We start from the raw sequence: 57671 nt of genomic DNA on the forward strand, positions 1-57671 counted from the left end.
CCGGAAGCTAAGCCTCTCAGCGCCGATGGTACTGCAAGGGGGACCTTGTGGGAGAGTAGGACGCCGCCGGACTCAACTTCAGCAACACCAGGAAACCCCTGACCGTGATCGGTCAGGGGTTTCCTGCGTTTCCGGGCCGACCTCGGAGAACTGCACCGCGATCGCCGGGGGAGTGGTCGGCAGTATGATCGGCCGACGACGAAGGAGAGCGATGAGCGATCACCGCGAGGTCGCGCCGCCGGAGCCGGGAGCCGCATGGCCGGCGTTGACCGATGCCACGCGAGCAGCACTGCGGGAGATCCTCGTGCACGGAGTGCTGTCGCGTGCGGAGATCGCCCGGTCGCTCGGGCTCTCGCGCGCGAGTCTGACACGAGCCGTCCGGACCCTGCAGGAGTACCGGTTCGTGACCGAGGTCGGCACCGGTCTCCGGGGCGTCACCGGGCGCCCCTCGGAGCTGCTGCGAGCGAGTTCGGGCGCGTGGGAGTTCCTCGGCATCAAGTTGACCGCGGACCGCCTCTACGCTGCCGTCACGGACCTCGGCGGACGTGTCCTGGCCCTGCACGAGGAGGCCGTGTCGGACACCGGACCGCAGGCGCTGGTGCGGCAGGTGACCGAGGTGGTCCGGGTGCTCCGCGCAGCGTCGCCGGCGATCTGTGCGCTCGGGGTGTCCGTGCCCGGTGACGTCGTCACCCGGGGCGGTGTCTCCGTCGTCGAGGTGTCCCAGTTCCTCGGGTGGCGCGACGTCCCGCTGTCGGGCCTCCTCGAGACCGCGACGGGACTGGTCACGTACGCGTCCAACGACGTGGACGCCCTCACGGCGAAGGAGCACTGGATCGGTGCGGGCGCCGGGGTGCGGTCGATGGCGCTCGTCACCGTCGGGACCGGCGTCGGGTTCGGCCTCGTGACCAACGGCGAGGTGTCGGAGGGCGCACACGGGCGCTTCGGCCGGGTCGGCCACCTGCCGGTCTACGGCGGCGGCCCCGACTGCGGGGTCGGGCACCACGGGTGCGTGTCGAGCTACCTGCCGAGTTCGATCATCGCCCGGAACGCGGGGGCGGTCGACGAGGGCTACGACGAGGTCGTGGAGCGTGCCCGCACCGGCGAGCCGAGGGCGCTGCAGGCGCTCCGGGACGCCGGTACCGCCCTCGGCGCGCTGTTGTCGACGGTCGTCACGCTCGTCGATCCGGAGTCGATCGTCCTGACCGGCGACGGCCTGCCGGTGTACGACATCGCTCGGGCCGAGGTCGACGAGGCCTTCCGGCGCGGGCTGCGTCCGTACGAGGCGGCCGTCACCGTCGTCGTGCAGCCGTTCGAGTTCTCGGAGTGGGCCAGGGCGGCCGCCGTGCTGGCGATCCGGCGGTCGCTTCGCTCCTGAACGGGCTCGTGCAACCGCTTAGTTACACAAGTTGACAAAGGTCGTCGGCGGACGGGATGCTGGTCGTGTCCACCGTCGAAGGAGATGTCGTGACCGCTGCCCGTTCCGTGCCCTGGCCCACCGAGGGGCTCTCCTTCGGTGGTGACTACAGTCCCGAGCAGTGGCCGCGCGAGGTGTGGGACGAGGACGTCCGCCTGATGCGTGAGGCCGGGGTGAACCTGGTCACCGTCGGCGTGTTCTCCTGGGCGCTGCTCGAACGATCGCCGGGGGAGTACACCTGGTCGTGGCTCGACGAGGTGCTCGACCTGCTGCACGCCAACGGCATCGCGGTCGACCTCGCCACCCCGACGGCAGCTCCGCCGAACTGGTTGCTCACGGCGCACCCCGAAGTGCTGCCGGTCGACGCCACCGAGCGGCGCGAACGTCCCGGCGGCCGACTAGGCTGGTGCCCGGCGTCCGCGGTGTTCCGGGCGCACGCGCTGCGCATGGTCGAGGCGATCGCCGAACGCTACGGCCGGCACCCGGCGGTGCGGCTGTGGCACGTCAGCAACGAGCTCGGTGGCGGCAACGCCCGCTGCTACTGCGAGGTGTCAGCCGCGGACTTCCGGCGGTGGCTTGGCGACCGGTACGGCGACGTCCACGCGGCGAACGCCGCGTGGGGTACGGCCTTCTGGGGCCACACCTACACGTCGTTCGACGAGGTCTCGCCGCCGCGCGGTGTCGGCGGCGCGCCGAACCCGGGCCTCGCACTCGACTTCGAGCGGTACTCGTCGGACGCCCTCCTCGCGCACTACAGCGCCGAGCGGGAGGTCATCGAGCAGTACTCGGATGCACCAATCACCACGAACTTCATGGTCGGCCCTGGCTCGCAGGTGGTCGACTATGCCGAGTGGGCACAGCACGTCGCCATCCCGGCGAACGACCACTACACGCTCGTCGACGACCCAGACCGGGCTGAGGACCTCGCTGCGTCCGCCGACCGGATGCGCGGTATCGCAAGGGGTCGGACGCCGTGGCTGCTCATGGAGCACTCGACCGGTGGCCCGAGCTGGCAGCAGCGCAACCGGGCGAAGGAGCCCGGCGAGCTCGTGCGGAACTCCCTCGCGCACGTCGCTCGGGGCTCCGACGGCGCGCTCTTCTTCCAGTGGCGCGCCTCGACCGCCGGGGCGGAGCAGTTCCACTCCGCGATGGTCCCGCACGCCGGCACCCGGACGCGGGTCTGGCGGGAGGTGTGCGAGCTCGGCCGAGCACTCGCGGCGCTGGCGCCGGCGCAGGGCGCACCGGTCGAACCAGCCCGGGTCGCGATCGTCGTGGACGAGGCCTCCGGATGGGCGCTGCAGGCCGGGCTCAAGCCGCACCGTGGGCTGCGGTACGGGCACGAGGTCCGAGCGTGGCACACCGCGTTCTGGCGTCGCCAGGTCACCACCGACGTGGTGCCCCTCGACGCCGACCTCAGCGGCTACGACGTGGTCGTCCTGCCCACCCTGTTCGTCGTCGACGCCGCCTCGGCAGCGCGGATCTGTGCGGTCGTCGACCGCGGTGCGACCCTGCTCGTCACCTACGCGTCGGGCGTCGTGGACGAGACCGCTCGGGTGCTGACCGGTGGGTACCCGGGTGCCTTCCGGGACGTCCTGGGTGTCTGGGCGGAGGAGTTCGTCCCGCTCCAACGGGACCAGCACGCGCGGCTCGACGACGGCACGCGCGTCACCGACTGGGCCGAGGACCTCGTGGTGGAGGACGCCGACGTGGTGCTCGGCCACGTCGACGGTCCGCTCGCCGGTCGCCCGGCGGTCACCCGCCGCGCCGTCGGCGGCGGCGCCTGGTACGTCTCCGCGATGCTCGACCAGGACGGCGTGCAGCGGCTCGTGGACCGGATCGTCGAGGAGCGGGCGGTGCCGCGGACGGTCACCGCGCCTCCCGGCCTGGAGGCGGTGCGTCGCGTCCGCGACGACGGCTCCGGCCTCCTGTTCCTCCTCAACCACCGCGACGACGACGTCACCGTCGTCGCGTCCGGTACGGACCTGCTGGACGGCTCCGAGCACGGTCCGGAGACCGTCGTGCCTGCCGGTAGCGTCCGCGTGCTGCTCGAGGCGGCGACGGCATGACCGTCGTCGATCGTGCCGGCTCCGCGATCGGGGTCCCGGAGCGGGTGGTGCACGCGCTGCGGGGTGGTGGCGTGGGGCTGGTGCTCGCGACCCGACCCGACGGGCTGCCCGAGGTGCTGCACTGGGGCCGTGACACCGGACCGCTGCCGGCGTCCGACACGGCCGACCTCGTGCTCGCACAGGACCGGGCGGTGTCGCCGAGTGCCTACGACGCCGCGTGGCCGCTCACGCTCCTGCCCACCGAGCACGACGGGTGGGAGGGACGGCCGGGGATCGCGGGGCAGGTCGGCGGACGGCCGCTCGTGCCGGTCTGGGACGAGGTCGCGGTCGCCGGGACCGACGCCGAGCTCGTCGTCGACGCGACGTCGGACGAGCTGACGCTGTCGATCGTCCTCGCTCTCGACGCCGCTGGTGTGCTCCGGATGCGGCAGACGGTGACGAACACCGGCGACGAGGACGTCGAGTTGTCGGCGCTCGAAGCCGTGTTGCCGATCGGGGACCGTGCGGCCGAGGTGCTCGACCTGGCGGGGAAGTGGACGCGCGAGCGGACCCCGCAGCGGAGGGCGCTGACCGACGGGGTGCACGTGCGCGAGAGCCGTCGTGGCCGCACCGGACACGACGCCCCGACGCTGACGGCGCTCGGTACGGCCGGGTTCGACGACGCACTCGGCGAGCTGTGGGCGGTGCACCCCGCGTGGAGCGCGGACACCGTGCACCGCATCGACCGGTTGGCGGAGGCGCGGACCCTGCTCGGCGCGGGCGAACTGCTGCGCGCGGGCGAGGTGGTCCTGCGACCAGGTGAGACCTTCTCCGCTCCCGAGACGGTCTTCGTCTGGAGCGACGCCGGGCTCGACGGGTTGTCCGCTCGGTTGCACGACTCGCTGCGAGCGCGGTCCGGGCACCCGACCACCCCGCGACCGGTCGTCCTCAACACGTGGGAGGCGGTGTACTACCGGCAGGAGCTGGAACCGCTGCTCGACCTGGCCCGAGCGGCGGCGGACGTCGGGGTCGAGCGGTTCGTCCTCGACGACGGCTGGTTCACCGGCCGCAGGTCCGACACCACGTCGCTCGGCGACTGGACGGTCGACGCCGAGGTATGGCCGGACGGGCTCGGCCCGCTCGTCGACGGCGTCCGGGCACTGGGCATGGACTTCGGGCTCTGGTTCGAGCCGGAGTGCGTCAGCCCGGTCTCCGCGCTCGCCGAGGCGCACCCGGACTGGTTCCTGCAGGACCCCGGCACATCGCGGACCTGGCGGCACGAGTACACGCTCGACTTCGCCCGCGCCGAGGTCCGCGAACACGTGCTCGACCGGATGTCCGCGGTGATCGAGGAGCACCACGTCGACTTCGTGAAGTGGGACCAGAACCGCGACGTCGTGCAGACCGTGCACGCGGGACGGGTCGGCCTCGGCGCTCACACCCGCGGGGTGTACGCGGTGATGGACGAGCTGCGGCGACGGCACCCGTGGCTCGAGATCGAGGCGTGCGCGTCCGGTGGTGCCCGGGTGGACCTCGGTGTGCTCGAGCGGACCGACCGGGTGTGGGCCTCGGACTCGAACGACGCGATGGAGCGACTCGCGATCCAGCGGTGGACGGAGCTGCTGCTGCCGCCGGAGCTGATCGGCTCGCACGTCGGCCCCGAGGTCTCCCACACCACGGGCCGACACCTCGACCTGGACTTCCGGATGGCGGTGTCGCTGTTCGGCAGCGCCGGCATCGAGACCGATGTCACGCGCTGCACGCCCGCCGAGCGGGACCGGCTGCGGGAGTGGACGGCGCTGTACAAGCGGGAGCGCGGGCTGCTGCACTCCGGGCGCGTGCACCACGTGGACCTCGGCGACGCCGGTCTCGCGACGACGGTCGTCGTCGGTGCCGACCGCGACCGGGCACTCGCGCGGGTCGTGCGGACCGAGACCGGACCGCGGGCGCTCGCGGTGCCGCTGCGCTTCCGCGGGCTCGACCGCGAGCGGCGCTACCGGGTGGCGCCGGTGAACGGCCTGCGCGTCCCGGAGGGCGTCGACGTCACGCGGACGCCGTGGCTGGAGCGGGGGAGCGTCGAGCTGTCCGGAGCCGTGCTCGAGGACCTGGGCGTCCGGCTGCCGTCGCTCGCGCCCGGGACCGCACTGGTGCTCGAGGCGCAGGCGGTTTGAGTCGCGGTTCCCATCCGACGGCCGCCGAGCCTCGGCCAGGCGGACACCTTCGCGGTCCAGGACCGCGAAGGTGTCCGGCTGCGCGAGCCTCGGCCGGAGGGGGCCGTCTGCGGCCGCCCCTCAGTGCAGCAGGTCGCCGGCGTGCCGGAGGACGAGCGGGCCGACGAGCGCATTGGCGTCGACGCCCGGCGCACGCGACACGGTGAACACGGCCTGCTCGCCCGGCAGCAGGGACACCAGACCCTCGTCCGCCCGGGCGCTCGCCACGAGCCGGTCCGGGAAGAGCGACAGGTCACGGACGTAGCCGGTCGCCGTGACCGTGACCCGGGCGCCGTCGTCGGTCGGCTCCACCTCGGTCGTGAACGGTCGGCGTGCGAGGCGCTGGTCCACCACCTCGGCGAGGTCGTGCACCCGTCGACCGGAGGCGGTGCCGGTGACGACGAGGACCTCGCCGGCGGTGTCCTCCGACCGGGCGACCTCGGCCGACAGCGGCACCCGGACCGCGTCCGCCGGCGCGACCGTCACGGACGCGCTCGTCGTCGCGAGGACGGTGCCGTCGAAGGACCGCCGCTCGACGACGAGGTCGTCCACGACGGGCCCGGCACCGGCGTTGACCACGACGACCTCGGTGCCGGTGCCGTCCTCCGACCGCTGGACGGTGGCGACCACCGGACGGTACGCCTGCCGGACCGCGTACCAGACCGGCTTGCGGTGGCCGGCGTGGTCGACCAACGCCCACGAGACGACGGGCCAGTCGTCGTTCAGCTGCCAGACCACCATGCCGGTGTTGTCCGGCGTGCGGGAACGGAACCAGTCCATGCCGAACCGGATCGCGTGCGCCTGGTTCAGCTGCGCCGCCCAGTGCCAGTCCTCGATGCTCCGCGGCTCGGGCAGGTGCCCGCGCATGCCGTCGGCGAGCTTCCGGTTGCCCTCGTGCGCCTTCTGGTGCACGAGCATCTCGTGGCCGTCCGGGTCGAGCGGTTCCTCGTGCACCACCGCGGTCAGCGTGGACCAGGCCGGCGGCCCCTGGTACCCGAACTCGGCGACGAACCGGGGGCGCCACTCGGCGTAGGCGGTGTAGTCCTTGGTGTTCCACACGTCCCAGACGTGCACGGTGCCGTTGCGGTCGTCGTTCGGGTGGAGGTACTCGTCGAACGAGAACGGGGACCCGGGCGTGTACGGGCGGGTCGGGTCGAGCTCGGCGACGATCGCGGGCAGCAGGGACCGGTAGTACCCGTTGCCCCAGGTCCGCCCGACGAGCGACGGACGCCAGCCCCACTCGGCGTACGCGACGAGGTTCTCGTTGTTGCCGTTCCAGACCACGAGCGAGGGGTGCGGGCTGAGCCGGGTCACGGCCTCGCGGACCTCGGGCTCGACCTCGTCGGCGAGCCAGGGCTCCTCGGCGTAGGCGGCACAGGCGAACAGGAAGTCCTGCCACACGAGCACGCCGAGTTCGTCGCAGCGGTCGTAGAGGTCGTCGGACTCGTAGATCCCGCCGCCCCAGATCCGGAGCAGGTTGACGTTCGCCTCGACCGCGTCGTCGATCCGTTCGGCGTACCGCTCCGGCGTCATCTCGGTGAGGTACGCGTGGTCCGGGATCCAGTTCGCCCCGCGCACGATCACGGGCTCGTCGTTCACCCGGAGCAGGAACGGTGCACCGCCCGCGTCGGCAGCGGTGTCGAGCGTGACCGTCCGGAAGCCGACGCGGCCGGTCCAGACGTCGTCGCCGACCTCGACGCGGACGTCGTACAGGGGCTGCTCGCCGTGGCCGCGCGGCCACCAGACCGCGACGTCGGGGAGCTCGAGGCGCACGGCTGCGGACCCCGCGGCACGACCACCGGTGACGGGACGCGACCCGGTGACCGACGTCCCGTGTCCGGAGACGGTGACCCGCGCCTCCAGGCCGGTGCCGGTGGTGCCCGCGACCTCGGGCGCGGAGCCGATGTGCTGGCGGAACCCGCCCGGGGTACGGGCGTGCTCGACGTCGACGTGCGCGCTGAGCATGCCGGTGGTGCCGTCGACGTCGACGAGGGGGCGGACCGCGGCGATGCGGGTGCCGCTCCAGGACTCGATGCCGATCGACCGCCAGATGCCGCTCGTCGCGACGTCGACGCCCCAGTCCCAGCCGAAGTTCGACGCATTCTTCCGGAGTGCGTTGTACGGGTGGTGGTTGACGTGGGGGAGTTCGCCTCCGTGCTGTTCCGACAGGCGGACGGCGGCCGGGACCGGCGCGTCGAACGTGACCACGAGCTCGTTGTCGCCCGGTCGGAGCAGGTGCCCGACGGGGAACCGGTACGAGCGGTGCTGGTTCGCGCTCGTGCCGACGACGAGCCCGTTCAGTTCGATCGTGGCGAGGGTGTCGAGCCCTCCTGCCACCAGGTCGTGTCGTTCCTCGGTGCGCTCGCCGTCCCAGGTGAAGGTCCGACGGTAGCGCCACACGGTGTCGCCGATCCACTGCGTCGCCGCCTCGCCGTCGCCGTCGAACGGGTCCGGGATCCGTCCCGCGCGGAGCAGGTCGGTGTGCACGCACCCCGGCACCACCGCCTCGGTGGGGGACCGGAAGGGCTCGGACTCCGCCGGTCCGGTCACCGCCTCGAGGGTCCAGGGGCCGTCCAGTGTCGTGCGCTCCATCGCGCCTCCTCAGATCGTCGTGCGGATGCTTGACCGGGTTAGTTTAGCCGTGTAACAATCGCCGTCAACGAACTGGACTGCGACGGAGCAGCCCGAGAGGACAACGATGTCAGCACTCAACCGTTCACGGCGGCTCGCCATCGCAGCCGCGGCCCTCGTCACCACCGCAGGACTGGCACTCACGGGGTGCAGCTCGAGCGGGAACGCGGCGTCGTCCGACTCCGCATCGACCCTCGTCGCCTACACCGGACAGTCCGGCGACTACCAGATCAACTTCAACCCGTGGTCCCCGTCCAACATCGGCGGCATCGGGACGATCTACGAGGGCCTGTTCTTCGTCACCAACGCCAACACGAACGAGCCGAAGCCGCTCCTCGGGGAGCGCTACGAGTGGAACGCCGACGGCACGCAGCTGACCATCGAGCTCCGCGACGGCGTCACGTGGAGCGACGGCGAGCCCTTCACCGCGAAGGACGTCGTGTTCACGCTCGACATGCTCGCGGAGAACAAGTCGATCAACTCGATCGGCTACTCGGGCACGGCGAAGGCCGAGGGGGACTCCACCGTCGTCGTCTCGTTCGACGAGCCGTCGTTCGTGCTCGGCCCGAACCTGCTCGGCAAGACCTGGATCGTGCCCGAGCACCTCTGGAAGGACGTCGACCCGGCGACCGACGTCATGCGCGAGCCCGTCGGCACCGGGCCGTACACGCTCGGGAACTTCAAGGCGCAGGCGTTCACCCTGCAGGCGAACGAGGACTACTGGGGCGGCGCACCCGCCGTGAAGACCGTCCGCTACCTGTCGCTCTCCGGCAACACGGCCGGTGCCGACGCCCTGAAGCAGGGTTCGATCGACTGGCAGACCGGCCCCGTCCCGAACATGGACGACATCAAGGGCAACTACCCCGGCTACGACGGCATCACGATCGGGCAGAACCAGATGGCACTCATCACCTGCGCCGACACGGCGCTCGGGTGCTCCGGCCCGCAGACCGACCCGGCCGTCCGCCACGCCGTCGCCGACGCGATCAACCGCAAGCAGCTCAACTCGCTGGCGTTCGCGAACACCGCCAGCGACATCTCGCCGACCTTCGCGTTGACGACGCTGCAGGAGGACATGATCTCGAAGGACGTCGAGCCGGCGGTGATGGCGAACTCGCCGGACCTCGACGCGGCAGCCGCCACCCTCGAGGACGCCGGGTGGGCGAAGGGCTCCGACGGCATCTACGCGAAGGACGGCCAGCGCCTGTCCATGACCGTCGAGGTCGTCACCGGCTGGACGGACTACATCACCGCCATCGACACGATGACCCAGCAGCTCAAGGCCGCCGGCATCGAGCTCAAGGCACAGCAGTCGTCGTGGAACGAGTGGACGGACAAGAAGACCAAGGGCACGTTCCAGCTCGTCATCGACTCGCTCGGTCAGGGTCCGACCGCGAACCCCTACTACCTGTACAACAACAACCTCGCGACGTCGAACACCGCGGAGGTCGGCGAGGCCGCGTCGACCAACCGTGCGCGGTACAGCAACCCCGCGGTGGACGAGGCGCTCGCGAAGCTGAAGACCATCGACCCCGAGGACACCGCCGCGACGCAGCCGGAGTTCGACACGATCCAGCAGCACCTCGTCGAGGACATGCCCTACATCCCGATCATGACGGGCGGCACCACGAGCGAGGTGCACACCGCCAAGTTCACCGGCTGGCCCACCCAGGACGACCTGTACGCCTTCCCCGCGATCTGGGCGAGCCCGGACAACGCCGAGGTGTTCAAGGCCCTGAAGCCGGTCAAGGGCTGACGGCGGACCGCGACCGAGGAGCACGCGCATGCAGTACTTCCTGCGCAAGATCGGCTTCTACGTCGTCGCCCTCTGGGCGGCGCTGACGCTGAACTTCATCATCCCCCGGCTCCTGCCCGGGAACCCGGTGGACATCCTGCTCGCCAAGCTCCAGCAGCGCGGCGGCCAGGTCACCCCGGAGACCAGGGAGGCGTACCAGCTGCTCCTCGGTGGCGACTCCTCGCAGCCGCTCATCGCACAGTACGGGCAGTACCTGGGCAACGTGTTCCGCGGTGACCTCGGGGTGTCGGTGAGCTACTTCCCGGCACCCGTCACCGAGGTGATCGGGAGCTCGCTGCCCTGGACCATCGCCCTCGTCGGCATCGCGACCATCCTGGCCGCGGTCATCGGCGTCGCCCTCGGCGCCTTCGTCGGCTGGAAGCCCGGCACCTGGCTCGACTCGTTCGTCCCGGCCACCACGCTGCTCGCCGCGGTGCCGTACTTCTGGCTCGCGCTCATCCTGGTGTACTTCTTCGCCACGGGGATCCACCTGTTCCCGGCCCAGGGCGGCTACGACGTCGTCCTGGACCCGGGGTTCAACGGTCCGTTCCTCATGTCCGCGCTCGAGTACGGCGTGCTGCCAGCGGCGACGATCGTGCTCGCATCGCTCGGCGGTTGGTTGCTCGGGATGCGGAACATGATGGTGTCGACGCTGTCCGAGGACTACATCACCACGGCGCTCGCGAAGGGCCTGCCGCCCGGCAAGGTGCTCCGCAACTACGCCGCCCGCAACGCCGTGCTGCCGTCGGTCGCCGGGTTCGCGATCTCGCTCGGCTTCATCGTGTCGGGGTCGGTCGTGACCGAGCAGGTGTTCTCGTACCCGGGCATCGGGTCGAAGCTCCTGTCCGCGGTCACGAACAACGACTACGCGCTCATGCAGGGCATCTTCCTGTTCATCACCCTCGCCGTGCTCGGCGCCAACCTCGTCGTCGACCTGCTGTACGGGCTCATCGACCCGCGCACCCGGGCCCGGAGCTAGGAGGACTCGACCGTGACCAACATCCAAGAGGAGACCGAGCCCACCGTCGGTGCGCTCGCCGAGGAGGCCGACGGCCACTCGACGCGCAGCATCGCGACGGCACGCTCGGCGAAGACCCGCGGCGGCCTCCGCCGCTTCCTGCCCACGATGACCCCGTGGCTCGTCACCGGCATCGTGCTCATCCTCGGCGTCACCGCGTTCGGGCTGCTCGGCCCGTTCCTGGTCGGCGACCCGAACGCGATCCGCGACTCCGGTATGCAGCCGCCGACCGGCGAGAACCTGCTCGGCACCACCCAGACCGGTCAGGACGTCCTCGCGCAACTGGCCTACGCCACCCGGGGCAGCCTGCAGATCGGGCTCATCGTCGGGGTGCTCGCGACCGTGCTGTCGGCGTTCTTCGGCATCCTCGGCGCGTACCTCGGCGGGATCATGGACGAGGCGTTCTCGCTCTTCTCGAACGTCTTCCTGGTGATCCCCGGTCTGCCGCTCGTCATCGTCATCTCGGGCCTGGTCCCGCAGGAGGCGCGTGGGCTGTGGACGATCGCGATCGTCCTGGCGATCACGTCGTGGGCCGGGTCCGCCCGCGTCCTGCGCGCGCAGACGATGTCGATCCGCAGCCGCGACTACGTCTCGGCGGCGCGGGTCGCCGGTGAACGGCCGTGGCGGGTCATCGCCGTGGAGATCCTGCCGAACCTGCTGCCGGTGCTCGCGTCGCAGTTCGTGTTCGCGGTGATCGCCGCGATCCTCGGCGAGGCCGGCCTGTCCTTCCTCGGGCTCGGCGCATCGAACTCGTCGACGCTCGGCACGATGCTCTTCTACGCGCAGAACGGGTTCGCGCTCGCGCAGGGCGCCTGGTGGTGGTTCGTGCCGCCGGGGCTGCTCATCGCCCTGCTCGGGATGGGCCTGTCCCTCGTCAACTTCTCCATCGACGAGGTCATCAACCCGAGACTCGCCAACGTGCGAGCACAGCGTCGACGCGAGCGGCAGGCGCGTCGCGACGTCAAGACCACCGACCGGAAGGGGGTCGCCTCGTGACCCGGGATGCCGTCCTCACCATCGACCACCTCGACGTCGTCTACGAGACCGAGCGACCGGTGCACGCAGTCAAGGACGTGTCGCTGTCGCTCGCACCGGGGGAGATCCTCGGCCTCGCGGGGGAGTCCGGCTGTGGCAAGACGACCCTCGCCTACGCCATCACCCGGCTGCACAAGCCACCGGCGAAGGTGACGAGCGGCAGCATCACGTTCCACGACCGCGACGGCAGTGACGTCGACCTGCTCGGGCTGAGCGACGAGCGACTCCGGGCGGTCCGCTGGTCGAAGCTGTCGATGGTGTTCCAGGGCGCGATGAACGCGCTCAACCCGGTCACCACCATCCGCGCGCAGCTCGACGACGCCCTCGTCGAGCACCGGAAGGGCATGCCGAGGAAGGAGCGTCGGGCGATCGCCGAGGACGCGCTCCGACGAGTCGGCGTCGACCCGTCACGCATCACCGCCTACCCGCACGAGCTGTCCGGCGGCATGCGGCAGCGCGTCATGATCGCGATGGCGATGCTGCTCGAGCCGCAGGTGATGATCATGGACGAGCCGACCACCGCGCTCGACGTCGTCGTGCAGCGGGAGATCCTGCGCGAGATCGTCCGGCTGCGGGACGAGCTCGGCTTCGCGGTCGTGTTCATCACGCACGACCTGCCGCTGCTGCTCGAGATCAGCGACCGGATCGCGATCATGCTCCGCGGCGAGGTCGTCGAGTGCGACACCGCCGCGCGCATCCAGCACGAGCCGCAGCACCCCTACACGCAGCGCCTGCTGCGGTCGTTCCCGAGCCTGTCCGGCGCCCGCGGTGACTTCATCCGCACGGGCCTCGGTTTCGAGGAGGTCGCATCGTGACCAGCGTCACCGTCAACCACCTGACCAAGGACTTCCACGTCCGCAAGGGCCTGCGCCGGAACACGCTGCGCGCCGTCGACGACGTGTCCTTCGAGCTGCTGCCCGGCCGGACCGTCGCGCTCGTGGGGGAGTCCGGCTCGGGCAAGTCCACGATCGCCCGGATGCTCGCGAAGCTCGAGTCCGTGTCGAGCGGGACGATCGACGTCCGGCTCGAGGACGGCACCCCCGTCGTCGGGAGCATGTACCGGCGGCACGTGCAGATGGTCTTCCAGGACCCCTTCGCGTCGCTCAACCCGTTCCACTCCATCGAGCACCACATCGCCCGGCCGCTGCAGCTCCACCACCGCACGCGCGGTGCGGACGAGACCCGGGAACGCGTCCGCGAACTGCTCGACCGGGTCAACCTCGACGAGGACTTCGCCGAGCGACGCCCGCACGAGCTCTCCGGCGGCCAGCGGCAGCGCGTCGCGATCGCCCGTGCGCTGGCACCCGGTGCGCAGGTGCTCATCGCCGACGAACCCGTGTCGATGCTCGACGTCTCCATCCGCCTGAGCGTGCTCAACCTGATGGGGCGGCTGCAGCGCGAGGACCACCTCGCCGTCCTGTACATCACGCACGACCTGGCCACCGCGCGGCACTTCTCCGACGAGATCCTGGTGCTCTACCGCGGTCGCGTGGTGGAGCGCGGTCCGTCGGACGCGGTCATCCTCGACCCGCACCACGACTACACGCGCCTGCTCGCCGACGCTGCGCCGGACCCCGAGCGGGTGGACCGGAGGGTGACGGCCGGGCCGGTGGTCGACCGGTCGACGATCGACAACAGCACCTGCTACGACCACACCCTGGGGGCGTGGGTGGACGCACCGGCCGCGCCGGCGGGGGTGCGCTGACCGGCCCCGAGCGGGCAGGGCGTGCGGACGCCGGGACGTCGTCGGTCCCGGTGCCGTGCGCGCGGGCGCCTCGTGTCCGGACCGAGGGGGCGGACACGGGACGCCGGCGGGCGTGCGCCGGATGGCAGTCGGCGTGCGTCACGGCGGACGGGAGGCACGGTGCGGGCAGGCACCGCGCCTCCCGTCCGTCAGCTCCCGAGCGCTGCCCGCAAGTACGGCGCCGTGCGGCTCGTGGCGGACGCCGCGACCTCGCGCGGTGTCCCGGATGCCACGACCTGGCCGCCCTCGTCACCACCGGCCGGACCCATGTCGACGACGTGGTCCGCCTGCGCGACGACCGTCATCACGTGCTCGACCACGACGACGGTGTTGCCCGCGTCGGTGAGCCGCTGGAGCTGCGCGGTGAGGAGTTCGACGTCCGCCGGGTGCAGGCCCGTGGTCGGCTCGTCGAGCAGGTAGAGCGTGTGACCGGTCCGTGCGCGTTGGAGTTCGGTGGCGAGCTTGATGCGCTGGGCCTCGCCGCCGGACAGCTCCGGCGCGGGCTGCCCGAGTCGGAGGTAGCCGAGGCCGACGCTGCGCAGGGCATCCAGCGCGCGGGCGGCGGCGGGCAGGTCGGCGAGGGCGTCCGATGCCTCGTCGACGGTCATGCCGAGGACGTCCGCGACGGTCGAGCCGGCCCGGCGGACCTCGAGCGTCTCGGCGTTGTACCGGGCACCGTGGCACTCCGGGCACGGCGCCCAGCTGCCCGGAAGGAACAGGAGCTCGACGGAGACCGAGCCCTCGCCCTGGCAGACCTCGCAGCGGCCGCCCTCGACGTTGAACGAGAACCTCCCGGCGGTCCAGCCACGTTCCCGGGCGTCCTCGGTCGCGGCGAAGGCCTGCCGGACGGCATCGAACATGCCCGTGTAGGTCGCGAGGTTCGAGCGGGGTGTGCGGCCGATCGGCTTCTGGTCGACCTCGACGACGCGGGACACGAGCGGGTGCTGCGTCGCGACCGACGGCAGCACGCCACCGACGAGCGACGACTTGCCCGAGCCGGAGACCCCGGTCACCGCGGTCAACACCCCGAGGGGCAGGTCGACGTCGAGCCCGTTCCCGTCCTGGCCGCGCAGGTTGTGCAGGGTGAGGCCACGGAGTTCGAGCGTGCCCACGGGTTCGCGCTGCTCGTGCTCGACGGGCGAGGTCCGGGGCTGCAGGTAGCGCCGAGTGACGCTCTCGGGGACGCCGGCCAGGCCCTCGGGCGGGCCGCTGTACAGCACCCGCCCGCCGCCCGGACCGGCACCGGGGCCGACGTCCACGATCCAGTCCGCACGCCGGACGATGTCCATGTCGTGCTCCACCACGAAGACGCTGTTGCCGCTGGCGCGGAGGTCGTCGAGGACCTGCACGAGGGACTCCGCGTCCGCCGGGTGCAGCCCTGCGCTCGGTTCGTCGAGCACGTAGACCACGCCGAACAGCCCCGACCGGAGCTGCGTCGCGATCCGCAGGCGCTGCGTCTCACCGGGGGAGAGCGTCGGCGTCGCCCGGTCGAGCCCGAGGTACCCGAGGCCGAGTCCGACGAGCACCTCGACCCGACCGAGCAGGTCCGTGGCGATCGACTTCGCGACCTCGGACCGCTCCCCGGACGTCACACGGCTCTGCGCGGGCGACGGGTCCTTCAGCTCGGCTGCGGGGCGCAGGACCTCGGCCACCTGTGCGAGCGGCAGTGCGTTGAACGCGGCGATCGACAGGCCGCCGAACGTCACCGCGAGGGCTGCCCTAGTCAGCCCGGAGCCGTGGCAGAGCTGGCACGGGCCGGACTCGACGAAGCGCAGGGCCTTGTTCCGCTGCGTCTCGCTCTGGGAGTCGGCGAGGGTGTGCAGCGTGTACTGCCGGGCGCTCCAGAACCGGCCCTTGTACGGCTTCGCCACCCGGTCGCGCTTCGGGTGGACCTCGACGACGGGCTGCTCCTCGGTGAAGAGCAGCCAGTCGCGGTCCTCCTGCGGGAGCTCCCGCCACGGACGCTCGATGTCGTAGCCGAGCACCGCCGTCACGTCGCGGAGGTTCTTGCCCTGCCACGCACCGGGCCAGGCGGTGATCGCGCCCTCACGGATGGACAGCGACGGGTCGTGCACCGCCGAGGCCTCCGTCACCTCGTGCGCGGTGCCGAGGCCGTGACAGCGCGGGCACGCCCCGGCGACGGTGTTCGGCGAGAACGAGTCGGAGTACAGCTGCTCGGCGCCCTCGGGGTAGGTGCCGGCGCGCGAGTAGAGCATGCGGACCGAGTTGCTCAACGTCGTCAGGGTGCCGACGGTCGAGCGGGTGCTCGGGGCGCCGCGGCGCTGCTGCAGGGCGACCGCCGGGGGCAGACCCGTGATCTCGTCGACGTGCGGTGTCGAACCCTGCGCGATGAGCCGTCGGGCGTACGGCGCGACGGACTCGAGGAAGCGACGCTGTGCCTCGGCGAAGACCGTGCCGAACGCCAGGCTCGACTTGCCCGAGCCGGAGACACCGGTGAAGGCGACGATCCGGTCGCGGGGGATGTCGACGTCGACGTCCTGCAGGTTGTGTTCACGGGCGCCGCGGACGCGGATGAACCCGTCGGACGACGACGGCTGGTCGGCAGGGTGGTGCGGGGCGGGCATTCGTTCGAGCGTAGGCGGATCGGCCGTTCGCCGTTCCGGACCGCTCGTCCGCACCCCGGCGGGTGCTGCTCCGGACGCGACCGGGAGACGGACAGGAGGCACGGGGCGGGCCGGCAGCGGGCCTCCCGGCCGGTGCGTGCGGACGGGAGGCGCGGGGCGGGCTGGTCACGTGCCTCCCGGCCGGTCGGTACGGTGGTCGTGGGGAACGGGGGATCGATGGTCGACGACGTCGCGTGGTCGCCGCCGAGGCGGCGCAACGGCATCTGGTGGATCGTGGCGAGCGGGCTGCTGCTGCCCGCGGGGTGGATCGCGTGGCTGCTCGTCGCGCTCGCCGGGTACAACGGCGCGGGGAACTCCACCCACACGCTCTCGGGGCAGACCGGGGGGAGCATCGTCGTCACGGTCGTGTGCGCCGGTGTGCCGCTGACCGGACTGGTCCTGCTGCTGGTGCAGCGTCAGCGCGACCGGTCGGTGACGCTGGTCGGGCCGATCGGGTGTGCAGTGTTCGTGGTCCTCGTGGCCGTGACGCTCGGGTACCCGACGACGCGGGTCGCGCAGAGCTGGGCGGCGGAGGAGGAGCAGCGGGCGCAGCCGCCGACCGCGACCGAGACGAGTCGGACGCCGGCGCAGGCGGAGCGGGACCTCGCGGCCGTGGGGGAGCGCGCGGTGCGGGCGATGGGCGGTGACCCGGAGACCGGCGACGTCGTGCAGTTCCCACGCGGCTGCTCGCTGTCGAACCTCGAGCAGGGCACGGAGTACACATGGCGGTGGTCCTTCCCCGCCGATGCGGACGCGGACGACGAGCCGCAGACCGAGGCGGATCGCAAGGCCGACCTCCTGCCCCAGGACCAGGCCGAAGCGCGTCTGGCTCCGGTCCGCGAGGTCTTCCTCGACGCCGGGCTCCGTGACGCCGATCCGCTCGGGTGGGACATCAGGGTGGTCGGTGACGACTGGCTCGCGGAGGGGAACGCGGGCGTGACCCGGACCTCGGGTGACGTGATGATCGAGACGACCTGCCTGGCTGGAGGGCCCGGCGACGGGTACGACGACGATGCGTGAGCGCGTGACGGCCGCGGCGCCGGGACGTCGAGCACCCGTCAGCGTGTGGGTCGCACTCGTGGTGGCCGCCGGCTGCACCGTGTACGAGCTGCTCGCGGGCGCTCTCGTCGAGTGGACCGGGCTCGGTTTCGTGCCGCTGCTGTTCGTGCCGCCGCTCTACCTGGCGGCGATCCTGCTGCTGATCTGGGTCGGGCAGCAGGGCGTCCGGGTGGCGCGGACACTGGCGATCGTCGTGGGGATCGTGCTCGCGGTGTCGTTGCCGGTCGCGGTGGTCGTGGCGATGCAGCGTGGCACTGAGCGGTGGCGATCGGCTCAGCGTGGTCAGTCGTTCGCGACGGGGCGGCGGAGGGTCCCCAGCGCCCCCGCGGTCAGGAGGAAGCCGGCGAGACCTGCGGCGGTGAGGACGAAGGGCATCGTCACCGGCGGCGGCTGCACCACGGCGGCGAGGGGCAGGCCCAGGAACCCGGCCACACCCGCCGCGAGCACACCGCAGACCACGGCCGCGGGCAGGACACCGAGCGCATCGTCGACGACCCGGGCGAGCGCGAACAGCGTCGCCGCGACCAGGACGCCGAGGACTGCTCCGAGGGGGACACCGAGCACGGCGAGCAGGCCGAGGAACGACGAGTCCGGCGGCCACCAGTCGGTCGGGGTCACGATCGGCTCGTCGACGGTCGGGTCGGCGATCCAGGCCTCACCGATGATGCCGAACGGTTCGGCGGCGCCGATCAGCGCGCCGGCGAGCAGGACGACGGGCCACGGCCAGTGGCGGCGGTGTTCGTGCATGTGGACCCCCCTCTGCTCGAGCTTGGCGGTGCAGTCTGGGAGCGCGGCCGGAGCGCCGATCCCTCGGTAGCGTGGAGGCGGGGCGCTCGACGAGCGAGGGGGACGGATGAACGACGCGGGACAGCCGGCCGGCACCGAGGAGCCAGCCGGGACCGGGCAATCGGACCACCCGTCGCGACGGGCGCCGAGCGGTGCGTGGATCGCGGGGAGCATCCTGGCGTTCGTGGTCGGGAGCCTCGTCATCGTGTACGCGATCGCGACGACGGCGGCGCCGACGGTCGAGCAGCGGGCCACCGTGCAGGGCCTCGCCGCGGCGTTCGTCACCGGTGGACTCATCGCGGTGCTCGTCCCGGCGACCGCGATCGTCTCCCTGGTGATCGCCGCGAAGCGAGGGCGGACCGGGGCCGCTGCCGGCATCGCCGTCTGCGGGGCGCTCGGCGCGGTCGCGATGCTGACGATGGTGCCCTTCGCACTGCTGTCCGTGGGCGAGGCGCAGGCTGACGCAGCACGACGGGCAGCACCGCCGACCGCACTCGAGACCAGCCGGACGCCCGAGCAGGCGGAAGCCGGACTCGTCGAGCTCGGAGGACGGGTCGTCGACGCGCTCGGACACGAGGCACCGACCGACGACCAGGTCAGCGTCGACGTCCGGCCGTGTCGGCTCGACAACTCCGACGACGGCGTCCTGGTCCACTACTCCTGGCGTGGTCCCGACGCCGACGACCCGGCTGGGACGCCCGAGCAGACGAAGGCTGCCGTCGCACCGGCGGTCCGGTTCCTGCAGGCCGAGGGCTTCGCGGTCGGCACCCGGTTCATGGGCGGGGGCGTCGTGATGCTCGACCGTGACCAGGGGGTCTCCGTCGACCTGTACAGCGCTGACCGCGTCGAACTCGGATCGCCCTGCCTGGTCGACACGGGCGGCTGACGGTACCCGAGCGGTTGTTCGCTCCTGCAACGTCCGCTGAGTCCACGGACCCGGGGGCGGGTAGACCGGGGGACATGAAGGTCGTCGGAGTCGAAACGTTCGGAGGGCCCGAAGCCCTCGCCGTCCACGAGGTCCCGGAGCCCCACGCCGGCTCCGGCACCGTCCGCATCAGGGTGCAGGCGTTCGCCGTGAACCCCACGGACACCGGCGTGCGCGCAGGGCAGCGTGACTCGTCCGAGGCCTCGCCGCCGTACGTGCCGGGCATGGACGCCGCCGGCGTCATCGACGAGGTCGGCGACGACGTCGAGGGCTGGCAGGTCGGGGACCAGGTGATGGCGATGGCCCTGCCGCTCTCCGAGCACGGCGGCGCCTACGTGGAGCACCTCGTCGCGCCGGTCGGGTCCTTCACACGGATCCCGGCGGGGCTGTCGATCGAGGAAGCCGCGACCGTCCCGATGAACGGCCTGACCGCGTTGCAGATCCTCGCCCGCGCGGAGCTCTCGCAGGGCGACACACTCGCCGTGACCGGATCCGCGGGGCTGCTCGGCAACTACGTCGTGCAGCTCGCGAAGCAGCGGGGCATCACGGTCATCGCCGACGCAGCGCCGAAGGACGAGGACCTCGTGCGGTCCCTCGGGCCGGACCACATGGTGCGCCGCGGGGACGGTTTCGCCGCAGCCGTGCGCGGCATCGTGCCGGACGGCGTCGACGCGCTCGCCGATGCCGCGGTGCAGCGGGACGAGGTCGTCGACGCGGTGCGCGACGGCGGGTTCTTCGCGGACGTGCGGGGCTGGGAGGGCAACGGTGCTCGCGGGATCCGGTTCGAGCGGATCATGGTGTTCTCCGAGTACACGTCGTTCGACCTGCTCGAGGAGCTGCGGCAGGCGGTGGAGGACGGGGTGCTCGTGCCGCGGGTCGCCGAGGTGCTGCCCGCGTCGCGCGCTGCGGAGGCGCACGAGCGGCTCGAGGTCGGCGGGACGCGGGGGCGGTTCGTGCTCACCTGGTGAGTGCGGGTCGCGGTCGCGACCGGATGACGGACGGGGGGGGGGGGGGGGGGGGGGGGGCGGGGCGGCGGCGGGGGGGGGGGGGGGGGGCGGGGGGCGGGCGGCCCCCCCGCCTCCCGTCCGTTCTCCTCGCACCAGCTTGATATACCATGCGTGACCCGCGGTGTTCCGGTTGCTACGGTGGCGCTCCTGACGGGAGCCCGTCGGAAGTGGAGGATGAGCAAGCGTGGGGAAGAAGGTGGTCTCCGAGGTGCACTCGGTCTACCAGCACAACGGATCCACGCACCGTGCATCGGTGAAGTCGCACGGCGTCGTGACCCGATCGGCATGGCAGCCACCGACGAAGGTCGCGTACGCCCACCGGCCGAAGTCGGTCTCCGGGAACCAGGCGTTCTGGGCCCGCCGCGGATGAGGAACTTCGCGGCTGCCACCGTCCTGGCGGTGGCAGCCGTCCTCGCGCTGTCGGCAGTGCTCGCGGTGTCCGTCGTCGGCGAGGTCGAGGCACTCGGGCTCCTCGCCGGGCGGGCGACGCTCGAGCTCGCTGAGCTGCCGGTCGGCGAGACGAAGGTCGAACACATCCGGGACATCACCGCTGCGGCTGAGCGTTCCGGGGTGCGAGTCTCGCTCCTGGTTCCGGATCGTGACGGACGGCCCGGGGTGTGGACCGCCTACACGTTCCGGGGGCCGGCAACGCAACCCGGGATCGGCGCGGCGATCAGCACACGGCCGATCGGTGACGGTGGCACGCTCGACCTGCTCGGTCCGATGGCGGTCGAGGGCGACGGACGGTCGGTCCGACGGTTCACCGAGGAGCTGCGGCAGGCCGGGTACACGACGGTCGACACGACGCCCGCTCCGGTCGAGGCGCTCGTCGTGGTCCTGGCACGGCCGACCATCGCGCTCGTCGCGGTCGCCGTCCTGCTCGGACTGGGGATCGCGCTCGTCGCCGAGTCGAGACGCCGTGCCGGACGGCAGGACCTTCGCTTGCGAGCGGGCTGGTCCGGAGGGAGCGTGGCCTGCGCGGAAGCCCTGGACCTCGGTCGCCTGGCGGGCCCGGTGGCGACCGCAGCATGCGTCGGTCCGCCGGTGGCGCTCGCGGTGCACGGGGCCGGCGCTCCGGCGCTCCGGTTCACGACGGTCGTCGTCGTGGTGTGCGTCCTCGCGGCGTTGCTGGCCGCCCTCGTGCTGCACGTCGGCTGCGCCCTGCTGAGCGCTGCCGCGACCCACCGCGCTGCGGAGGCTCGATGGCCGATGGTCCTCGTCGCCGCCGCCGGCATGTCGCTCGTCATCGTGGCCGTCGCCGACGTGCAGTGCCTGCAGGACCGTCAGCGGACCACCGCCGAGGCCGAACGGATCCTGGTCGCCGAAGCTGCGCACGGGGACGACGTCGTGCTCGGGACAGCGTCGACGACCCTCGAGCAGGACCAGGCGTTGGGGGCCATCGCGACCGGAGCACTCGCGCGAGGGGACGCCAGCATGGCCTACTCCTCCTTCACGGATCGGTTCACACTGGTCGGCGACGCCAGCGCGTCCCTGCGTGCACTCGTGCCGGGCGGCCTCCCTCCGCACGGGCAACCACTCCTGCTCGTGCCCGATGCCCTCGCCAGCGAGAGCGACGCGCTCCGCGATGCGGCAGCGGCGGACATCGCAACCGGTTGGCAGGTGGAAGGACGTCAGCCTCCGCGACCACTCGACATCCGGATCCGACCGGTGCGCTCGACCGCAGCCGTCACCGAGTCCGCGATCCTCTGGACGAACGGGATCGAACCGCTGCTGCCGACGTGGCCGGACATCCCCGTGTTGGTCGTTCCCGACCCGAAGGACCTCGCACCGAACCAGGTCGGGACCGGCGTCGCGAACGGCGAGGTGCGCTTCGCCGACCGTGCGGCTCTCGAACGCCAGCTGCGAGCTGCCGGGCTCGCGGACATCGTCCTGCAGGTCGACCGCGTGGGGGCCCGCGTGGAACGGCAACTCGGAGAACTCCGGACCGAGCGCCACACGCTGCTGCTGGCCGTCGGTGCTGCGTTGTCGGCCCTCGTGCTCGCAGCGATCTCGCTCGTGGGTGAACACCGCGTCCGCACTGCTCGACTCGGGCGCGTGCAGTACCTGGTCGGACGGCACCCGCTGGTCCGGCACCGGTGGTTCCTCGTCGGCGCGAGCGGCACAGCCCTGACCACCGCCGCGGTGACGAGTGCGTTGTCGGGAGCTCGTGGGGACGTGATCCTCACCGCAGGCGTCGCCAGCGGAGCGGGAGCCCTCGTGTTGCTCGGCGTGGTGTCCGCCGTGATGCCGACGCGTCGAGCGGAAGCGTGGAGGAAGACATGGTGATCGGAGCGCCGGTGCTCGAAGTCGACGGACTGGGGTTCGACATCGGGCCCCGGAAGTTGTGGGACGAGCTGTCCCTGTCCGTCCGTCCGGGGGACGCCGTCGCAGTCCTCGGACCGTCGGGGCAGGGGAAGAGCACGCTGCTCCGATGCCTCGGCGGACTGCAGACCCCGTTGCGAGGGGCTGTCCGGTTGCGGGGCGAGGACGTGCACCGGAGTGTTCGTCGCGCCCGGCGGCTGATGCGGCGGGACCGCGTCGGGTTCGTCGTGCAGGACCACGCGGTCGTGCCGCAGTGGACGATCGAGCAGAACCTCGGCGTCGTGCGGCCGAGCGGTGTCCCTCGGCGTGAGCGCGACGAGCGGGTCCAGGAGGCGGCGAACGCGGTGGGGCTCGGGGGCCGCCTCCGGATGCGGGCGGGGTTCCTCAGCGGTGGGGAGCAGCAGCGGGTCGCCGCCGCGCGGGTGCTCGTACAACGGCCGTTGCTGGTGCTCGCGGACGAGCCGACGGCCTCGCTCGACGAGATGAGCGCGGCGCTGGTGCGGGACGCACTCGAGCAGCTCCGGAGTGCGGGGAGCGCGATCGTGGTGGCGACGCACGATGCCACGATGCAGGCGTGGGCAGGCGGTCGGATCGCCCTCTGACGCCCGTCGGTCGGAGCACAGCCACTCGTCACTCTCGTCCCCGCCCTTCCGGTCGGCCGACGATGGCGGCCCAGCGGTCGAGCTCGTCCTCGACGCGATCTGCGACCGCTGCGGGATCGTCGTGCTCCCACGAGCGGAGGACCCGCCAGCCCTCAGACGTCAGGATCGCCTGGTTCCGGGCGTCGCGCTGCCGGTTCGCCAGCAGCTTCCGGCGCCACAGCTCGGCGTTCGCCTTCGGCAGGTGCGTGTGCTCCTCGCAGTGGTGCCAGAAGCAGCCGTCGACGAAGACCGCGATCCGGGCGCGTGGGAACACGAGGTCCGGGCGGACACGGCACCGGCGGCTCACCTGCCGGTCGACGAAGAACCGACGGCCCCGGCGGTGCAGCTCCCGGCGCAGTGCGAGCTCGGGTGCCGTGTCACGCCTGCCGAAGCGGGCCATGTGGCGACGGCGTGCGTCGTCGGCTTCCCACTGTTCCACCACTCGAGCCTGTCGTGCCGAGGCGTGATCGTGGTCGCGGACGACGACGATGTGGGGGAGGTGTGCCGCTTGCCGGCTGTGCAGGAACGACCGAGGCCGCTGCTCACTCGGGTAGCCCGAGCCGCTCGCACTCCGTCCACTGCTCGGGCCGCCGCTCCGCCAACCACGCCGTGAACTCGTCGTACCCGCGGAAGTTCGTGAAGACCGTGCACTGCTTCTTCTTGCGGTCGTTCCACGCGGTCAGGCTGATGAAGGTCGGCCCACCGCCGGCCGACTGCGTCCCGTACCGGAGCACGTGGATGTCGTCGACCTCGCGACGACGGGCCTTCCCGAAGCCGGACTTCACGAGGTAGTGCCGGTCGAACACGGTCACGCGTCCGGCTGCCAGTGCGAGACCGATCAGGAGGAACAAGGCACCCACCAGGCCGATCAGCACGAACGCGGTGCTGTCCGCGCCCGGGACGACCAACTGCTCGATCACGGTTCCGAGCAGCCCGAAGACGACTGCGGCTCCGCCGAGCACGATGAGGATCTGCTGGGGGAACCTCGGCCGCTGGACGACGAACAGCGGCTCGCCGTCCGCCTTCGCCTCCGTGCCACCCCACGTGTTGATGCTGTCGCTCATCGTTCCCCCTCCGAGGGCCACCGTACCGAACGGGTCCTCCGCTCGCCCCCTCAGTCCTCCGGGATCGTCCGGACCCACTGCTCGAAGGCGAGCGCGTCCTCGTTGCTGAACACGGCGGACGGCCGGGCGTCCTGTCGGCCGGTGAAGAGGAACAGCGTCCCGTCTGCCAGCCCCGGCGTCGCATCGTCGAGCACGGACGACCTCGGCGCCACACCCTTGCGCGAGAGGAACGTCAGCTGTTCCCCGTTCGCGGACTCCGCGATGCCGGTCTCGCCGTCGAAGAACGCTGCGAGGTCCATCACGAGGAAGACGGTGCTGCCGTCCTGTGTGGTCACGAGGACGGCTGGCTTCGCGTGCGGCTGCCCGAAGGGGCGCTCGGTCACCGCCGCGGTGACGCCGGAGCCGGACCAGGGGCGGACCTGGTCGAGGGGGAGCTTCGCGACCGCGGACGGTGCGGCACGCTTCGCTGGGTGGACGGCCTCGGTGAGCAGCGCCCCGAAGAGGACGGCGAGGAACCATGCCGGCGCGGAGAACGTCTTGGTCGCGAGCAGGACGAAGAAGACGCCGAGGAATCCGACCCACACGAGATCGGGCCACCACCCGGAGCTGCGGCGTTGACCGATCGGCCACACGACGCTTCCGTACGCCAGCCCGACGAGCGTCGGCACCCAGAACGCCGACGGGCGGATCGTGCCCGTGTGGAAGTGCAGCCATACCGAGACGGCCGCGGCGATGAGCGCGATGACGGCGAGCACGATGCGTCCGCCGCGACGGTCTCGCTCGCGGGTGCTGAGCGTGGCCATGTCGTTCCCCCTCGTGCTGTCGAGCTGCGGCGCGCAGCGCCCGCCGTTGTTCCCCTGGTGTGTCCAGTCAAGCAGGACCGGCGGTGCTGGTCTGTCGGATCGGACGTGACCGTGTGGCGGACGGGAGGCGCGGTGGCGGACTGCAGCGTGCCTCCCGTCCGACGGGTGGTCACCCCTCGACGGCTGGCGGCGCCCGCGAGGAGCCCTACGATCGTGCGGGTGAGCAGCGACGTGATGCCCGGACGGTACCGGCACTTCAAGGGCGGGGAGTACGAGGTGGTCCTGGTGGCGAAGGACGTCGAGACCGAGGAGCCGGTCGTCGTGTACCAGGCGCTGTACGGGGAGCGGGGGCACTGGGTGCGGTCGCTCGCTGACTTCACGGCGCACGTGTCGCGGGACGGGTACGAGGGGCCGCGGTTCGTCCGACTCGACTGAGCGCGGGTCGACCCTAGGACGAGTGCACCGGTGCCACACTCACCCGAAGTCGCTGGCGTTGCCGTCGGCGCAGTCCGACGAGAGCTGAAGGACGGTGTTCAGGGCGCTGGAGCCCAACCCGATCTTCGGGCGTCCGTCGCCGTCGGCGCCGAGGTAGTGCAGGGGTCGGCCGTCGTTCAGCGAGGTCGTGGTCCGGTGCGTGGAGTAGCCGTTCTCCTTGAGCACGGCTTCGGCGCGGTCGATGTAGTCCTGCGGGTCGGAGGGTGACGCGCCTTCGACCGACCAGCTGAACTGCACTCCTTCGTCGGAGCGTGGTCCGCACTCGGTCGCGGCCGGCTGCCGCAGCTCCGGTAGGGCCGCTTCATCCAGTGCGCGGAGCTTCTCGACGATCGTCAGGCTCTCGCTGCGAACTTCGTCCGGGGTCATGCGCGATTCCGATCGAGTGATGGTCGGTGTGGTCTGTGGAGTTCCCGGCTGGCCCGCGCAGCCGCCCGTGAGAAGCGCAGCGGCGACGACGAGTGCCGTCGCTCCGTGTCTCTGGAGAGCGTTCATCGAGTTGTGGCCTCCGCCGTGCTCAGGAGTGACTTCGTGCCTTCGTTGCAGCATCGCGACTTGTCCTGCTTCGACGCCGCCGGATCACGAGCAGGTCGGCCGTGACGAACGCGAGCGTGACGGCGATGAACCAGACCGTGGTGGCATCGCCCGTCGACGCCGTCGCGAGCGTGGGCCCGTCGCCGGGCGTGGCGGTGATGAGACCGGGAACGCTGGTAGGTGCACCGGTGATCGCAGCGAGGGCTGTCATCACGATCGCTGCAGCAGCGAGTGTCACGACACTGCCGACCATCGATGCTGCGACGACGAAGGTGAGGCGCAAGGGCTGCATGGGGGTCTCCTGGTGGTCGGTCGTCGAGCCGTGGCCGTCGGCCGCGGCGTCGTTCTCATTTGTACTGACTCGCAGTTGAAACATCAATATGCCATCGTCTCTTGGTGCCCGTGCACCCTCCGGCAACAATGGGGTCTGATGAGTCGGTACGTGGGAGAGGTGTTCGTCGTTCGTCGCGAGGGCGTTCTCGTCGCTGAGCCGACCGGTGGTGTCGCGCGACGAGATGCCGATGCTCCTCCGCAGACGTGGTTCGCGACCATCGATGACGAGACACCAGGCCTACCGCTGATTCGCAATGGCAGGGTCTCCGCTGAGATCGAGCTCGTGCATCCTGTTCCCGACGGCGGGTCGATCGGGCGGGCCGTGCGGTTCCGACAGGCGGCCCGGACCTCCGTGCCGGCCAAGGCGGTCGTGGCCGATCGGCGAGATGACGCGATGGACCGTCTCGAGCTCGTGCCGGAGGAGTGGCAGCCCTACGAGGTGCGAGCGGGCGAGCTCGGCGCGCACGGGTGGGAGGCGTTCGTCGGCACGCTGTTCCCGCTGCCGGTCGAGGAGATCGACGCCGTGTTCGGGGCGGGTTGGGAGCAGCTCGTCCGGATCGAGCCGTGGCTCGTACCCCTTCAGACCGACGGTGGCGATCGCGCGGCGACCTGAGCGGTGACGGACGGGAGGCGCGGTGCCAGCGGGCACCGCGCCTCCCGTCCGTCACGTGGTTTCGTCAGCCGCTCGGCTGCGGTCAGCTCATCCGCGTGGAGGCGATGCCGCCGTCGACGTCGATGGTGCCGCCGGTGACGAATGTGGCTTGGTCGGAGACCACCCAGCGGACGGCGCGGGCGATGTCGACCGGCTGCACCGGGACGCCTGCCGGGGTGCCCTTCGTCATCGCGGCGAGGACGTCGGCCGAGTCGGCGTTGCCCGGGGTCGCCGTCGCTCCCGGGGCGACGGTGACGACGCGGATGCCGCGGTGGCCGTACTCGGCGGCCCAGGCGCGGGTGAGCTGTTCGACGGCGGCCTTCGTGGCGGGGTAGAGGGCCATGAAGGGGACACCGACGCGGGCCATCCACGAACCGATGTTGACGATGTGGCCGCTGCCGCGCTATGCCATGCCGGGGGCGACGGCCGCGACGAGGACGTGGGGTGCGCGGATGTTCGTGGCGAGGAGGGCATCGACGGTGTCGTCGTTGAGGGACTCGGTCGGGCCTCCCGGGTACACGCCGGCGTTGTTGACGAGGACGTCGACGTGGCCGCCGAGCTGGTCGCGGGCCTCGGCGGCGAGAGCGCGCACGACGTCGGGGCCCTGCGACAGGTCGGCGGTGAGGGCGACGGCGCGACCGCCCTGGCGCTCGATGTCCTCGGCGACGGCGCGGGTGCGCTGCTCGTCGCGGCCGTGGACGGCGACGGTCAGGCCGGCGGCGGCGAGTTCGCGGGCGATGGCCTCGCCGATGCCGCTCGAGGCGCCGGTGACGAGGGCGGTGCGGGGTGTGGTCTGGTCGTTCGGTACGGTGGTCATGGGTCGATGGTCCGGCGCGTCCGGTGGCCGCGGCTTGCCCGGATCCACGAGGACCTTGCCGGATCCTGCAGCGGCGCCTGCGCGGGCTGTCGCGGTTTTCGACGCGTGGGTAGCGTGGCGGTGTGGACGAGCGGATCGCGCAGCACCTCGACCGTGCGGCGGCGACCGCGTCCGCGTACGCAGCGGTTCCGGGGCGGGATCGGCAGGGCTCGGTTGCCCGTGTCGGGTCGGCGCACCACGCGAAGACGCTCGGGCTGACGGTGTCGAAGGTGTACGAGCCGACCGGGTTGTTCGACCGGCGGTACGAGCCGTCGTTGTCGGTCGTGCTGCGTGGGCGGAAGCGCTCGATCGTCGGGGACGACGACCAGGTGTGGGGGCGCGAGCGGTTCATCATCACGCCGGTGGACCTGCCGGTCGTCGCCGGTGTCGTGGACGCGGCGGGGGAGGACGGCTTCGTCGCCGTGGTGTGGCGGCTCGACCCGGCGGTGGTCGGGGAGGTCGTCGCCTCGATGACGGCGCCGGCTGGTGTTGCGGCTGCGGTTGCTCCGGGTTCGTCGCCGTCCGGTGCGGTGTCGTCGTTGCCACGCTTGGGGAGTTGGACGGCGCCGCTCGCCGACGCGTTCGCCCGGCTGGTCGGGTTGCTCGACGCGCCGGAGGACATCCCCGTGCTCTTCCCGCTCGTGTCCCGGGAGATCGTGCTGCGGTTGCTCCAGACGGAACAGGCACCGCGGATCACGGCGGCGCTCGACGGGACCGGGCCCTCGGTGGTCGCCGGAGCGACGGCGCTGCTCACCGGACGGATGGCCGAGGGGTGGTCGATGGAGCGGCTCGCGCGAGAGCTCCGGGTCAGCGAGTCGACGTTGTTCGCGCGGTTCAAGGAGGCGACGGGGATGACGCCGGCGCAGTACCTCAAGCGGACGCGGTTGGGGGAGGCGCGGCGGCGGATGGTGGTGCACGGAGACACGGCGGCGCGGGCTGCTGCTGTGGTGGGGTTCCGGAGTGCGTCGCACTTCTCGCGGGACTACCGGGAGGCGTACGGGAGGCCGCCGGCGGCGGACGCGGTGGTGGTGAGAGCGCAGCTCGCGCTGGCAACGGCGGTGTAGTCGCGCCGGATCGGCGGGGCAGACTGGAGGCGGGGGGCGGGTGGTGGGGTGACTCCCGCCCGGTGGGTGGTCGGTGGACCCCGTCGCTCTGCGACCACGCTTGTTCGAAGGTCAGCCGTGTTCGCGGCCGGGGAGCGGGGCGCCGTCAAGGAACGCCTCGTAGTCGGCGCGGGCGTCGTCGTCGACGGTGGGGGGGGGGGCGCAGTGGCCGTACCGGGCGTCGGTGCGGTCGCGCTTCGGTCCGGAGAGCCAGAAGCACTCGTCGGTATCGACGTCGCGAGAGTTGGCGTCCCGCATGCTCGCAAGTACCTTCACGAAGCGTTGCGAAGAGTGGCCAGCGCGCCGCGTATGCGGTTGTGGGCCAGCGCCAGCCGCTCCCGCTCCTCCGTCAGCACCTGTGCGATCAGCTTCGAGTCCGACACTTCGATCGCCTGAGCCGTCGCGGTCGCCGTCTCGCTCACCGCAGCGAAGTCCTCTGAGGTCTGCGCCTCGCGAGCCAGCATCGGCGGGTGGCGGAGTTGTGGGCGGCATCGCGGGCGCTCGCGGCGGGATTCGTCAGCTTCAGTGTGGCGATCCGCGCCGTGCTTCGGACAACGGGTCCGTGTCCTTCGCGGAAAGATCATGGCGTGCTTGCCATCCGCGAGCGCGCGCTAGTTGGTTTTCGTGTTCGTGAGGTGCGGGCCGATGTAGCCGATGAACACCTTGCCACTCCGGTCCGTGTCATCGAAGTAGTGCATGCGCGGAGCGAACGTGTCGCGATGTGTTGGTCTGAAGTGCGCGAACATCTCCTTGGGGACCAGGGTGCCCGCGGAGTCCGGGATGGTGAAGATGCGTTCTTGACGCCAACCCTTGTTCTGCAGAACTGAATCACTCTCCGTCGAGGCGTGACGATCACGTGGGCATCGGGTTCCCATCGGTCCATCGTCATTGGTGAGGTACATGTGCATGTTCCCGCTCCAGCCGCCCGCCTTCGCCTCGGCGTAATCGTGAAGAACGCGAACGTACAACCACAGCGCGGAAGCGTAGCGCCCGATGGGATCTCGCTCGTCGACGGACAGGGGACCAGCGTCGTTGCCGGTGAACTGAACTCTCGCAAACGCCGCGTGTTCTTCATCACCGGGCGTCAGCCGCGCAACCAGCTCCCTCACGCTTTCGGGACCCGCCCAGGCGCTATCATCCGGCACGATCGCCAGGGCGGCACGCTGCTCGCTGGTCATCGAAGTGCGGAGCCAATCCCGTTCCCGCCTTAGGTCAAGCGCGTCTTGCGCTTCGCTGGCGGCTACCAACTCGAGCTCATCGATGCGCTCGTTGAGTGCGAGAAGCTGATCGGCGAGCCGCGTCTCCCGAGCGCCGGCTTCAGCAAACAGCTGTTCGTAGGCTGACTTCTCGCCCGCGGCCTTCGCGAGGAGCGAATCCAGAGCATCGAAGTGGCCGTCCTCCAAGTTCGAGGCACCGAGCCAGCGTCGCACGAATCGGGCAACCCGGTCTTTCAGCCCGATGGAGAGGGCGCCGGGTTCTCGCGACTCAACGGAAGAACTGACCGTCGCCTCGGTCGTCCCCGTGTCCGTGACCGAGCGCGTCTCGACGGCCCCGCCCGTCGCGAGTGTTGTCTCGCCGCGCTCCGCGACGATCGTACTGATCCGAGCGTCCCGAATCCTCCGACTTTCGGCGTCGATGAGCAGGCGCATCCCACGTCGAACGTCCTTCGGGAGTTCGTGGCCGAGGAAGTGCTTTCGGATGCCTTCCGCGTGCAAAGACTGGAGGGGCAAAGCCACTCGGCCGCCACGTATCGAGCGAGCAAAAGTCGCCGGGCCGAGGACACGGTGTCGAGCACCGTCGGCGGGAAGTCCGAGGTCGACGTCCGTCACGAAGGTGCGGACCCGTCCCGGTGGGACACGATGTGACGGCGGGAGCATTGCAGCGAGAGCAACAGCGGCAGCATCTGTCACGACGTACGTGGCAGCCACGCCGACGCTCATCGCGGTCAAGTCGGCGATCGTCCGTTGCCAGACCTCGTCCGTGTCGCGGCTCAGCGAGGTTGCCACGACCACCGGTACTCGGCGTTCTGCGTCCTTGATCACGGCCACGAGCGCTGCGACGTCATCAACATCGACACGGACTGGCGCCGATGTGAGGTGAGCCGCCCCGTCGCGCACGACGGTCCGAGCGAGGAGGTTCCGGATGATGCGAGGAGGTGCGACGTCTCGTATCGCTCGCTCCGGCTCAACGTCGAGCATGCCCGCCTCGATCACCACCGCCTCGCCGTTCGACCGCGACGACAACGCGAACACCGAGATGAGCCAGGTACCACGATCGTTGGTCTCGACGAAACGCGTCAGGCGCCTCCGGGCTCCGTGAGCATCGTCGTCGATGGTGACCGATACAACTGCACTCTTCCCGAGCCGGACGTCGCCTTCGCCGTCCCAGTCCGCAGATTCGAGAGTTCCGCGGCGCTTTGAGCGATGCTTGGAGCGCAGCCACTGCCGCAGCTCCTCATCGGACAAGTCCAGCGCAGAGACGTCCTCTGGTAGACGAAGCACTGCCCGGTAGCCGACTGCGTGGTCGAGCACTGCTGCCTGCGCGGCTGACGCGCCGGCGCTCCCAGAGACTTCCTGCGTTGCCGAGTTTTTCCTCATCGGTCCGCGATCCGGCCCAGGTCGACATCGCCTTGAGCAGTCCGAGCAACTCGCTGCGAGGTCAGCGCAACCATCAACGCCATCGTCATACGGTCGCTGACGTTCTGCGTCATCCTCGTTCCACCGAAGAGCGCGAGCGTCTCGCGCAAGAGTGACGTCTCGGACCGAGGCCCGCCGTGACGGATCAGGTGGACCATCGCGTTGCCGATCTCCCGGAGCGCGACGACCTCGACTGGCCGGGAGTCCTGAGGAGTGGATGCCCGGAAGCCCGACCAGCCTTCGGGGTCGACGCCGATCGGCCAGACGAAGCGCTCCAGCGCACTCCAGCGCAACATGGGTGGCACGAGCGCCGAGATCGCCTGCGCCCGAGCTGCGTGCACACGATCCAGGCCGAACGAGTTCGCCACCATGCGCACCAAACGCTCCTCGGCGATCGGCCCTTCCGCCTGGACCACCTCGACCAACAGCGCTTGGACACGAGCAGCGTTCTGCGGGAGATCGATCGCGTCGAGGACGGAGACGTCCCCGTACAGATCAGCCTGCGACCACGGACGGAACCGCTCGACCTCTCCGATTGCGGCCACTTCACGAGTGAAGGCGTCTTGCTCGACCTGCGAGGCAGGGGAGACGTGCAAGCGCGACGTGCCTGGCTCATCGCGGCCTCCGCCCCCCGCGCGAGCGTCGAGGCGGACGTCGACTGGGTCATCCGAGGGCTCGGGAGTTGGTTCGAAGAGGTCTGTCCGGGCTGCGAAGTCGATCGGCGACACCGGGAGCGAGTGGTCAACCGTGGACCCGTTCGGATCTTCCGAGGACGCCAACGCCCCTGGCAGCTCGTCGAGCACGTCGTCGATCGCCGTCGAAACGGCGGTTGTCGCATCAGCGGCAACGACCCGCTCCTCATGTGCCTTCTGCAGCGAGTCGACGATCGAGTCGACCACGACGCCGTGGTCCGTCAGCCACTGCGGCATCCACACCCGCCGGACGCTCGGCCAGTGCATCAGGTTCTTGAGGACCTCCAGCGGGAGTGCGTCCCGGTCAGCGACCGTAGCGCGTGCTGCCCAGGCGGGGGTGTCGAGCAACACTGCGAGCAGCGGCTCCGTCGGGTTCGACGGGTGGGCCACAGCGATGTCGACCTTGAAATCGGACAGTCCCACGTCCGTCTGGACGGCGAGCCCGCGCGCAACCAGCTCCGAGGCGATCTCGTCGCGGTGCCGGTCCGTCAAGATGGTGTCGTCCCGTACGCCGAGGGCTGCTCGGGCACCGCGCTGTGCCAGCTCGAGGTAAGCGCGCAGGTGCTTGATGCCCAACGAGGTCGTCTCGTCAGCGCGGAGGTCCTGCGGGTCGAAACTGGAGAACAGCACCACCTGCCGTCGTGCACGGGTCACTGCCACGTTCAGTCTCCGCTCACCGCCAGGGCTCGTGAGCGGCCCGAAGTTGAGCGGGAGGACGCCTCTTGAATTCTTGCTGAAGGCGGTGGAGAACAGGATCGTGTCGCGCTCGTCCCCCTGCACGTTCTCGAGGTTCTTCACGAACAAGCCGTCCACGGCCGAATCGAGCGCCTCGTTGATGCGTGGGTCTTCGAGCGCACGCAGGAGCTCCTCCACCAGGGACCGCTGCTGCGCGTTGAAGGTCACTACACCGAGCGACGGGACGAGGTCGGGCGAGGCCGCGAATCGTCGCTGGATCTCCGCGACGATCGCACGGGCCTCGACCGGGTTCGTCCGGAGGTTCTGTCGGGTCGTACCTTCCTGCCCTGCGCGCATGAACTGGCCGCCGACACGTCGGAGGGACACCCCATGACCGTCGACGCCTGCGGATGCCTCACCAAGAGCAGGTGCGGGGAAGGACGTGAGCTGGTCGTCGTAGTAGTACCGGTTGCTGAACGCGATGAGCGACTCGTCCTGGCTGCGGTAGTGCCAGGTCAACTGGAAACGGTCCACGCGGGCCTGCACACACTGGGCGAGGATCGACTCCTCGTCGACCGCCACCTGTTCGGCAGCGCCGTTCTCGTCGTCGTCCGAGTCGTCGATCGAGGTCTCCGCGAACGAGGTCGGTGGCATCTGCTTCGAGTCACCGACCACGACCACCGCCTTCGCCCGCCCCATGGCACCGATCGCATCCGCCACCCGTACTTGGGAGGCTTCGTCGAAGACGACGAGGTCGAACAGGCCCGGTGTCGCTTCGAAGAACCGTGCGACTGAGTCGGGGCTCACCAGGACGCAGGGGGTCAGTTCGGTCACGTACTGGCCGTATCGCGACATGAGCTCGCGGACCGGCATGAGCTTGCGCACCTTCGACGAGCGCACCTCGGCGAGGAACTGCCCGGCGCCGCCGGACGCGGTGGTCTCGTTGAACGTCCGCCGGGTGACGACCTTCTCGGGAATGACGCGCGGGAGGTGCTCCCGCAGATCACGAGCGGCGTCGACGTACCGTCCGATCTTGTGTTCGTGGGAGGCAGGGTCGAACTGGTCGAGCCCCGTGGCGCGTGCCCGTTCAAGTCGCATCGCGGTCGCGAGCCCCCGGTCGAAAGCCTCGAGCGCGTCCTCGGATCCCTGGGAGCCGGTGAGCAGCACCTCGTACGCGTCGTGCAGTCCCGCGGCGCAGAGCGGCTCGAGGACGGACAGCCAGTCCGTCCAAGCCTCGGGAGTGCACCCGTCACGAGATGCTCCCGAACGGCCGTCGCGGGTCGCGTTCCAACGGAGGATCGGCAGCTCTTCACCGAGCCAGGAAAGCCACGCCGCGCTCGAGGCGAGCACTTCGAGAGCGGATGAGAACGCGACGACCTGGTCGCGGAGCTCGGGCTGCGGAGCACCGGAACGGGTCGCGTAGGCGAACAACGCTCGACGGAACCGTCGGCCTTCCGCATCCTCGCTCGTACCGCCGGTCACATCGGCCAGCCAGCTCAACCACCGGACTTCGGTCGCGAGCGAAGCACGGGCGTCCTGGTCGAGCGGACTCCATCCCGCGCGGATGACGAGACCCGGGATCACCGCGATGCTGCTGGCGAGGTCCCGAGCAGCCTGCTGCATGTCCGCCGCCCGCGCCGTCAGTGCCACGAGCCGATCCGGATCGATGACCACACCCGGAACCGTGTACGGAACGACTTCGTCGGCAACACTCTGAAGGCGTTTCTTGCGACCGAAGATGCTCGACGTCGCGGCGGTGGCGGCCTCCCTGGCAATCGCAGCGAGATCCGTTCGAAGCGATTCCGGGCGGATCACGGCGAGCACGTCGGCGTAGCGCTGCGAGAACGTGTGGACCTGGTCCTGAACGGCGGCTGTCGCATCACGCCACCGCTGCGTCCCGGCTTCGGTGAGCACGGCCGCGGCGACGGGCGGTGCCTCGACGATCGAGGCAAGGGCTCGGAAGTGCTCTGGCCTCGTGGCATTGGTCAGGGCTTCGGCGTAGGAGCCGAGCGTCGGGTCGTCGCGCGCCGGAACCATGTCGACCACACGATCGAACTCGACGGCGCGGGCACGCAGGACTTCAGGATCGGTACCGGCCGAGGCGAAGGCCCATGGGTGATCGGCGACCGGGCGCGCCCGCAGTGCGACGTCCGGCGCTTCTCTGAGTGCTCGACGGATCGAGTTGATGTCCGACTCCGTGATGCGTGCCGCGACGTCGACCGGGATCTCGAGCGTCCTTGTGATGTCGGCGGTCGCGAGCTCCGAGTTGCGTGCCATGTAGAACGAGCGACCAGACTCGTTCGTCTCATGCAGCCTCCGGGCGTACCTGCTGAGGCCACGGCGGTTCTGCGAGACTGCGTCGCCGGTGCGGACCACCGCTTCGTGGTCGACCCGCGGCCGTTGCGCGAGCGCCTCCCGGAGACGAGCGCGCACCTCAGCGGGCTTTGCTCCCTTGTCGTGCAGGTCGAGGGTGAAGGGCGCGAGTCCGACCGCGTCGAGTCGTCGTTGAACGACCTGGAGGGCGGCGCGCTTCTCTGCGACGAACAGCACGCGCCTGCCATCGGCGATCGACTTCGCAAGCAGGTTTGTGATGGTCTGCGACTTCCCCGTACCGGGCGGGCCCTCGAGCACGAACGTGCGCCCGGCCATCGCAGCAGCGACCGCCTCGAGTTGCGAGGAGTCAGCCGGCACAGGGAGGTCGGACAACAGCTCGTCGAGCTCGTCCGTCCCGGCCGAGGCATGTTCGAGGTCGACCTGGTCGCCGACGAAGCGCTCGGTCGGTGACTCGATCAGGTGCTGCACGAGCGGATTGGTCGACAGAGCCGCCCAGTTCTCGTCGAGGTCCTTCCAGAGGCGGAACTTCGCGAACTGCAGGATGGCGAGGTCGACCGTGGGTTCGACGACGGCGTCGATGCCGGCACGGATGATCGCCGCTCGCGTGCCCGCCAAGACCTGCTCCACGTCGATACCCGACGCGTCGGACTTCGGGTCGGCGAGCGCAGGGATCCGGATGCGATGCTCTGCCCAGATCTTCTCGAGGAGGCAGTAGTTCGGAGTGGACATACCGGATTCGTCGAGGACGACCTCGTACGCGCCGCCGCGCGTCCTGGCCTTCAGCGTGACGGGCACGAGGATGAGCGGGGAACGGACCTGCTTGCTCTTGACCGTCCAGACCATCGACCCGAGTGCGACGTACAGGTTGTTGGATCCGGTCTCCTCGACGACGGTCTTCGCCTTGTGCGCGAGCGTCTGAAAGTGGCGTGAGTAGCGGTCGACGGAGACGTCCCCGTAGACCGTCTTGTTGCCTCGGAACAGCTCGGTCTTGTCATCGTCGGGGAGGGACGCTGCTGACCGCACGCCGCGTTGCAGGAGCACCTCGGGGAGGTCGTTCGAAGCCCGGATCGTGAAGGGCCTACCGGAGTTCAGGTAGTCCTCGAACTCGGCGAGTCCGTTCGACGCCAGGTACAGCTCGAAGCGGGCCCGGTCCGTGAAGTTGATCAAGCGGTTCCGCAGGCTCAGGTCGAGCAGGTTGTTCTTCCACTGCTTCACGCGAGGGGGCGTGGAGTCCTCTGCGGACTCGGTCGCTGCACCGGAGTCCGCTGGGACGTACTCAGCGAGACGCGCGTGCTCGACTTGGTACTCGACGACTCGCACCTCTCCGTCCTCGGTGACGGTCCGCGCCGGCAACGGGAGGATCTCGCTCCGGCGTGCGAGGAAGACGTCGACGACACCCTGGATGTCGTGGAGCTCCTCCGACAGGTGACGTGCCCCGGCAGCGATCACGTCGGCGAGCGAAGCCGCCGAGCCGTCCGTGGTGAGCATCGTGGTCTCGATAGGGGTCACGGCCCCGATGTCGACCAGGTTCTTCAGCGTGACCCCGGGGGAGACGAGTGACGGCATCGGCGTGTCGAAGCGCGTGTAGGCGAGGAAGGCGTGCCGGCGCATGACGATCAGCAGCGGGCGGATCCCTGCCCACTCCAGCGCAGCAGCCAGCACCACCGTCGTGTCGAGACAGGTGCCGAATCGGCCTTCGAGCACTTCTGCCGGGGTCCTCACCTGCTGGCCCGCGCCGGCCCAGCTCGCGGGCGGCATGCTGTAGCGGACCTGGCGGTCGCGCATCGCTCGTACGATCGCAGCGACCGTCTCATCGACGCGCTCAGGCCCCTCCTGGTAGCCGCTCAGGCTTCCTCGCCCCGTCTCGGCCGCCAGGATCGTCGACGCCTCGTCGAGGAGCGAGGTCAGCGCCGGATGGTTCGGCTGCACGTGCGCCGCGAGCATCTCCTCCGACAGCTGGGTGCCGCCGTCGACCCACTGGTGGGCGGCAACGAGGTGGACCTCAGCGGCGGTTGTGGCGAGAAGCTCGTCGCCGTCGCGAAGCGTGGCCGTGACGACGGCAGGACGAGCGGCCTCCACCGTCGCGGTGACTGCCGGATCGAGCCGGAACCCGAGATCGTGCTTCTCGATCTCGGACTGCGGCGCCAGGTCGAAGAAGTGCTCCCTCGGCTCGCCGAGCGAGAGCCCAGCTGAGGAGACCTCGATCGTGAGCCGCGCGTCTCGAACGTTCGCGCCGTCGTGTCTGATGCGGACGGCGTTCACCACCGCGATCCGGTTGTGCGCCATCGCGTAGCTGATGAGCGGAGCACACTCGATCACGAGTTCCGTGGACCTCGTCGCCGTACCTGCCGCGCCCGATGCCGAGGCGGCCGAGGCCGAGTCGGTTGCCGAAGCTGCGTGCGTTGCTTCCACGGACGCGGTGTTCGTGCGCGTCGCGGTCCGCTCGGCCATTGACGACTGGAACGTCCGCCGGAGCTCCGTCGCCTCCGCTGCTCGCTCATCGGCTCCCACGGCCTCGAGGAGACGCACGGTCGTGTCGAGGGCCCGGTAGGTGTCTGCTTCGTCGAAGACGGCGTTGTGTGCCCACCGGTTCCGGACATCGCGCAGCTCGCCTGCGAGTCGTCGCCCGTTGTGGTCGAGGTCGAAGGGGAACCCGAGCTGCGGCAACTTCTCGGTCAGGGCACGGAGGACGACCTGCAGGTCGTGTTCGTCGTACTGGGTGTTCGACCGGCCGTGCTTCTGCTGGTCGAGCAGCTGAATGAGTTGGGGCCACCGCGCTCCGGACGAGATGCGGGGCTGCAGGACGTCACTGACGAACGGCTGCAGGCCGGCGACCGCGACTCGTAGCGCTGCTCCGACGTACTCGACGTCCTCGGGGCCGTTCGTCATCGCAGCGTCCTCTCGTGCAGGTCGTGAGCGCGGTTCGGTGAACGGCGCCTCCGGAGCAGCCGACGGTTGTACGGAAACCCCCGCCGACACCGACTCACCTTGCCATGAGCCGCCGTCATCACTGGCACGGGCCGAAAGAAGCGCTGAGTCGAGCGTCGCCTCGTCGATCATCGGGACGCCGTACTGCCGCGCCTTCCTCGCCTTGCCGCTCAGGCTGTCCGGGTCTGCCGCGACGAGCAGGGTCGTCTTCTTCGTCACCGCCGCGCCTACGGTGACACCGAGCGCGCGCAGCTCGCCTTCGATGTCCGCTCGGGGGCGACGCATCTCGCCCGTCAGCACGACGATCGTCGCTGCGTCGAGCTGCAGCGGCCGCTCAGCGGCCGGTGTGCCGAACTGCGTCGGGCTACCAGCGGACCCTGCGAGCGCCGCCCGCACGACGTCGGACGGGACCCGCAGCAGCTCGGCCACACGGTCGACTTGCGCCCGTTCGGAGGGATCGAGCACGCCGTCGCGCAGTGCGGCGTGGGCGAGTGTGTGCACGTACTCCTGGTGAAGTCGGGCACGCTGATCCGCCGGCATCGCGAGGTGTTCGGCGAGATCGTCGAGCGCGCTTGATTCGTCGATGGTGAGGAACCCGTCCGCGACGGCACGGTCGACGAGAGCGAGGTACTCCTGTTCGGTGTGGTCGGTGCTCGCCGGCAGGAATTCGACCGCGCGGTCCATCGCGCTCGTGGCTGGGGCGGCCGAGGCGCGGCGTCGGGGCAGCCACTTCGGTCCACTCGCTCGGGGGCGTCCCCAGGTGAGTGTCACGCCGGTCTCGAGACGTTCATCCCAGCGCCGCCGGTCCTCCGCGGGGTCCTGCATGTAGGCGCCGAGGAGCCGAGCGGTCGCGCGGGCGTCTGCGAGTGCTTCGTGCGCGTCGACCAGGTCGATGTCGAACGCGGAGCAGCAGTCGGCGAGGTTCCGCGCGGCACCGGGCAGGAAAGTGCTCGCGAGTCGCATCGTGCACACCGAGTTGTCCGTCGTGCACGGGAACGGCGCGCCGGCGCGAGCGAACTCCGCCTGCAGGAAGGAGACTTCGAAGCGTACGTTGTGGGCGACGAGCGTCCGTCCCTGAAAGAGGTCGGTCAGGTCGCCGACAATGTCAGCGAACGTCGGCGCACCGATGACGTCCGCTCCGCGGAGACGGTGGATGTGCGTGGGCCCGAGGTCTCGGTTCGGGTTGACGACTGTCTCGAACTCGCGCTCGATCCGCCCGCGTTCGTCGACGAGGACGACGGCGATCTCGATCACTCGGTGGCCTGTCTTGGGAGACAGCCCCGTCGTCTCGAGGTCGACCACTGCGAAACCCTTGCTGGTCATCGGTTGCTCCCCGTTCCGGTGCGGACACCCACCCACAAGCCGTCCCGTGCTCGTGTCATGCCGACGTAGAGCTCCTGGCGACCACGCTCCCGCCGCTCCCGTTCGGTCTCCGATGGCTCGGCCGGGGCAGCATCGAGCAGCCGGGGGTCGACGTGTGCGAGCAGCACCTGTTTGAACTCGAGCCCCTTCGCCCGCTTCACGGTCCCCACGCGAACCGCGTCGGAGGTCCGACCCGCGTACTCCTGCAGGGAGACGGTCGGGACACCGGCTCGCCCGAGCGCCTCGACGACGTCGTTCGCCTGCCGGTTCGTCGCCGTGAGGATGCCGATGTCACCGTGACCGGTCCCGACGAGCCGGAGGACCTCGGTCAGCCGGTCGAGCATCGCCCTATCGTGATCCGCACGACTGCTGAAGTGCGTCATCGTCGGAGCAGCACCGGAACGCGAGACGTCGGACACCGCGTCCCCGACCCCGTCGACACCCTCGATGTCCACGAACTGGTCGTCCGCCACCATCTCCCTCGCGAACTCGAGGATCTCGGCGGTGTTCCGGTGGTTGACGTCGAGCACCACGCCTCGCCCCGACAGGTTGATGCCGACCTCGCCGAGCGTGTACCCGCCGGGGTAGATCGTCTGCTGCCCGTCGCCGATGAGCGTCAGCCCGTCCGCGCGGTCGCCCACGAGCTGGTGCACCAGCGCGACCATCGCGCACGACAGGTCCTGCGCCTCGTCCACGATGACCGCGTCGTATCGCTCGAGCGGCACCGCGCGCAGCGCGTCGAGGGCGAGCAACACGATGTCCTCCCAATCGTGCACGCGGCGGTCGCGCAGCCCTCGCGTGTACGCCTCGTACAGGTCCCAGACGGCCTGTCGCGTCTCCAGCGGGAGCGCGTGTCTGCGCCCGACGCGCGCCAGGTCCGCATACTCGTCGAACCGCGTCAGGCCGCGGCCCTTGATGACGTGCTTGATCTCGTCTTCCCAGTACGAGCGCGAGAATCGCGACGACCGCAACGGACTGGAGGCGCGGATTGCGTTCCACGCGTCGTCGAACGCAAACTGGGCCTCCCGGCCAGGAGCGCGGAACGCGATGCCGCGTTCCTTCAGGAGGCGAGACGCGATCGCGTGGACGCCCATGAAGTCGACGCGACCGACCATGTCGGGTGCGAGGCGTTCGAGGAGTGCCTCGAGGACCTTCGGCAGGGTGCGGATGTACGTGGTGAAGAGGACGCGACCACCGGTGGCGCGCGCGAGGTAGGCGGCGCGGTGCAGGCCGACCACGGTCTTGCCGGTGCCGGCGGCGCCGCGGATGCGAGCGGGGCCGTTGAAGTTGCGGCGGACGAGCTTGGCCTGAGCGGGGTCGAGGAAGGCCATCCAGTCCTCGATGGGTGCTTCGAGAACGCCGTCGAGGAGGTGGTCGACTGTTTCGTCGTCGAGCGTCGGCGCCGGCTCACGGGGGAGGACCGGGGCGGGGACGACGAGCTGCTGCGGTGCCGCCGGTGCCTCGCCGATGACGGGGAAGTGCTCGAGGAGCGTGGCGAGGACCTCGTTGACGCGCTTCGCGGAGAGCCGTGCGCCGCGCTTCGTGACGTGTCCGATCAGGTCGTGTACGCCGACGATGTCGACGGAGGCGACCCTGGCGTGCATCATCTTCTGACCGGCGAGTGCGGCGACCGCGTGAACCTCGCCGGGTGCGAGACCGATGTCCACGAGGGCGGCCTCGGTGCTGTAGGCGAGGTCGGCGAGGCGGGCGATGTCGTCGGTGACGTCCTCCTGGCCGCGGGTGATCCGGTCGTTGTGGACGGCGACGTCGCGCCACGCCTTCGTGTCGACGATGAAGACGCCGGAGCGGCCGACGACGACCATGTCGACCTGGGCGTTGCGGCTGCCGGGCCAGCGGCGGTCGGCGAGGAGGTGGTAGCCGATGCCGGCGAGTGGGGCGAGGACGCGGGCGGTCTCGCTCTCGGTGCGTTCGGCGATCTCGAAACGGGCAGCTTGTTGCTCGGCATCGTGGGCGCGGCGGCGGTGTTCGGCTGCGAGGCCTCGTTGGCGGCGGGCTTCGGTGCCTGCCGATTCTCCGGCGAGGGTCATGGTGGTTCCCACGGGGATCTTGCTCGTGGCACCGGGCGTCTTCCCCTGGGCGCGCGGTGCTGAATCATCCTCGTGGGCTGTGAGCAGGAGCGGCAGTACCCGTTCGGGGCGCAGATGCCGTGAGTACCGAGCACGGTCGGGCCGTTCTCAAACCGGTGCTGCCCCTAGCGCGGCGTGTGGTCAGCGGTGTTCCGCATGAGGTCTGCGGTTTCGTCGGGTTTCGCCAGGGCGTGATGGAGCAGCCGCGACCTCGCCCCTAGGATCGCCCTGACTGAGGGGACACACATGGACGTGCGTGAGATGACGCTGCAGGAACTGCTCGGCGGTCCGAAGCAGTACCTGGTGCCGCTGTACCAGCGGCCCTACGCGTGGGAGGTCCGCCAGCGGAAGCGGCTCTGGAACGACATCGTCGAGCTGGCGGAGACACGTCGCACCAACCCGAGCGCCACCCACTTCATGGGATCGCTCGTACTCTCGACCGGAGCGATCGTTCCGACTGGCATGGAGTTCCTCGTCGTGGACGGCCAGCAACGCCTGACGACGCTGACGATCCTGCTGTGTGCGCTCCGCGACTACCTGCGGGCCCACCAGCCCGATCAGCCGATGCTGGCCGAGAGCATCCACGAGCAGTACATCGCGGACCGATTCAAGCCGGGCGATGCGCGCCTCAAACTCCTGCCGACGCAGGCGGATCGGAACGCATTCCGCGCGATCGTCGACGGTGCGGTCGGAGCGGACTCCGCTTCCGGGGTCGGACAGGCGTACTCGTTCTTCCGACGCGAGCTCGAGCTAGCAGACGACCCGGACGACGCGCATGACATCGAGCGCATCCGTGAAGCTGTTCTCGGTGGACTGTCCTTCGTCTCGATCACGGCTCGAGACGAGGACAACGTCTACCGGATCTTTGAGTCGCTGAACAACACCGGGCTCCGTCTCACCCAGGGCGACCTCGTCCGGAACTACCTGTTCATGCGGCTCGGGTCTCGGGGCGAGTCGGTGTACTCGTCGTGGTGGCTGCCGATGCAGGAACGCCTGAGCGTCAATGACCTGGAGCTGATCTTCTGGCTCGATGCCGTCGCCGACGAGCCGCTGCTCAAGCAGGGGGACATCTACAGCTACCAGCAGGCGCGCCTCGCCAAGATGGATGACGAGTCCGTCCTGCGTGAGATCGAGCGGTTCAGTCGACTGTCCGAGTACCTCGACCTCGTTCGCGATCCGTCTCGCGAGCCGGACCCGGCCGTCCGTCGCCACCTGCAGCACCTCGCCGAGTGGGGCTCCGCCACCACCGTTCCCCTGACGTTGCGTCTCCTCGCGCGCCGTGCGGCCGGCACCAGCTCCTCGGAGGAGGTGGCCGGCGCGCTCGACGCCATCGAGTCCTACATCGTGCGTCGGACCATCGGCGGGCGTCCGGGACAGGGTCTGAACCGGACGATCCTGCAGGCGTGCGGCGAGCTGGACGACCGTCCGGTCGACCGCGTGCTGCTCGACTACTTCTCGACGGGGCGGAAGTACTTCGCGACCGACGAGCAGGTCCGCGATGCCGTCCGCTCCCAGCCGTTCTACCTCCGCGGGCTCCGCACGCAGCAGAAGCTCATCCTCAAGTGGATCAGCCAGTCCATCAACCCGCGCGAAGAGGTCGACGTCGAACAGTCGACGATCGAGCACATCCTCCCGCAGACGATCACGCCCGAGTGGCGCTCCGAACTCGAGGCAGACCTCGAGGACGGCGAGACGGTCGAGGCGCTCCACGAACAGCTCGTGCACTCCCTCGGCAACCTCACGCTCACCGGGTACAACTCGCAGCTGAGCAACCGACCGTTCCCCGCGAAGCAGACCGACTACCGACGAAGCAGCTTCACCGCCCTCAACGAGCTGGTCCTCGAGGCCGGGCGATGGGGACGACCGGAGATCACTGGCCGCGGTGAGTGGTTCGCAGACCGCATCATCGAACAGTGGGTTGGTCCGAACGAGCACGCACAGCCGGTCGCCACCGGACGCGACTGGTCCCTCGTGCACCAGGCGATCATGGCCATCCCCGCCGGACGTTGGTCCTCCTACGGCGACGTTGCGTCGCTGGTCGGCACACACCCGGTCCCACTCGGTGTCCACCTCGCCAGCACGCCGATCCCGGGAGCGCACCGTGTCCTGCAGGGCGGCGGCACGATCTCGTCGGGCTTCCGCTGGACTGATGCGGACGACGAGCGCGACCCACGTGTAGTGCTGGAAGAAGAGGGAGTTCATTTCGGGGCGAACGGCGCCGCTGACGAATCTGCTCGGCTCTCGACCGCCGAGCTCGCCGAACGCATCGGCCTCGTCGTGGACGAGGCAACGACCGACCCGGTCGCTGACGGGACGTTCCACGGTCAACTCGCGAGCGCGAACCCGCCCGCCGTCGTGAGCGCTGTCGACGCGCTCTTCGCCGCGTGGCGCGAGCTCGGCGGCACGATCGACTTCGGCGGCGGTCGAGAGAGCAGCGCCTTCGTGGTCGCTCCTCGACGAACCGTCACCGGACCGTCGCACTGGCCCCTCGCGATCTACCCGATTGCGGGCAGCGTCGAGGTCGTCTTCCAGCATCTCCGGGTGCGCCCGCCGTTCGACGACGTCGCGCTCCGTCACGAGTTCCGGAACCGCTTGAACGCCGTTCCCGGGATCGATCTGCCGGACAACAGGATCGACAAGCGGCCATCCTTCCCGCTCGAGGTACTGACCGACGAAGCGGCGAGGGACGGAGTCGTCGAAGCGCTGCGCTGGTTCGCTCAGGTGCTCGACCGCACGACCGACGAGGAGCACGCAGCGTGACCGAGAACAACGAGGAGCTCACGATGTCCGACCAGATCGAGCTCGTGAGCGACGGCGACGGCATCGCTGTGATCGGTGCACCCTCCGCCGTCGAACAGTTCCTGCGCACCGAAGGACTCGGCGACACTGGCTCGCCAGCGGTGTCGGAGCTGCCGCTCACCACACTCGGAAGCCTCGGGCAGATCACCGCTGCCGGGATGGCCAGCTCCGGGAAGTGGGTGCAACTCGCAGACGAGTCCGCTGCCATCGCCCGCAAGTTCGCTCTGGTGAAGAACAGCCAGACGGGCCTGAGCACGGGCATTGCGAAGGCGGCCGACGGCAAATTCGTCGCAAATCTGCAGTTCGCCTCGGTCGGGTCGCTGCTCAACCCCACGACCATCGCCAGCATCGGCACGATGATGAACCAGATGGCACTCCAGAAGTCGATCGACCGGCTCGGCGAGTACCTCGAGGTGATCGACGAAAAAGTCGAGGACGTCCTGCGCAATCAGCAGGACGCAGTCCTCGCCGACATGATCGGGGTGGACTTCGTCATCGAGGACGCAATGACCGGCCGTGCTTCCTCGGGGCGTGTGGACGAGGCCACATGGTCGAAGGTCCAGGGGACCTCCGCGACGCTGGCTCGGACCCAGGCGTACGCGCTCCGGCAGCTCGACGGCTTGGCGCAGAAGCTCGAGAAGAAGATGAAGTTGGGGGAGTTGGCGGACGCGACGCAGACCATCGAGCCGAAGGTCCGCGAGTGGCTCGCCGTCATCGCACACTGCCTGCAGCTGCAGGACACCCTCGACGTGCTCGAACTCGACCGGGTGCTCGACGCGGCACCGGAGGACGCGACCCAGAAGCGCCTCGCGCTCAAGGCGATCCGCGAGAACCGCATCGAGCGGATCACCGGAACCACCGGCCAGCTGATCGAGCGGATGGACGCGGCGGTGACACGGGCCAACTCGAAGGTGCTGCTGCAGCCGATCCCAGCCCGTGCCGTCGTGCAAGCGAGTAACGAGGTCGGGGCAGCCGTCGGCACGTTCCACAGGCGGATCGGGGTCGGGCAGGGGCACGAGGGCATGGACGCGAAGCGCTGGTTGCAGGCCGTCGGTGAGTTCCGCGACAGAGCAGTCGAGGAGAGCACAGAGGGTCTGGATGCAGCGAAGGCAATCGGGTCGTCAGCAATTGGTCGCGCTCGTCTCGCTACAGGAAAGATCGCGGCGGACATCGCGGAGCGGGCGCTCGGAGAGCGGGACGGGGACAGCGGCCGTGGTTGAAGGACGACGGCCAATAGCGACCCACCTCGGTAGCAAGTCGTCAATTCATTCGCACCCCTGATCAACCCGGATGAAACCCGTGCTCGCGAACGGAATTGAGGCATCGAGGTCATAGCCGCATTCGCTGATTCTGTTGAGGCTGGTGATTGACGTCCGCTGCGATCATCACAACCCTGACGTGCGGCCTTCGGCGCAGTGGTAGGCGCATGTGCAATCGGAATGCGACGTACGATCTCGAATGTCCCTGAGAATAAGTGCGAGTTCACTTCATCCTATGAGCACGATGAGTTCACCTCGCTGAGGACCGCGTTGGTGGTCAAGAACTGCGGGGGAGGCGCATTACTACCCTAGTGAGGCTGAGCACCGGGATGTTGGTTGGTGCGGCTGAACCAACTACACTGCTGTCGAGGTGGCACGCGGCCGGTTGATGGGTCAGGAAGCGGTCTGCATGCACGACGCCTCGTTGGAGCGCAGACCGAGTCGTTGGGCTTGCGCTGGTCGGACCACTCGACCTCGGGGCCTGACGGAGGCAGCCGCCAGGCCCCGGCCCCCGGTGTGCCTCGCTCGGTCGCGGTCGTCCAACGGCTTGTCGAAGGCGCGCGCCCTTATAGTCGAGACGACACTGTCAATTCAGGTGAAGTCAAACTTTGAAAGCGAGAACAGCATGCCCGTCCCCCGTAGTGGCGCCCTCAGCATGACATGGGTCGGGAAGGGGAATAAGCTGCGAACGACCGAGGAGGGGCGCTACGGCTACGACTGGGTTGATAGGGCAGACCCGAGAGCCACGGAAGTTCGCTTGCTCGAGCCCATTCGGCGTATCGGTGAGCAAGATGGGGACAATGGTGCTGAGGAAAACCTGCTCGTAGTGGGCGACAATGCAGATGTCTTGCGCTCGTTGAACAAAGTCCCAGAGTTGGCGGATAGATATTTCGGGAAAATCAAACTTTGCTACATCGATCCTCCTTTTAACACCGGTGGGGCTTTTGGCACTCATTACGATGATGCGCTGGAGCATTCGATATGGCTGACAATGATGGACGAGCGTCTACGTCTGATTCAACCACTTCTAAGACGAGATGGTTCAATCTGGGTGCATGTTGACGAGAACGAAAGTCATCGCATGCGTATGCTTCTCGACGAGGTTTTCGGTATCGAGGCTTACGCGGGGGAGATTGTCTGGCAAAAGACGTATGCCGCAAAGATGGACGCCAAACACGTTCCGGGTTCTCACGACACCATCTTCATATATCGGCAGCGAGGCGGGACGTGGCAACCGAAGCCTTTGAAGGGGAAGGCGAAGGTGAAGTTCCCCTTCACAGAGACAGATGGACGTAAGTATGCTACTTTTCCTCTGCGAAAGTGGGGCTCGAACTCGCTCCGCGAAGAAGCTCCGTCCGGGTGGTTTCCTATCACGGCGCCGACTGGTGACGAGGTTTGGCCAATCCGTCCCGACGGTCGGGAGGGAACGTGGCGTTGGGGGCGGGACAAGATCGCTAGCGATGCCCATCTAATCGAGTGGAAGAACGGACGGAACGGTGAGTTACAGCCCTACGTCAAGCAGTACGCGCAGAACGCGGGCGAAGAGTCGATCCCTGTGGACTCCTGGTGGGATAGATTCAAAGCGGGCACCAACAAAGACGCCAAGCGGCATCTGCGTCAACTGTTTCCGAACCAAGACGTCTTCGCGACCCCTAAACCTGAAGTTCTCCTGTCCCGGATAATTCAAGTGGCGACGGACGAAAACGATATTGTCCTAGATTGCTTTGCCGGCTCTGGCACGACCGCTGCGACGGCCCACAAGCTGCGCCGCCGATGGGTGACATGCGAATTGTCATTGGCCAACGTGGACCGCTTCATCCTTCCCCGCCTGCGCGCTGTAGTGGATGGCACGGATACCGGGGGCGTAAGTGGGGAGTCGACCCTGATACTGTCTGCAGACTCTCCTGCCTTGGACGTGCTGTCGCCCGAACAAGCGTTAGAGTTCGGGAAGGTGCTTCGCACCATGGCTGCGGAGCTCGGTTTATCCAAGTCATCGGCCGTCAAAGAGCTGCGCGACGCTGTCAAGACGACAATGGAAACCAAATTACAATGGACGGGAGGTGGTGGGTTCACCTTTGCTCAACTTGCACCCAAGATGTATGACGTGATTGAGGGCATCACGGTGCTCACTGACGCAGCGAAGGGAGCCCGTTTCGCTGACCACGTCGCCGCTCAACTCAACTTCCGCCGTGCACAGCATGGACCGTTCGTTGGCGCCCGCGGTAATCAGCGGCTTGCTGTGCTCGATGGGGTCGTTTTCGAGGAGGACTTGCGTCAGTTGCAAGCCGAACTCGAACCGACAGAGTCGGCTGTCGTCGTGGTTTCTGGATTGGACGCATCGGCGCAACGATGGGCAGCGGCGCACCGCTCGTCCGTTCGTGTCGTTCGGGCGCCCGACTACCTCAACTTTTGGAAGGCCTCCCGTGCTTACCTATGATGCCGCTCTCGTCGAGCGCGTGGCTACTGCGTTCAGTTTGCGATCGCCAAATAAGAAGGCATTGGACAAGCTCGTTTCATTGCTTAGCGACCCGAGCTCAGCTAGCGAGCTAGTTGTCAATCTCGCTACTGGCGTCGGTAAGACATTCCTGATGGCAGCTTTGGTTGAATATCTCTCACAACAGGGCATACGAGACGTCCTAATCGTTACGCCGGGACGAGTTGTTCAGGCGAAGACAGAACAAAATTTCACAGTTGGATCACCGAGGTTTATCGAGGGTGCCGATTACCAGCCAGTCGTCGTAACGCCGTCAACCTATAAGGCACAAGCGGCTGACCTCCAAGATGCTCAACGCGTCCGCATCTTCATATTCAACATACAGCAGTTGCTGTCGTCGAGGGAGGGAGTGAATCTTGGGACACGCAAGCTACAAGAAGACTTCGGTTCTAGTTTATATGAGCATCTGCAGAAGTTGGATAGCCTTCATGTAATCGCTGATGAGCATCACCTCTATCATTCGAAGGCCAAGGCATTCAGTGCGGCAATTAGTGAGCTGGGAGCGAAGCATGTTGTCGGCTTAACTGCAACCCCCGACCCCGAAGACAGGGGAAAGCTGGTGTTCGAATACACCCTAGGCGACGCTATCGCTGATGGATTCGTGAAGCGACCCGTGATTGTATACCGGCCGAACGGGACCTCGACCGAGAAGCTGCAGCTGCTAGACGCCATCGACGTGCTCAAGGCGAAGTCCGCAGCCTACGATCTGGAGGCGCAAGCTCGAGGCCGGCAAGTTCATCCCGTTCTGTTTGTCGTCGCCTCCTCGATCGATCACGCTAATGATGTCGGTGCGATGCTTGCCACTAGCGAGTTCTTTGGGTCTGCAGAGGCAGTTTTAGTTGTGACCTCCGAGTCCAGTCAAGACGACCTGGAGTCGCTCGAAGCGGTGGAAAGTGCCGACTCGCCAGTGCGAGTGATTGTGTCCGTGAATAAGCTCCGGGAGGGCTGGGATGTCAGCAATATTGCCGTCCTGGTCGCCTTGCGCAAGTTGGCGTCTCAAGCCTTAACGGAGCAAGTTATGGGGCGTGGCCTACGTCTCCCGTTTGGAACTCGGACGGGACGCTCGCTGGTCGACTCCCTTGACATAATCGCTCACGATTCTTATAAGGCACTGCTCGCGCAAAAGGATCTGCTAGCAGCGCGAACGCTCCCCGAAGCAAAGTCCGTGGCGCCCGCCGAGGTGGACCAGCAAGGCTACGCACCCGCGCCGGAGAACATTGCGGATGATGCGGTGGAAGACGCTGAGTTGGAGAAATGGGGTGTAGCCGAAGGGCTGTCCACGCCAGGCCTACTGGAATCGGTACAGCGACTAGACTCCATCGCCTTAGTCAGCGACTCCTCGGGTGCTCCTCTCGTGGAGGCGATGTCAGTGAGTAGTCGTCTTGATAAGAGTGACGGTGAGTCCGTTGTGGAGCGCGTCGTTCCACCGAACTGGACCTTCAGCTTTCCGCTGCCGAGGGTTGCTAGAGATGTGGTTCCATTCGAACTTGTTTCCATTCCTGACCAGGTGATCGATCTTGCTGGGCGACGCCATCAAGCAAGTATTGAGTCAGACGAGGTGCGACGCACTGAGGTTACGAGTCAGCGATTGCAGGAACGGATGGTGATTGGTACGCGCGACGAAGAGAATTTGCAGGTCACACACAAGGACGTGGCGGACCGAGACGACGTGATCAAGAGTCTGCGTGAGGCCGTCATTGATGCCGCTCCCGAGCTACCGCGGACGCCCGCTACGATTGCGCGTGTTAGTAAGATGGTGGATAGGTATCTCGAGAATGCGGGACCGTCGGAACATTGGACTAAGCCCTGGTTGGAGCGTGCTAGACAGGGGCTCGTGTCTGTGATTCGCGCACAAACGAGTGAGCATCGTAAATCCCTCAAGTGGTCAGTCGATCTCGAGAAACTGATTGTACCCAATCGAAATGATGTTGTCCTCGGTGACGAGTTGCAGGCGCACCTAGGCTCCGTCACCCCTCGTCGGCATGAGGTTGTTGGGGGTTGGTATAAACATGCAATGGCCCTAGCTAAGTTTGACGCAGTCGCAACGGAATTCAATATTGCTCTGATTCTTGATCTTGCGCCTAGTATCGTGCATTGGCTGCGGCTCGAGCCTGCCGATGGCGTGTTTGTTCAAGGCGGAGCCGGATACGTGCGTTACTTCCCGGACTTTGTTGCTCTCGATTCGGATGGCGTTTTATGGCTGATCGAGGGAAAGTCCGATTCGGACGCTCAATCTGCGCCGGTCAATGCCAAAAAGGAAAGCGCGAACGAATGGGCGAGGCGCGCATCTGACTCCGAATTGTTCTCGGAAGAGTGGCGCTACATGTTCGCGACGGAAACGTCACTGAAAGCAGCTGGCGGCACTTGGGCCGGGTTGAAGGCTAGTGCGGATATTGGCGGTAGCTGAGCAAGGTGCGACGGCCCTTCGGAGAATCGTGGAGCCTAAGGGTTGAGCGATCGAATGACATCTCCTGGTCGAGCCCCCTGTGTCCGTCTGTTTTTGTCGTATTCGGATTCCTCTCCTGCGGGGGTGATCAAAGAGCGGTAGTTCAGGTTGGGCTCGATGGGACGCAAAGTGGTTTCGGGCGCTGCAGCGTGTGCGAACTTGGGGTCCGTGCGCCGGTCAACCGGGTCGCACGCGCTATGGGCTGGCCGGGTGCAGTCGTCATCGTCATCGTCGAGTGTGTCTGCACCCGGCCCTATGCTTCCATCGCGGCAACTGACGAGGGGGAGCGCATGCAGATCACCACCGACCGCCAGGTCCTCCTCAGCCCGAGCGACCTCAGCACGTGGGCGACCTGCGAGTGGGCGTTCCTCCGCCGCCTCGACGCCAAGCTCGGCCGCGGCGGCCCCTTGCCCGACGAGCACGACGACATGCTCGAGCGCACCGCCCGCCTGGGGGACCAGCACGAGCTCGACTACCTCGACATCCTCAAGCAGACGCGCGACGTCGTCGAGTTCGAGCGACCCGCACCACCGGACTACGCCAGAGCAGCAGCCGAAGCGCGAGACGCATTCGCCGACGGCGCCGACGTCCTCTACCAACCGACCTTCCACGAGCCGCCCACCCCCGACCGCCCGGGCTTCATCGGCTTCGCCGACTTCATCCTCCGCAACGACCAGGGCGCCTACGAGGTCTACGACACCAAGCTCGCCCGCCACGCCAAGATCAGCGCCCTGCTCCAGCTCGCTGCCTACGCCGAGCAGATGCAGGTGCACGGCATCCCCACCGGCGAGCAGGTCCACCTGGTCCTCGGCGACCGGACGACGACCACGCACGACCTCGCCGACATCGCCCCGGTGTACCGCACGCAGCGCGCCGAGCTCGAGCGGGTCATCGCCGAGCGGATGCAGGAGCACGAGGAGCTGCAGTGGGGCGACCCCCGGTACTCCAGCTGCGGCCGCTGCGCGATCTGCCAGACCCAGGTGCAGCAGCACCGCGACCTGGTCCTCGTCGCCGGCATGCGCCTCGACCAGCGGACGAAGCTGATCCGGCAGGGGGTGCGGACGATCGACGACCTGGCGGACCGCACCGCGGCCGTGCCCGGCATGTCGCGATCCACGCAAGAGCGGCTGGTCCGTCAAGCGCGCCTCCAGACCGAGACCGAAGCGGAGCGGAACCGAGCGGCCGCACCCAATGCGAGCGACGCAAGCAACCACGCGACCAAGCCGCGCTTCGAACTCCACGACCCCCGCGCCCTCGACGCGATCCCCGCACCCGACCCCGGCGACGTCTTCTTCGACTTCGAGGGCGACCCCCTCCACACCGAGGACGGCGTCCACTGGGGCCTCGACTACCTGTTCGGCCTGGTCGACGACCGCGCCGACTTCACCGCCTTCTGGGCGCACACGATCCGCGACGAGCGCCAGGCGCTGCTCGACTTCCTCGCCTTCATCAAGCAACGCCGAGCGCAGCACCCGGGCATGCACGTCTACCACTACGCGGCGTACGAGCGGACGCACCTGCTGTCCCTCGCCGCCCGGCACGGCGTGGGGGAGGACGACGTCGACGACCTGCTGCGCGCCGGCGTCCTCGTCGACCTGTACCCGATCGTGCGCAAGGCCCTGGTGGTCGGCAGCCGCAGCTACTCGATCAAGAAGCTCGAGCCGCTGTACATGGGCGAGGACCTCCGCCTGAGTGACGTGACGAACGCCGCCGACAGCATCACCGCGTACGTCGAGGCGATCGCGGAACTCCGGAACGGCGACCCCGCGACCGGCCAGCGCATGCTCGACCAGGTCGCCGACTACAACGCCTACGACTGCCGCTCGACACTGCGGCTCCGTAGCTGGCTGCTGTCGCTCCGGCCGCCGCAGACCGAGCCGGCGACCGACGAGGCCGAACTCCTGCCGCCGATCCCCGTGGAGCGCGAGCCGGACCCCGTGTACACGGCCCTCGCCGCCCAGATCGCGGACGTCGACCCCCTCGACCGAGACGCCGACCAGACCGCCCTGGCGCTCGCGGCCGCCGCGATCGACTACCACCGCCGCGAGGCCAAGACCTTCTGGCAGGACCACTTCGACCGCCTCCGCAACCCCGTCGACGACTGGGCCGACACCCGCGACGTCCTCGTCGTCGAGCGCGCCTCCGTCGAGCGGGACTGGGACACGCTGCCGCGTGCCCGCTCGCAGTCACGCGAGATCCGCCTGTCCGGGACCCTCGCGCCCGGTTCGCGCATCCGGCCGGGAGGCACGCCCCACCTCGTCTACGACGACCCACTCCCGCGGTCGGTCACCGCTCCGGCGCCGGGTTCGAAGGGCGCGTCGGCTCGCGCGGTCGTGCTGGAAGCGGCCGACAACGGCGATGCGTTCGAGGTCCTGGTGAAGGAGAGCCTGCCGGTCGGCGGCGGCGAGCCCCACCACGACTTCCCGGTCGCCCTCGCGCCGGCCGCCCCACCCCGGGCGAAGCCGCAGCCCGAGGCGATCGCCGAGTGGGGGCAGGAGGTCCTCGACGCCCTGCCGTCGATGCTGCCGGACCCCGCGCTCGACCTGCTGCGCCGGGTCCCGCCGCGCGGCGCACTCGCTCCGGTCGCCGGGGACGACACCGTCTCGGCGGTCGTCACGACGCTGCTCGGGCTCGACCGGTCGTACCTGGCGATCCAGGGCCCTCCCGGCACGGGCAAGACGTACGTCGGGTCGAACGTCGTCGCGCGGCTCGTCCGTGAGCACGGCTGGCGCATCGGGGTCGTCGGCCAGTCCCACGCCACCTCGGAGAACTTCTTGTCGTCGGTGGTGCGCGCCGGTGTGCCCGCCGACCGCGTCGTGAAGGTGCCGAAGTCCGGTGCGACCGAGCACGAGCTCGAGGCCGCCGCCTGGACGCCGGTGAAGAACAACGCTGCCGTCTCCGCCTTCCTGTCGTCGTGCGCCGAGACCGGCACCGGGGGAGTCGTCGGCGGGACGGCGTGGGCCTTCGCGAACGAGGGCACGATCCCGCGACGCTCCCTCGACCTGCTCGTGGTCGACGAGGCCGGGCAGTTCTCGCTCGCCCCGACCGTCGCGTCCTCGATCGCCGCGCAGCGCCTGCTCCTGCTCGGCGATCCGCAGCAGCTGCCCCAGGTGTCGCAGGGGTCGCACCCCGAGCCGGTCGACCAGTCGGCGCTCGGGTGGCTCGCGGACGGGGAGCACGTGCTCCCGCCCGAGTTCGGTTACTTCCTCGCGCACACCCGCCGCATGGAGCCCGCGCTGACGGCTTCGGTCTCGGGCCTGTCGTACGACGGGCAGCTGACGTCGATCGTGAGTGGTCGGCACCTCGACGACCTCGACCCTGGCGTCCACCCCGTGCCGGTCGTCCACAGCGGGAACACGACGTCGTCGGAGGAAGAGGCCGCACGGGTCGTCGAGCTCGCCCAGAACCTGATCGGCCGCCGGTGGGTCGACGGCGAGGTGACTCGGCCGTTGACGGACGAGGACGTGATCGTCGTCGCGCCCTACAACGCGCAGGGAGCGCTGATCCGCGAGGCCCTCGACCGCGCCGGACTCCGCGGGACCCAGGTCGGCACGGTCGACATGTTCCAGGGGCGCGAGGCCGTGGTGTCCATCACGTCGCTCGCGGCCTCGAGCGCGGCAGACATCCCGCGCGGACTCGACTTCCTGCTCATGCCGAACCGGCTCAACGTGGCGCTGTCCCGGGCGCAGTGGGCGGCGTACCTCGTGTACTCGCCGGCGCTCACCACCGGGCTGCCCCCGTCGATCAGTGGGCTGTCCCTGCTCTCCCGGTTCATCGAGCTGGTCGAGCCGCCCCGCTGAGGCGGTGGCAGCCCCCGAAGCGGGGAGTGCTTGTCCTTGAGCGGCACTCATAGGATCTGGTCGTGATCGATTTCAGCAACGGTGCTCTCTTCAAGCTCGCGCAGTGCGACCCCGCGGAGATCGCGCCGCAGGTTCAGCAGCTCCTCCTCGACAACGAGCAGATCCTCGTTGCAGCAAAGACCATCCGCGACTTCGTCGTCTTCACGGACAAGCGCATCATCGCCGTGAACGTGCAGGGCATGACCGGGAAGAAGCGCGACTTCACATCGCTGCCGTACAGCAAGGTGCAGTCCTTCTCCGTCGAGACTGCTGGCACCTTCGACCTTGACGCCGAGCTGGACCTGTGGTTCAGCGGACTCGGAAAGGTGCGGTTCGAGTTCAAGGGCCGCTTCGACATCACCTACCTCGGCAAGCTCGTCGCGCACCACGTGCTGTAAGCATTCGGGTTTGGCGAGGGAGACGAGTTAGCGATGACGTTCTGGTGGGCCTCGCAGGGCAAGAACTACCGAGTGGCGATACCGCAGGGGACACTCTGGTCCTGCCCTATCGTCCGAGCTGATGGGCGGGAAGTACTCAGAAGCGATCGTCTCCCTTTGCAAGCGATGCAGCGGGACGACGTGGTGTTCCACTACGGCAGGCAGTACCTGCGCGCCATCAGCCGCGTGTCGGCGCCGTGGGTGGCTGCGCCGCGGCCACCGGGGTACCCGAAGATTCGGTCCGGTGATCTCGATGAGGGTTGGCTGGTACGGGTCGAGCCGGTCGTGACCGAGCTGTCCATCGGATTCGATGAGTTGCGCAACGTGGTCGGGAGCGGTCCTGGCCGACCCTTCGGCAAGGATGGGCGCCCGGCTCAGAAGTACTTGTCGACCATCACAGAAGCCGAAGCGGCGACCCTGCTCGACAAAATCGGCGCCGCAGCGCCCGACCTCGTCGAGACAGCGGAACTCATGTCGCTCTCGCTCCCGACAGACATTTCAATCCGCGGCACCGCCCGCGTTGAGCAGGCCGAGCTGCGGCGACACCTACTCCACTCGAGAAGCGAAGCGCCGTGCGCGGTTTGTCGCCGTGTGCTTCCCGCGTCCCTTCTGGTCGCCGCTCACGTCCTGCCCCGGACCCTGCTGACGGATTCGGAACGCATGGACTTCGAGCACGTTGCGGTTCTGATGTGCGTTCTTGGTTGTGATTCTTTGTACGAGCGGGGCTACCTCACAGTCAGGGACAGGCAGGTGAAGATCGGCCGTCCTGCCGACACGCCAGCAGTTGCCGACTCTGTTGGCGCATTGGTCGGCTCCAGCGTGGAACCCGTGTCCCTCCAGCAGGAGAGCCTCTTCGCCGAGCACGCTTCGCTTCATCTCGGCGGTCCAAGCCGTCGCACCTTCAAGCGATGAGCGCGTTCGTGGTCAGCAGGTGACCAAGCTCCTGAGGATTGCCGGCGATCAGCCGGCCTGGACGGTACCGACCGCCGAGCTGTAGCTGGCGGTCGCGCCGAACCGCGCCCCGATGATCGTGGCCGACCATGCGCTCCGATCCGGCGCGACCGGGTACAGGACCCGCGCGCCCGCCGAGATCGGCGCCAACCCCGTTCCGTCCATCAGGGCGATCCGCGCCGGGTCGCTCGCCGTCGTGAGCTCGGTCGGGTAGTTCCCGGCTCCGAACCGTCCCTCCAGGGCGTACGCCAGGGTTCCGGCGCCCATGGCGACCGCGGACCGCTCGGTGTCGAAGCTCGTCGGCTCGGGAACCGCGGGCGCCTGCGGGGCAGCAGCCTCGGCCGGGGCCGCTCCCTGCTCCGTGCTGTCGCCTGCAGCCGCTGGCTCCGGTGCGGCTTCTGCCGGTTCCTGCTCCTCGGTCGTGGGACCGGCCAGCGCCGCGTCGGGCGAGGACACCGCCATCGGGAACCCGGGGTCGAACACCTGCCCCTCGTGCGTCGCCGGCAGCGAGAGCACGGGCCACTGCACCCCGACGGTGGAGAGCCCGAACGCGAGCACCGCGTACGCCATGAGGGCCGTACCGACGGTGCCGAGCATGATCGCGCCGCGGCCGAACGCGCGCGCAACGCTGCCGAAGCGGCTCCGGTCGGTAACGAGACGGCGTCCGATGACGATGGCTGTGACACCGATGGTCGATGCGATGAACCCGCTCTGGACCCCGGCCTCCTGCGGCTCGGCGAGTGCCATGACGAGGCTGCCGAGTCCGAGGAACATCGCCAGGGCCGCCCAGGCCCACGGTCGGGTGGCTCGCCGTGCGCCTCGGGGCGGCTCGGCGGTCAGGAACGCGGACCTCGGCCGTCGCGGCGGCGGCCCGGACGGTGCGTCGGCGAAGTACCCCGGAGGAGACCAGTCACGTGGTCCCGGACCGCCCAGTGGCATCGTCGTCCCCTCGTTCTTCGTTCAACGACGGTCCGAGTCTGGCTGTCGGTCTCGAGTTGAGCGATCCCCAGAACTGGGTGGGTGCCGGGTTCGACACGGGGCGTGTCGAGGGCTCCGGAGTCCACGACGGTCCCGTCCGGAAGCGGACCGCCGGACCGCGTCGCCGGCAGCGAACGTGGCGTGACGATCTCGGTTCGCGATCGCCGGGGATCGTGAACCAGGATCGTCAGCCGCAGATCGCAACCAGCAGGTCCGCCAGGCCAGTCCCCGGCGGGCCGGCCTGGTCGGTGGTGGCCTAGCCCTGGGTGGAGTCCTCGGCCTCGGCGTCGGCGTCGTCGCCGGGGATCTCGCCGCGCATCTGCGCCCGGATCCCCGCGAGGACGTCGGCGTGCAGGAAGTTGGCGTCCTCGGCGCTGGTCGGGTCGACGACGATGCCGAACTCCTCGGGCACCGCGGTCACGAGCTCGGCCATGCGGACCGGGCGGGCCTCGGTGCCGGGGACGCCCTCGGTCAGTTCGGCGGGGTCGGTGAACACCGGGACGAACGGCAGGTCGCGGATCATCACGTGGGCGATGCTCCCGCCCTCGGGATCGCCCGCGGGCTTCCACGGCACCCACGCGGCACTGCCGAGGAACCCCTGCGCGGAGGATGCCATGCGGCGCCGCAGGGCTCCGGCGGGCGACTCGGTCCTGCCGGCACC

General features: G+C 69.1%; 39 protein-coding genes, 1 rRNA gene and 1 pseudogene (1 of these 41 running past the window's edge). 25 read left to right on the top strand and 16 right to left on the bottom strand.

Annotated features, from left to right (window positions below):
• The 4 genes from rrf to PIJ49_RS09245 form a co-directional block, all read left to right on the top strand.
• A 5S ribosomal RNA gene (gene rrf / locus PIJ49_RS16990) occupies positions 1–72 on the top strand; the annotation flags it as partial.
• Between the two features lie 139 nt (positions 73–211).
• Positions 212–1375, top strand: coding sequence for an ROK family transcriptional regulator (locus PIJ49_RS09235; protein ID WP_271826409.1), 1164 nt, complete (start codon positions 212–214; stop codon positions 1373–1375).
• A gap of 89 nt (positions 1376–1464) precedes the next feature.
• Positions 1465–3480, top strand: coding sequence for a beta-galactosidase (locus PIJ49_RS09240; protein ID WP_271826410.1), 2016 nt, complete (start codon positions 1465–1467; stop codon positions 3478–3480).
• Positions 3477–5630, top strand: a complete 2154-nt coding sequence (locus tag PIJ49_RS09245; protein WP_271826411.1) for an alpha-galactosidase — start codon at positions 3477–3479, stop codon at positions 5628–5630. Before PIJ49_RS09240 ends, PIJ49_RS09245 begins: the two co-directional genes overlap by 4 nt.
• A 120-nt stretch (positions 5631–5750) precedes the next feature.
• On the opposite strand, the gene PIJ49_RS09250 is transcribed toward PIJ49_RS09245, so the two are convergent.
• Positions 5751–8261 (bottom strand): glycoside hydrolase family 2 protein, encoded by a 2511-nt coding sequence (locus tag PIJ49_RS09250; protein WP_271826412.1) that lies wholly within the window; start codon positions 8259–8261, stop codon positions 5751–5753.
• Between the two features lie 106 nt (positions 8262–8367).
• Between PIJ49_RS09250 and PIJ49_RS09255 the strand changes: the two genes are divergently transcribed.
• The 5 genes from PIJ49_RS09255 to PIJ49_RS09275 are packed head-to-tail and all read left to right on the top strand — an operon-like array spanning position 8368 to position 13853.
• Positions 8368–10056, top strand: a complete 1689-nt coding sequence (locus PIJ49_RS09255) for an ABC transporter substrate-binding protein (RefSeq protein WP_271826413.1) — start codon at positions 8368–8370, stop codon at positions 10054–10056.
• Between the two features lie 28 nt (positions 10057–10084).
• The gene (locus PIJ49_RS09260) at positions 10085–11074 is read left to right on the top strand and encodes an ABC transporter permease (RefSeq protein ID WP_271826414.1); all 990 of its coding nucleotides are present in this window, start codon (positions 10085–10087) and stop codon (positions 11072–11074) included.
• 12 nt (positions 11075–11086) lie between these two features.
• Positions 11087–12109 (top strand): ABC transporter permease, encoded by a 1023-nt coding sequence (locus tag PIJ49_RS09265; RefSeq protein WP_271826415.1) that lies wholly within the window; start codon positions 11087–11089, stop codon positions 12107–12109.
• Complete coding sequence (locus PIJ49_RS09270) at positions 12106–12963, top strand: ABC transporter ATP-binding protein (RefSeq protein ID WP_271826416.1); 858 nt, start codon at positions 12106–12108, stop codon at positions 12961–12963. The genes PIJ49_RS09265 and PIJ49_RS09270 overlap by 4 nt, the downstream gene beginning before the upstream one ends.
• Entirely contained in the window at positions 12960–13853 is an 894-nt protein-coding gene (locus PIJ49_RS09275; RefSeq protein WP_271826417.1) for an ABC transporter ATP-binding protein, read from the top strand. The genes PIJ49_RS09270 and PIJ49_RS09275 overlap by 4 nt, the downstream gene beginning before the upstream one ends.
• A gap of 188 nt (positions 13854–14041) precedes the next feature.
• On the opposite strand, the gene PIJ49_RS09280 is transcribed toward PIJ49_RS09275, so the two are convergent.
• On the bottom strand, positions 14042–16477 hold the full coding sequence (locus PIJ49_RS09280) for an ATP-binding cassette domain-containing protein (RefSeq protein ID WP_271826418.1): 2436 nt from the start codon (positions 16475–16477) through the stop codon (positions 14042–14044).
• Positions 16478–16693: 216 nt separating this feature from the next.
• Here PIJ49_RS09280 and PIJ49_RS09285 point away from each other — a divergent pair, with 216 nt between their 5' ends.
• Positions 16694–17536, top strand: a complete 843-nt coding sequence (locus PIJ49_RS09285; protein WP_271826419.1) for a hypothetical protein — start codon at positions 16694–16696, stop codon at positions 17534–17536.
• A gap of 321 nt (positions 17537–17857) precedes the next feature.
• On the opposite strand, the gene PIJ49_RS09290 is transcribed toward PIJ49_RS09285, so the two are convergent.
• A complete protein-coding gene (locus PIJ49_RS09290) occupies positions 17858–18322 on the bottom strand; it encodes a hypothetical protein (RefSeq protein WP_209683273.1) in 465 nt (154 codons plus the stop codon).
• 106 nt (positions 18323–18428) lie between these two features.
• On the opposite strand from PIJ49_RS09290, the gene PIJ49_RS09295 reads away from it, so the two are divergent.
• From PIJ49_RS09295 to PIJ49_RS09315, 5 genes are all read left to right on the top strand, one after another.
• The gene (locus tag PIJ49_RS09295; protein WP_271826420.1) at positions 18429–19247 is read left to right on the top strand and encodes a hypothetical protein; all 819 of its coding nucleotides are present in this window, start codon (positions 18429–18431) and stop codon (positions 19245–19247) included.
• Positions 19248–19321: 74 nt separating this feature from the next.
• Positions 19322–20254 (top strand): NADP-dependent oxidoreductase, encoded by a 933-nt coding sequence (locus PIJ49_RS09300; RefSeq protein ID WP_209683268.1) that lies wholly within the window; start codon positions 19322–19324, stop codon positions 20252–20254.
• 223 nt (positions 20255–20477) lie between these two features.
• Positions 20478–20663, top strand: a complete 186-nt coding sequence (locus PIJ49_RS09305; protein ID WP_209683265.1) for a lactococcin 972 family bacteriocin — start codon at positions 20478–20480, stop codon at positions 20661–20663.
• A 29-nt stretch (positions 20664–20692) separates the two neighbouring features.
• Positions 20693–22579 carry a hypothetical protein gene (locus PIJ49_RS09310; protein WP_271826421.1) on the top strand — a complete coding sequence of 629 codons (1887 nt, stop codon included), beginning with the start codon at positions 20693–20695 and terminating at the stop codon, positions 22577–22579.
• On the top strand, positions 22573–23217 hold the full coding sequence (locus PIJ49_RS09315) for an ABC transporter ATP-binding protein (protein WP_209683259.1): 645 nt from the start codon (positions 22573–22575) through the stop codon (positions 23215–23217). Before PIJ49_RS09310 ends, PIJ49_RS09315 begins: the two co-directional genes overlap by 7 nt.
• A gap of 28 nt (positions 23218–23245) precedes the next feature.
• Here PIJ49_RS09315 and vsr read toward each other — a convergent pair whose 3' ends face one another.
• The 3 genes from vsr to PIJ49_RS09330 all read right to left on the bottom strand — a co-directional run bounded on the left by vsr (position 23246) and on the right by PIJ49_RS09330 (position 25123).
• The gene (vsr, locus tag PIJ49_RS09320) at positions 23246–23695 is read right to left on the bottom strand and encodes a DNA mismatch endonuclease Vsr (protein ID WP_271826422.1); all 450 of its coding nucleotides are present in this window, start codon (positions 23693–23695) and stop codon (positions 23246–23248) included.
• A gap of 103 nt (positions 23696–23798) precedes the next feature.
• The gene (locus tag PIJ49_RS09325) at positions 23799–24320 is read right to left on the bottom strand and encodes a hypothetical protein (protein WP_209683256.1); all 522 of its coding nucleotides are present in this window, start codon (positions 24318–24320) and stop codon (positions 23799–23801) included.
• 50 nt (positions 24321–24370) lie between these two features.
• On the bottom strand, positions 24371–25123 hold the full coding sequence (locus PIJ49_RS09330; RefSeq protein ID WP_209683253.1) for a hypothetical protein: 753 nt from the start codon (positions 25121–25123) through the stop codon (positions 24371–24373).
• 219 nt (positions 25124–25342) lie between these two features.
• Between PIJ49_RS09330 and PIJ49_RS09335 the strand changes: the two genes are divergently transcribed.
• A complete protein-coding gene (locus PIJ49_RS09335) occupies positions 25343–25558 on the top strand; it encodes a DUF1653 domain-containing protein (RefSeq protein ID WP_271826423.1) in 216 nt (71 codons plus the stop codon).
• A gap of 39 nt (positions 25559–25597) precedes the next feature.
• Here PIJ49_RS09335 and PIJ49_RS09340 read toward each other — a convergent pair whose 3' ends face one another.
• Positions 25598–25984 (bottom strand): hypothetical protein, encoded by a 387-nt coding sequence (locus tag PIJ49_RS09340; RefSeq protein WP_209683250.1) that lies wholly within the window; start codon positions 25982–25984, stop codon positions 25598–25600.
• Positions 25985–26132: 148 nt separating this feature from the next.
• Positions 26133–26525 (bottom strand): LPXTG cell wall anchor domain-containing protein, encoded by a 393-nt coding sequence (locus PIJ49_RS09345; RefSeq protein ID WP_209683247.1) that lies wholly within the window; start codon positions 26523–26525, stop codon positions 26133–26135.
• A gap of 66 nt (positions 26526–26591) precedes the next feature.
• Between PIJ49_RS09345 and PIJ49_RS09350 the strand changes: the two genes are divergently transcribed.
• A complete protein-coding gene (locus PIJ49_RS09350) occupies positions 26592–27095 on the top strand; it encodes a hypothetical protein (RefSeq protein WP_271826424.1) in 504 nt (167 codons plus the stop codon).
• 82 nt (positions 27096–27177) lie between these two features.
• On the opposite strand, the pseudogene PIJ49_RS09355 reads toward PIJ49_RS09350, so the two are convergent.
• Positions 27178–27951: pseudogene (locus tag PIJ49_RS09355) on the bottom strand (SDR family NAD(P)-dependent oxidoreductase).
• Between the two features lie 122 nt (positions 27952–28073).
• On the opposite strand from PIJ49_RS09355, the gene PIJ49_RS09360 reads away from it, so the two are divergent.
• On the top strand, positions 28074–29054 hold the full coding sequence (locus PIJ49_RS09360) for an AraC family transcriptional regulator (protein ID WP_271826425.1): 981 nt from the start codon (positions 28074–28076) through the stop codon (positions 29052–29054).
• Between the two features lie 111 nt (positions 29055–29165).
• On the opposite strand, the gene PIJ49_RS09365 is transcribed toward PIJ49_RS09360, so the two are convergent.
• The 5 genes from PIJ49_RS09365 to PIJ49_RS09385 all read right to left on the bottom strand — a co-directional run bounded on the left by PIJ49_RS09365 (position 29166) and on the right by PIJ49_RS09385 (position 41780).
• Positions 29166–29351, bottom strand: coding sequence for a hypothetical protein (locus PIJ49_RS09365; protein ID WP_271826426.1), 186 nt, complete (start codon positions 29349–29351; stop codon positions 29166–29168).
• 14 nt (positions 29352–29365) lie between these two features.
• On the bottom strand, positions 29366–29515 hold the full coding sequence (locus tag PIJ49_RS09370) for a hypothetical protein (RefSeq protein ID WP_271826427.1): 150 nt from the start codon (positions 29513–29515) through the stop codon (positions 29366–29368).
• A gap of 189 nt (positions 29516–29704) precedes the next feature.
• Positions 29705–31624 (bottom strand): hypothetical protein, encoded by a 1920-nt coding sequence (locus PIJ49_RS09375; protein ID WP_271826428.1) that lies wholly within the window; start codon positions 31622–31624, stop codon positions 29705–29707.
• A 62-nt stretch (positions 31625–31686) separates the two neighbouring features.
• Entirely contained in the window at positions 31687–39681 is a 7995-nt protein-coding gene (proA, locus tag PIJ49_RS09380; protein WP_271826429.1) for an anti-phage protein ProA, read from the bottom strand.
• Complete coding sequence (locus PIJ49_RS09385) at positions 39678–41780, bottom strand: nuclease-related domain-containing DEAD/DEAH box helicase (protein WP_271826430.1); 2103 nt, start codon at positions 41778–41780, stop codon at positions 39678–39680. The genes proA and PIJ49_RS09385 overlap by 4 nt, the downstream gene beginning before the upstream one ends.
• A gap of 273 nt (positions 41781–42053) precedes the next feature.
• On the opposite strand from PIJ49_RS09385, the gene PIJ49_RS09390 reads away from it, so the two are divergent.
• The 7 genes from PIJ49_RS09390 to PIJ49_RS09420 all read left to right on the top strand — a co-directional run bounded on the left by PIJ49_RS09390 (position 42054) and on the right by PIJ49_RS09420 (position 55993).
• The gene (locus tag PIJ49_RS09390) at positions 42054–44567 is read left to right on the top strand and encodes a GmrSD restriction endonuclease domain-containing protein (RefSeq protein ID WP_271826431.1); all 2514 of its coding nucleotides are present in this window, start codon (positions 42054–42056) and stop codon (positions 44565–44567) included.
• Entirely contained in the window at positions 44564–45826 is a 1263-nt protein-coding gene (locus tag PIJ49_RS09395; RefSeq protein WP_271826432.1) for a hypothetical protein, read from the top strand. The genes PIJ49_RS09390 and PIJ49_RS09395 overlap by 4 nt, the downstream gene beginning before the upstream one ends.
• A gap of 796 nt (positions 45827–46622) precedes the next feature.
• The gene (locus PIJ49_RS09400; protein WP_271826433.1) at positions 46623–48302 is read left to right on the top strand and encodes a site-specific DNA-methyltransferase; all 1680 of its coding nucleotides are present in this window, start codon (positions 46623–46625) and stop codon (positions 48300–48302) included.
• Positions 48289–50766, top strand: a complete 2478-nt coding sequence (locus tag PIJ49_RS09405) for a DEAD/DEAH box helicase (RefSeq protein ID WP_271826434.1) — start codon at positions 48289–48291, stop codon at positions 50764–50766. The genes PIJ49_RS09400 and PIJ49_RS09405 overlap by 14 nt, the downstream gene beginning before the upstream one ends.
• A gap of 329 nt (positions 50767–51095) precedes the next feature.
• Positions 51096–54605: a TM0106 family RecB-like putative nuclease gene (locus tag PIJ49_RS09410; protein WP_271826435.1), complete on the top strand. Its 3510-nt coding sequence runs from the start codon at positions 51096–51098 to the stop codon at positions 54603–54605.
• A 62-nt stretch (positions 54606–54667) separates the two neighbouring features.
• Positions 54668–55042 carry a PH domain-containing protein gene (locus PIJ49_RS09415; protein WP_271826436.1) on the top strand — a complete coding sequence of 125 codons (375 nt, stop codon included), beginning with the start codon at positions 54668–54670 and terminating at the stop codon, positions 55040–55042.
• 156 nt (positions 55043–55198) lie between these two features.
• A complete protein-coding gene (locus PIJ49_RS09420) occupies positions 55199–55993 on the top strand; it encodes a hypothetical protein (protein ID WP_271826437.1) in 795 nt (264 codons plus the stop codon).
• Positions 55994–56041: 48 nt separating this feature from the next.
• Here the strand turns inward: PIJ49_RS09420 and PIJ49_RS09425 are convergent, their stop codons facing one another.
• Positions 56042–56806 (bottom strand): hypothetical protein, encoded by a 765-nt coding sequence (locus tag PIJ49_RS09425; protein ID WP_271826438.1) that lies wholly within the window; start codon positions 56804–56806, stop codon positions 56042–56044.
• A 460-nt stretch (positions 56807–57266) separates the two neighbouring features.
• Positions 57267–57671: the 3' portion of an SseB family protein gene (locus PIJ49_RS09430; RefSeq protein WP_271826439.1), read on the bottom strand. It continues 39 nt past the right edge of the window; the window shows 405 of its 444 coding nt (coding positions 40–444); its start codon lies beyond the right edge, outside the window; its stop codon occupies positions 57267–57269.

It is taken from the genome of Curtobacterium uvaldense (assembly GCF_028307415.1).
GTDB lineage: Bacteria > Actinomycetota > Actinomycetes > Actinomycetales > Microbacteriaceae > Curtobacterium.

Coding starts and splice junctions, on each gene's coding strand:
- PIJ49_RS09280 (WP_271826418.1), bottom strand. CDS start 16,477: ATGCCCGCCCCGCACCACCCTGCCGACCAGCCGTCGTCGTCCGACGGG.
- PIJ49_RS09325 (WP_209683256.1), bottom strand. CDS start 24,320: ATGAGCGACAGCATCAACACGTGGGGTGGCACGGAGGCGAAGGCGGAC.
- PIJ49_RS09330 (WP_209683253.1), bottom strand. CDS start 25,123: ATGGCCACGCTCAGCACCCGCGAGCGAGACCGTCGCGGCGGACGCATC.
- PIJ49_RS09340 (WP_209683250.1), bottom strand. CDS start 25,984: ATGACCCCGGACGAAGTTCGCAGCGAGAGCCTGACGATCGTCGAGAAG.
- PIJ49_RS09345 (WP_209683247.1), bottom strand. CDS start 26,525: ATGTTTCAACTGCGAGTCAGTACAAATGAGAACGACGCCGCGGCCGAC.
- PIJ49_RS09235 (WP_271826409.1), top strand. CDS start 212: ATGAGCGATCACCGCGAGGTCGCGCCGCCGGAGCCGGGAGCCGCATGG.
- PIJ49_RS09425 (WP_271826438.1), bottom strand. CDS start 56,806: ATGTTCCTCGGACTCGGCAGCCTCGTCATGGCACTCGCCGAGCCGCAG.
- PIJ49_RS09315 (WP_209683259.1), top strand. CDS start 22,573: ATGGTGATCGGAGCGCCGGTGCTCGAAGTCGACGGACTGGGGTTCGAC.
- PIJ49_RS09365 (WP_271826426.1), bottom strand. CDS start 29,351: ATGCGGGACGCCAACTCTCGCGACGTCGATACCGACGAGTGCTTCTGG.
- PIJ49_RS09410 (WP_271826435.1), top strand. CDS start 51,096: ATGCAGATCACCACCGACCGCCAGGTCCTCCTCAGCCCGAGCGACCTC.
- PIJ49_RS09255 (WP_271826413.1), top strand. CDS start 8,368: ATGTCAGCACTCAACCGTTCACGGCGGCTCGCCATCGCAGCCGCGGCC.
- PIJ49_RS09250 (WP_271826412.1), bottom strand. CDS start 8,261: ATGGAGCGCACGACACTGGACGGCCCCTGGACCCTCGAGGCGGTGACC.
- PIJ49_RS09260 (WP_271826414.1), top strand. CDS start 10,085: ATGCAGTACTTCCTGCGCAAGATCGGCTTCTACGTCGTCGCCCTCTGG.
- PIJ49_RS09295 (WP_271826420.1), top strand. CDS start 18,429: ATGAACGACGCGGGACAGCCGGCCGGCACCGAGGAGCCAGCCGGGACC.
- PIJ49_RS09300 (WP_209683268.1), top strand. CDS start 19,322: ATGAAGGTCGTCGGAGTCGAAACGTTCGGAGGGCCCGAAGCCCTCGCC.
- PIJ49_RS09245 (WP_271826411.1), top strand. CDS start 3,477: ATGACCGTCGTCGATCGTGCCGGCTCCGCGATCGGGGTCCCGGAGCGG.
- PIJ49_RS09290 (WP_209683273.1), bottom strand. CDS start 18,322: ATGCACGAACACCGCCGCCACTGGCCGTGGCCCGTCGTCCTGCTCGCC.
- PIJ49_RS09390 (WP_271826431.1), top strand. CDS start 42,054: ATGGACGTGCGTGAGATGACGCTGCAGGAACTGCTCGGCGGTCCGAAG.
- proA (WP_271826429.1), bottom strand. CDS start 39,681: ATGACCAGCAAGGGTTTCGCAGTGGTCGACCTCGAGACGACGGGGCTG.
- PIJ49_RS09285 (WP_271826419.1), top strand. CDS start 16,694: ATGGTCGACGACGTCGCGTGGTCGCCGCCGAGGCGGCGCAACGGCATC.